At 62.0% G+C, this 56,367-nt stretch carries 57 protein-coding genes and 1 pseudogene (1 of these 58 only partly in view); 31 read left to right on the plus strand and 27 right to left on the minus strand.

The window, feature by feature from the left end; genetic code table 11:
- The 8 genes and pseudogenes from J7E80_RS09790 to glmS form a co-directional block, all read right to left on the minus strand.
- Positions 1-379: pseudogene (locus J7E80_RS09790) on the minus strand (inositol-3-phosphate synthase); the annotation flags it as partial.
- A gap of 181 nt (positions 380-560) precedes the next feature.
- Positions 561-1,601: an L-glyceraldehyde 3-phosphate reductase gene (gene mgrA / locus J7E80_RS09795; protein ID WP_215051280.1), complete on the minus strand. Its 1,041-nt coding sequence runs from the start codon at positions 1,599-1,601 to the stop codon at positions 561-563.
- Positions 1,602-1,735: 134 nt separating this feature from the next.
- On the minus strand, positions 1,736-3,541 hold the full coding sequence (gene treZ / locus J7E80_RS09800) for a malto-oligosyltrehalose trehalohydrolase (RefSeq protein WP_215051281.1): 1,806 nt from the start codon (positions 3,539-3,541) through the stop codon (positions 1,736-1,738).
- Positions 3,538-5,856: a malto-oligosyltrehalose synthase gene (gene treY, locus J7E80_RS09805; protein ID WP_215051282.1), complete on the minus strand. Its 2,319-nt coding sequence runs from the start codon at positions 5,854-5,856 to the stop codon at positions 3,538-3,540. The genes treZ and treY overlap by 4 nt, the downstream gene beginning before the upstream one ends.
- Positions 5,853-8,387, minus strand: a complete 2,535-nt coding sequence (glgX, locus tag J7E80_RS09810) for a glycogen debranching protein GlgX (RefSeq protein ID WP_215051283.1) — start codon at positions 8,385-8,387, stop codon at positions 5,853-5,855. Before glgX ends, treY begins: the two co-directional genes overlap by 4 nt.
- 69 nt (positions 8,388-8,456) lie before the next feature.
- Positions 8,457-10,028, minus strand: coding sequence for an NAD(P)H-hydrate epimerase (locus J7E80_RS09815; protein WP_215051284.1), 1,572 nt, complete (start codon positions 10,026-10,028; stop codon positions 8,457-8,459).
- A gap of 19 nt (positions 10,029-10,047) precedes the next feature.
- Positions 10,048-10,395: a holo-ACP synthase gene (locus J7E80_RS09820; protein WP_215051285.1), complete on the minus strand. Its 348-nt coding sequence runs from the start codon at positions 10,393-10,395 to the stop codon at positions 10,048-10,050.
- A gap of 4 nt (positions 10,396-10,399) precedes the next feature.
- A complete protein-coding gene (glmS, locus tag J7E80_RS09825) occupies positions 10,400-12,292 on the minus strand; it encodes a glutamine--fructose-6-phosphate transaminase (isomerizing) (protein ID WP_215051286.1) in 1,893 nt (630 codons plus the stop codon).
- A 191-nt stretch (positions 12,293-12,483) separates the two neighbouring features.
- Here glmS and coaA point away from each other — a divergent pair, with 191 nt between their 5' ends.
- Positions 12,484-13,449: a type I pantothenate kinase gene (gene coaA, locus J7E80_RS09830; protein WP_215051287.1), complete on the plus strand. Its 966-nt coding sequence runs from the start codon at positions 12,484-12,486 to the stop codon at positions 13,447-13,449.
- 5 nt (positions 13,450-13,454) lie between these two features.
- Positions 13,455-14,432: a D-alanyl-D-alanine carboxypeptidase family protein gene (locus J7E80_RS09835; protein ID WP_215051288.1), complete on the plus strand. Its 978-nt coding sequence runs from the start codon at positions 13,455-13,457 to the stop codon at positions 14,430-14,432.
- A gap of 83 nt (positions 14,433-14,515) precedes the next feature.
- Here the strand turns inward: J7E80_RS09835 and J7E80_RS09840 are convergent, their stop codons facing one another.
- Both J7E80_RS09840 and J7E80_RS09845 read right to left on the minus strand, forming a co-directional pair.
- Positions 14,516-16,114 (minus strand): phenylacetate--CoA ligase family protein, encoded by a 1,599-nt coding sequence (locus tag J7E80_RS09840; protein ID WP_251036700.1) that lies wholly within the window; start codon positions 16,112-16,114, stop codon positions 14,516-14,518.
- Positions 16,107-17,186, minus strand: a complete 1,080-nt coding sequence (locus J7E80_RS09845; protein ID WP_215051289.1) for a hypothetical protein — start codon at positions 17,184-17,186, stop codon at positions 16,107-16,109. The genes J7E80_RS09840 and J7E80_RS09845 overlap by 8 nt, the downstream gene beginning before the upstream one ends.
- A gap of 354 nt (positions 17,187-17,540) precedes the next feature.
- Here J7E80_RS09845 and mscL point away from each other — a divergent pair, with 354 nt between their 5' ends.
- Together mscL and J7E80_RS09855 are read left to right on the plus strand one after the other, a co-directional pair.
- Positions 17,541-17,936, plus strand: a complete 396-nt coding sequence (gene mscL / locus J7E80_RS09850; RefSeq protein ID WP_215051290.1) for a large conductance mechanosensitive channel protein MscL — start codon at positions 17,541-17,543, stop codon at positions 17,934-17,936.
- Between the two features lie 569 nt (positions 17,937-18,505).
- On the plus strand, positions 18,506-18,979 hold the full coding sequence (locus J7E80_RS09855; protein WP_215051291.1) for a hypothetical protein: 474 nt from the start codon (positions 18,506-18,508) through the stop codon (positions 18,977-18,979).
- A gap of 70 nt (positions 18,980-19,049) precedes the next feature.
- Here the strand turns inward: J7E80_RS09855 and glmM are convergent, their stop codons facing one another.
- The gene (gene glmM, locus J7E80_RS09860; RefSeq protein WP_215051292.1) at positions 19,050-20,423 is read right to left on the minus strand and encodes a phosphoglucosamine mutase; all 1,374 of its coding nucleotides are present in this window, start codon (positions 20,421-20,423) and stop codon (positions 19,050-19,052) included.
- A gap of 384 nt (positions 20,424-20,807) precedes the next feature.
- On the opposite strand from glmM, the gene J7E80_RS09865 reads away from it, so the two are divergent.
- From J7E80_RS09865 to J7E80_RS24595, 4 genes are all read left to right on the plus strand, one after another.
- Complete coding sequence (locus tag J7E80_RS09865) at positions 20,808-21,920, plus strand: acyltransferase (protein ID WP_215051293.1); 1,113 nt, start codon at positions 20,808-20,810, stop codon at positions 21,918-21,920.
- 254 nt (positions 21,921-22,174) lie between these two features.
- Positions 22,175-22,459 carry an IS3 family transposase gene (locus J7E80_RS24590; protein WP_396020753.1) on the plus strand — a complete coding sequence of 95 codons (285 nt, stop codon included), beginning with the start codon at positions 22,175-22,177 and terminating at the stop codon, positions 22,457-22,459.
- Entirely contained in the window at positions 22,456-22,659 is a 204-nt protein-coding gene (locus J7E80_RS09875; RefSeq protein ID WP_215051295.1) for a DDE-type integrase/transposase/recombinase, read from the plus strand. Before J7E80_RS24590 ends, J7E80_RS09875 begins: the two co-directional genes overlap by 4 nt.
- A gap of 48 nt (positions 22,660-22,707) precedes the next feature.
- Positions 22,708-23,088 carry an integrase core domain-containing protein gene (locus tag J7E80_RS24595; protein WP_215051296.1) on the plus strand — a complete coding sequence of 127 codons (381 nt, stop codon included), beginning with the start codon at positions 22,708-22,710 and terminating at the stop codon, positions 23,086-23,088.
- On the opposite strand, the gene J7E80_RS24600 is transcribed toward J7E80_RS24595, so the two are convergent.
- Complete coding sequence (locus J7E80_RS24600; protein ID WP_396020750.1) at positions 22,989-23,402, minus strand: acyltransferase family protein; 414 nt, start codon at positions 23,400-23,402, stop codon at positions 22,989-22,991. The two genes, J7E80_RS24595 and J7E80_RS24600, sit on opposite strands and share 100 nt — an antisense overlap.
- Before the next feature lie 82 nt (positions 23,403-23,484).
- Here J7E80_RS24600 and J7E80_RS09885 point away from each other — a divergent pair, with 82 nt between their 5' ends.
- The 3 genes from J7E80_RS09885 to J7E80_RS09895 all read left to right on the plus strand — a co-directional run bounded on the left by J7E80_RS09885 (position 23,485) and on the right by J7E80_RS09895 (position 28,611).
- The gene (locus tag J7E80_RS09885) at positions 23,485-24,798 is read left to right on the plus strand and encodes a glycosyltransferase (RefSeq protein WP_396020751.1); all 1,314 of its coding nucleotides are present in this window, start codon (positions 23,485-23,487) and stop codon (positions 24,796-24,798) included.
- Entirely contained in the window at positions 24,795-26,681 is a 1,887-nt protein-coding gene (locus tag J7E80_RS09890) for a glycosyltransferase family 39 protein (RefSeq protein ID WP_251036701.1), read from the plus strand. Before J7E80_RS09885 ends, J7E80_RS09890 begins: the two co-directional genes overlap by 4 nt.
- 64 nt (positions 26,682-26,745) lie before the next feature.
- Entirely contained in the window at positions 26,746-28,611 is a 1,866-nt protein-coding gene (locus J7E80_RS09895; protein WP_215051297.1) for a glycosyltransferase family 39 protein, read from the plus strand.
- Positions 28,612-28,696: 85 nt separating this feature from the next.
- On the opposite strand, the gene rpsI is transcribed toward J7E80_RS09895, so the two are convergent.
- Both rpsI and rplM read right to left on the minus strand, forming a co-directional pair.
- Positions 28,697-29,203, minus strand: a complete 507-nt coding sequence (rpsI, locus tag J7E80_RS09900) for a 30S ribosomal protein S9 (protein ID WP_215051298.1) — start codon at positions 29,201-29,203, stop codon at positions 28,697-28,699.
- A gap of 38 nt (positions 29,204-29,241) precedes the next feature.
- Positions 29,242-29,685, minus strand: a complete 444-nt coding sequence (gene rplM, locus J7E80_RS09905; protein WP_011692756.1) for a 50S ribosomal protein L13 — start codon at positions 29,683-29,685, stop codon at positions 29,242-29,244.
- A 307-nt stretch (positions 29,686-29,992) separates the two neighbouring features.
- Between rplM and J7E80_RS09910 the strand changes: the two genes are divergently transcribed.
- The 19 genes from J7E80_RS09910 (at position 29,993) to J7E80_RS10000 (ending at position 46,080) form a co-directional block, all read left to right on the plus strand.
- Positions 29,993-30,658, plus strand: a complete 666-nt coding sequence (locus J7E80_RS09910) for an A24 family peptidase (protein WP_215051299.1) — start codon at positions 29,993-29,995, stop codon at positions 30,656-30,658.
- Positions 30,659-30,938: 280 nt separating this feature from the next.
- On the plus strand, positions 30,939-31,139 hold the full coding sequence (locus tag J7E80_RS09915) for a Flp family type IVb pilin (protein ID WP_215051300.1): 201 nt from the start codon (positions 30,939-30,941) through the stop codon (positions 31,137-31,139).
- Between the two features lie 88 nt (positions 31,140-31,227).
- Entirely contained in the window at positions 31,228-31,626 is a 399-nt protein-coding gene (locus J7E80_RS09920; protein ID WP_215051301.1) for a TadE/TadG family type IV pilus assembly protein, read from the plus strand.
- Positions 31,614-32,618 carry a TadE/TadG family type IV pilus assembly protein gene (locus J7E80_RS09925; RefSeq protein WP_215051302.1) on the plus strand — a complete coding sequence of 335 codons (1,005 nt, stop codon included), beginning with the start codon at positions 31,614-31,616 and terminating at the stop codon, positions 32,616-32,618. The genes J7E80_RS09920 and J7E80_RS09925 overlap by 13 nt, the downstream gene beginning before the upstream one ends.
- 19 nt (positions 32,619-32,637) lie before the next feature.
- The gene (locus J7E80_RS09930) at positions 32,638-33,435 is read left to right on the plus strand and encodes a Flp pilus assembly protein CpaB (RefSeq protein ID WP_215051303.1); all 798 of its coding nucleotides are present in this window, start codon (positions 32,638-32,640) and stop codon (positions 33,433-33,435) included.
- Positions 33,432-34,634: an AAA family ATPase gene (locus J7E80_RS09935; RefSeq protein WP_215051304.1), complete on the plus strand. Its 1,203-nt coding sequence runs from the start codon at positions 33,432-33,434 to the stop codon at positions 34,632-34,634. The genes J7E80_RS09930 and J7E80_RS09935 overlap by 4 nt, the downstream gene beginning before the upstream one ends.
- Positions 34,631-36,088 carry a CpaF family protein gene (locus tag J7E80_RS09940; protein ID WP_311380796.1) on the plus strand — a complete coding sequence of 486 codons (1,458 nt, stop codon included), beginning with the start codon at positions 34,631-34,633 and terminating at the stop codon, positions 36,086-36,088. The genes J7E80_RS09935 and J7E80_RS09940 overlap by 4 nt, the downstream gene beginning before the upstream one ends.
- Positions 36,088-37,041 (plus strand): type II secretion system F family protein, encoded by a 954-nt coding sequence (locus J7E80_RS09945; RefSeq protein WP_215051305.1) that lies wholly within the window; start codon positions 36,088-36,090, stop codon positions 37,039-37,041. The genes J7E80_RS09940 and J7E80_RS09945 overlap by 1 nt, the downstream gene beginning before the upstream one ends.
- A 9-nt stretch (positions 37,042-37,050) precedes the next feature.
- Entirely contained in the window at positions 37,051-37,923 is an 873-nt protein-coding gene (locus J7E80_RS09950; protein ID WP_215051306.1) for a type II secretion system F family protein, read from the plus strand.
- An 8-nt stretch (positions 37,924-37,931) separates the two neighbouring features.
- A complete protein-coding gene (locus J7E80_RS09955) occupies positions 37,932-38,144 on the plus strand; it encodes a Flp family type IVb pilin (protein WP_215051307.1) in 213 nt (70 codons plus the stop codon).
- Between the two features lie 288 nt (positions 38,145-38,432).
- Positions 38,433-38,651 carry a Flp family type IVb pilin gene (locus tag J7E80_RS09960; protein WP_215051308.1) on the plus strand — a complete coding sequence of 73 codons (219 nt, stop codon included), beginning with the start codon at positions 38,433-38,435 and terminating at the stop codon, positions 38,649-38,651.
- Between the two features lie 93 nt (positions 38,652-38,744).
- Positions 38,745-39,149 carry a TadE family protein gene (locus J7E80_RS09965; protein WP_215051309.1) on the plus strand — a complete coding sequence of 135 codons (405 nt, stop codon included), beginning with the start codon at positions 38,745-38,747 and terminating at the stop codon, positions 39,147-39,149.
- The gene (locus tag J7E80_RS09970; RefSeq protein WP_215051310.1) at positions 39,137-40,159 is read left to right on the plus strand and encodes a TadE/TadG family type IV pilus assembly protein; all 1,023 of its coding nucleotides are present in this window, start codon (positions 39,137-39,139) and stop codon (positions 40,157-40,159) included. Before J7E80_RS09965 ends, J7E80_RS09970 begins: the two co-directional genes overlap by 13 nt.
- A 43-nt stretch (positions 40,160-40,202) precedes the next feature.
- The gene (gene cpaB / locus J7E80_RS09975) at positions 40,203-40,985 is read left to right on the plus strand and encodes a Flp pilus assembly protein CpaB (RefSeq protein ID WP_215051311.1); all 783 of its coding nucleotides are present in this window, start codon (positions 40,203-40,205) and stop codon (positions 40,983-40,985) included.
- Positions 40,982-42,178 (plus strand): AAA family ATPase, encoded by a 1,197-nt coding sequence (locus tag J7E80_RS09980; protein ID WP_215051312.1) that lies wholly within the window; start codon positions 40,982-40,984, stop codon positions 42,176-42,178. The genes cpaB and J7E80_RS09980 overlap by 4 nt, the downstream gene beginning before the upstream one ends.
- Positions 42,178-43,677, plus strand: coding sequence for an ATPase, T2SS/T4P/T4SS family (locus J7E80_RS09985; RefSeq protein ID WP_215051313.1), 1,500 nt, complete (start codon positions 42,178-42,180; stop codon positions 43,675-43,677). Before J7E80_RS09980 ends, J7E80_RS09985 begins: the two co-directional genes overlap by 1 nt.
- A gap of 6 nt (positions 43,678-43,683) precedes the next feature.
- On the plus strand, positions 43,684-44,616 hold the full coding sequence (locus J7E80_RS09990) for a type II secretion system F family protein (protein WP_215051314.1): 933 nt from the start codon (positions 43,684-43,686) through the stop codon (positions 44,614-44,616).
- 8 nt (positions 44,617-44,624) lie between these two features.
- Positions 44,625-45,509 carry a type II secretion system F family protein gene (locus J7E80_RS09995; RefSeq protein ID WP_215051315.1) on the plus strand — a complete coding sequence of 295 codons (885 nt, stop codon included), beginning with the start codon at positions 44,625-44,627 and terminating at the stop codon, positions 45,507-45,509.
- A 109-nt stretch (positions 45,510-45,618) separates the two neighbouring features.
- On the plus strand, positions 45,619-46,080 hold the full coding sequence (locus J7E80_RS10000; protein WP_215051316.1) for an Hpt domain-containing protein: 462 nt from the start codon (positions 45,619-45,621) through the stop codon (positions 46,078-46,080).
- A 26-nt stretch (positions 46,081-46,106) separates the two neighbouring features.
- On the opposite strand, the gene J7E80_RS10005 is transcribed toward J7E80_RS10000, so the two are convergent.
- Positions 46,107-46,880, minus strand: a complete 774-nt coding sequence (locus J7E80_RS10005; protein WP_215051317.1) for a response regulator transcription factor — start codon at positions 46,878-46,880, stop codon at positions 46,107-46,109.
- A gap of 331 nt (positions 46,881-47,211) precedes the next feature.
- Between J7E80_RS10005 and J7E80_RS10010 the strand changes: the two genes are divergently transcribed.
- Complete coding sequence (locus J7E80_RS10010) at positions 47,212-48,852, plus strand: PAS domain-containing sensor histidine kinase (protein ID WP_311380797.1); 1,641 nt, start codon at positions 47,212-47,214, stop codon at positions 48,850-48,852.
- Here the strand turns inward: J7E80_RS10010 and J7E80_RS10015 are convergent.
- The 12 genes from J7E80_RS10015 to J7E80_RS10070 all read right to left on the minus strand — a co-directional run.
- Complete coding sequence (locus tag J7E80_RS10015; protein ID WP_215051318.1) at positions 48,849-49,334, minus strand: sensor histidine kinase; 486 nt, start codon at positions 49,332-49,334, stop codon at positions 48,849-48,851. The genes J7E80_RS10010 and J7E80_RS10015 overlap by 4 nt on opposite strands.
- Positions 49,335-49,436: 102 nt before the next feature.
- Complete coding sequence (locus tag J7E80_RS24255) at positions 49,437-49,517, minus strand: winged helix-turn-helix domain-containing protein (protein WP_215051438.1); 81 nt, start codon at positions 49,515-49,517, stop codon at positions 49,437-49,439.
- 9 nt (positions 49,518-49,526) lie between these two features.
- The gene (gene truA / locus J7E80_RS10025) at positions 49,527-50,417 is read right to left on the minus strand and encodes a tRNA pseudouridine(38-40) synthase TruA (RefSeq protein WP_215051319.1); all 891 of its coding nucleotides are present in this window, start codon (positions 50,415-50,417) and stop codon (positions 49,527-49,529) included.
- Between the two features lie 31 nt (positions 50,418-50,448).
- On the minus strand, positions 50,449-51,012 hold the full coding sequence (gene rplQ, locus J7E80_RS10030; protein WP_215051320.1) for a 50S ribosomal protein L17: 564 nt from the start codon (positions 51,010-51,012) through the stop codon (positions 50,449-50,451).
- A gap of 77 nt (positions 51,013-51,089) precedes the next feature.
- Positions 51,090-52,100, minus strand: a complete 1,011-nt coding sequence (locus J7E80_RS10035) for a DNA-directed RNA polymerase subunit alpha (RefSeq protein WP_056626606.1) — start codon at positions 52,098-52,100, stop codon at positions 51,090-51,092.
- Between the two features lie 129 nt (positions 52,101-52,229).
- Positions 52,230-52,631 carry a 30S ribosomal protein S11 gene (gene rpsK, locus J7E80_RS10040; protein WP_102973678.1) on the minus strand — a complete coding sequence of 134 codons (402 nt, stop codon included), beginning with the start codon at positions 52,629-52,631 and terminating at the stop codon, positions 52,230-52,232.
- Between the two features lie 52 nt (positions 52,632-52,683).
- Positions 52,684-53,058, minus strand: a complete 375-nt coding sequence (gene rpsM, locus J7E80_RS10045; RefSeq protein WP_090950898.1) for a 30S ribosomal protein S13 — start codon at positions 53,056-53,058, stop codon at positions 52,684-52,686.
- A 173-nt stretch (positions 53,059-53,231) separates the two neighbouring features.
- Entirely contained in the window at positions 53,232-53,345 is a 114-nt protein-coding gene (gene rpmJ, locus J7E80_RS10050; protein WP_009358722.1) for a 50S ribosomal protein L36, read from the minus strand.
- Positions 53,346-53,415: 70 nt separating this feature from the next.
- A complete protein-coding gene (gene infA, locus J7E80_RS10055) occupies positions 53,416-53,637 on the minus strand; it encodes a translation initiation factor IF-1 (protein WP_011775571.1) in 222 nt (73 codons plus the stop codon).
- 196 nt (positions 53,638-53,833) lie between these two features.
- Positions 53,834-54,826 carry a P1 family peptidase gene (locus tag J7E80_RS10060; protein ID WP_215051321.1) on the minus strand — a complete coding sequence of 331 codons (993 nt, stop codon included), beginning with the start codon at positions 54,824-54,826 and terminating at the stop codon, positions 53,834-53,836.
- 56 nt (positions 54,827-54,882) lie between these two features.
- Positions 54,883-55,710: a type I methionyl aminopeptidase gene (gene map / locus J7E80_RS10065; protein WP_215051322.1), complete on the minus strand. Its 828-nt coding sequence runs from the start codon at positions 55,708-55,710 to the stop codon at positions 54,883-54,885.
- Positions 55,711-55,832: 122 nt separating this feature from the next.
- A protein-coding gene (locus J7E80_RS10070; RefSeq protein WP_215051439.1) for an adenylate kinase crosses the window boundary here: on the minus strand, positions 55,833-56,367 show its 3' portion. The gene runs 35 nt beyond the window's last position; only the last 535 of its 570 coding nucleotides appear in the window; the start codon falls outside the window, past its right edge; the stop codon is at positions 55,833-55,835.

Consider the following 56,367-nt stretch of genomic DNA (forward strand, 5'->3'; position numbering starts at 1 on the left):
CGTCCCTGAGTGCCTTGACCACATCCACGGGCTCGGCCGGGGACTGCTCGATCGTCTCGAGGTAGTACCTGCCCAGGCCATCCAGCGTGTGGCCGCGCTGCACCGTCACGCCGGTGGGCGGCACGTCCGCGATCTTGATGGTGTTGTTTTCGCTGGCGAGGATGGCGTCCGCCAAATCGACGCCAACCTTCTTGCCGTCAACGTCGAACGCGGCCACGAACTGGACATCGTTGACGTGGTACTTGCCGAACTCAACGTGCATCAGACCCGGGATCGTAGCCTGGGGGTCGGCATCCCGGTAGTAGTGGACACCCTGGACCAGCGAAGCGGCGCAGTTACCCACACCGACGATTGCGACACGAATCGGATTTGAAGACACGGAACTCCTTTGAGAACAAACTTCACGTGCCCTGCGCGTCGTTACCCTGTTGAACGACGGCGTCTGACGGACACAGCGCCACGTGGCGCCCTAACAGTCTAGCCAACTGTGCCGGAGCCGGCTTTGTTCCCGCCGCTCCGGCACAGTTCATTACTTTTGCCTCATTGCCTCTGTTCCGGCATCACACCTTCTGTGCCCAGAGGTTGATATCGGATTCGACGGCGAACTCGTCGATCGCCGAGAGTTCCTCGGGGCTGAAGTCCAAGTTGTTGATGGCCGAGAGGCTGTCTTCCAGCTGCCCGACGCTGGACGCGCCGATCAGTGCTGAGGTGACTGGTGAGCCCTTGGTCTGGTCGCGGAGAATCCAGGCGATGGCCATTTGTGCCAGGGACTGACCGCGGTCGGCGGCGATCCCGTTCAGCCCGCGGACTCGGTCCAGCTTGTCCTGGGTGATGGAGGATTCGGAGAGGAACCGGGCCTTAGCCGCCCGGGAATCGACCGGGATACCGTGCAGGTAGCGGTCGGTGAGCAGGCCCTGGGCCAGCGGGGAGAAGGCGATGGAGCCGGCACCGACCCGTTCCAGCGCCTCGTACAGGTTGGGGCTGCCGTCCTCGGTCCACCGGTTCAGCATCGAGTAGCTGGGCTGGTGGATGAGCAGCGGCGTGCCGAGATCCTTGAGAATGCTGGCGGCCTTGAGGGTCTGCTCCGGTGTGTAGGACGAGATGCCCGCGTACAGGGCCTTGCCGGAGCGCACCGCGTGGTCCAGGGCGCCCATGGTTTCCTCCATGGGCGTCTCCGGATCGGGACGGTGGCTGTAGAAGATGTCCACGTAATCGAGGTCCATGCGCTGGAGCGACTGGTCCAGGCTGGACAGCAGGTATTTGCGGGAGCCCCATTCCCCGTACGGCCCGGGCCACATGTGGTAGCCGGCCTTAGTGGAGATGACCAGTTCGTCGCGGTAGGGCCTGAAGTCTTCCTTCAGGTGGCGGCCGAAGTTGGTTTCCGCCGATCCAGCCGGCGGGCCGTAGTTGTTGGCCAGATCAAAGTGGTTGACGCCCAGGTCGAAGGCACGGCGCAGGATGGCTCGCTGCTCGTCGAAGCGCTTGTCGTCGCCGAAGTTGTGCCAGAGGCCCAGCGAAACGGCCGGAAGCTTCAAGCCGCTGCGCCCGACGCGGCGGTACGGCATGGTTTCGTAACGGTTGTCAGCAGCCAAATAAGTCATACGTACCATCCTGCCAGCCGGACGCGGTCCACGGGGCCGGCGTCCATCATCCGGTCAGGACGACGGACGCCAACCTGGGCAGCAGGCGGGGGTGCCGGGTGTGGCGGCCGTGCAGCGTGGCGCCCTTTAGCCTGTCAGTCGCCGAGGACGACGGCGCTCAGCCCCGGCAGCTCCACCTTGCCGCCGTCCACACGGACCGCGTCATCGGTGGCCAGAAGAACGCTGGCTCCCGGGCGGTCCAGGGTCACGGACTGCTCGGCGAAGTTCAGCAGAACCTGCACGCTGCCGCGGCGGTAGCGCAGCCAGTGGGCGTCGTCGTCGAACTCCACCTCCGTGTCCTCGAAGCCCAGTGTCGTCAGGTCCGGCGTCGTGCGCCGCAGCTGAATGAGGGACCGGTACAGCTCCAGCAGTCTTGCGTGGTCACCGTCCGAGGCTTCCGCCCAGTTCAGCTTGGAGCGCGTGAATGTCTCCGGATCCTGCGGATCGGGCACGACGGCGGGGTCCCACCCCATGCGTTCGAACTCCTTGATCCGGCCCTCGGCAGTCGCTTTGCCAAGCTCGGGCTCCGGATGTGAGGTGAAGAACTGCCAGGGCGTGGTGGCACCGTACTCCTCCCCCATGAAAAGCATGGGCGTGAACGGTCCGGTCAGCGTCAGCACCGCGGCCAGTGCCAGGCTGCCGTACGGAAGCGTCTGGGACAGCCGGTCTCCGATGGCCCTGTTGCCGATCTGGTCGTGGTTCTGCGAGCAGACCACCAGCGCCGCGGGATGAACGGCGCTGAAGTTGATCGGCCGGCCATGGTGGCGCCCGCGGAAGCTGGAGTAGCTTCCGTCGTGGAAGAAGCCGTCCCGCAGCACCTTGGCCAGGGCGCCCAGCGAATCGAAGTCGCTGTAGTAGCCGGTGGTTTCCCCGCTGACGTTGACGTGCACGGCGTGGTGGAAGTCGTCGCTCCACTGGCCGGCCAGGCCGTAGCCGTTGACGTCCCGGGAGTACAGCAGGCGGGGGTTGTTGAGGTCGGATTCCGCAATCAGGGTCAGCGGACGCCCGGCCTCGGCCGAAATGTCGTCGGCCAGCGCCCCGAAGTCCTCCAGGATGTGCACGGCCCGCTCGTCCTTGAGGGCGTGGACGGCGTCGAGGCGGAGGCCGTCCACCCGGTAGTCGCGCAGCCACATGGCGACGTTGTCGAGGATGTACCGGCGAACGTGGTCCGAGCCCGGCCCGTCCAGGTTGACCGAGTCGCCCCAGGTGTTGCCTTCCCCGTGCTTGAGGTACGGCCCGAACCTGGGAAGATAGTTCCCGCTCGGCCCGAGATGGTTGTAGACGACGTCCTGGATGACGCCGATGCCGGCGGCGTGGGCGGCATCCACGAACCGCTGGTAGGCGGCAGGCCCGCCGTAGCCCTCGTGGACCGCGAACCACTGCACGCCGTCGTAACCCCAGTTGTGGGTACCGTTGAAGGCATTCACCGGCAGCAGCTCCACGAAGTCGATGCCCAGCCCTGCGAGGTAGTCCAGCTTCCCGGCGGCGGCGTCGAGCGTGCCTTCGGGCGTGAACGTTCCGAGGTGGAGCTCGTAGATCACGGCGCCCTGGAGCTCCCTGCCCTGCCATCCGCCGTCCTGCCAGCGGTGGGCTCCCGGATCGAACGTGCGGGAGAGCGCGTGGACACCTTCCGGCTGGCGGCGGGTCCGGGGATCGGGCAGCGGGATTTCGTCGCCGTCGAGCAGGTACCCGTAGTCCACATCCGCACCGGCCGGTGCGTCCGGGGCCGTCCACCAGCCCTCATCCTCCGGTCCGCTGCCGGGGCGGGGGCTCATGGGGTAGCGCGCCCCCGCGGCCAGGAGCGTGACGGCGCGTGCCTCGGGCGCCCAGACGTCGAAGCGTCCAGCTCCCTGCCCGGGCTTCGCGGCCTGGCCGGGACGGACTGGGGGGTTCTGCGTCATGACTTTGCTCCTGTCTCGGGAACCAGCAAGGCCACCGGGTAGGACCGGAAGACCTCTGAAAGCGCCGCCGGACCCGGGCCGAAGCTGGAACCGGTCAGTTCGTCCTTCATGGCTGCCTCAAGCTCGACGGCGGTGTCGCGCCAGCCGCCCGACTGTTCCAGTCCGTAGGGAAGCCGGGTAGCAAGGGTGAGGACACCTCCAGCGCCACGGTCGAACGCCAGCAGGTGCGGAGCCGCGGGGCCGCTCGCCTGCACCGGGCGGTAGCCGGTGAAGAGTTCCGGCCGTTCGCGGCGCAGCCGCAGGGCTCGGGACGTGACCAGCAGCTTGGTCCGCTCGTCGAGGAAGGATTCCGGACGCTCTCCGGCATCCAGCTGTTGGAGGGCCTGCCTGCGGTCATCAAAGCTGAACGGGCGGCGGTTGTCGGGGTCGGTGAGCGAACGGTCCCAGAACTCGGTTCCCTGGTAAACGTCCGGCACTCCGGGCATGGTCAGCTGCACGAGCTTCGCCGCGAGCGAGTTGGACGCACCATAGGGTTCCAGCAGCGCCATGAGGGCCTCGAGTTCGGCGCGGACCTCCGGGTTGTCGAAGACGGAGTCGACGGCGGCTGCCAGCCTTTCTTCGAACGCGGGATCGGGATCGATCCAGTTTGTTGAGTTGCCGGCTTCGCGCGCGGCTTTGAGGGCATAGGACTGGAGGCGTTTCCGGTCCGCGGGCCACGCGCCGGCGATGGCCTGCCAGAGCAGGACCGACAGCGGACCGTCAGGCAGCGGCGCCAGGGCATTGAGCCGGTCGAAGGCCCTTTCCCAGTCCCCCACCACCTCGGAGATCACCGAAATCCGAGCCCGGGTGTCCTCGCTGCGCTTGGTGTCGTGGGTGCTGAGCGTGGTCATGGACAGCGGAAGCTCGGCCTGGCGCCGCGACATCCGCGCATGGAACTCTTCCGGCTCCAGCGAGAACTCGGTGGGGTCCGCGCCTACTTCGGTGAGGGTGCCCAGCCTGTTGTAGCGGAAGAATGCGGTGTCCTCCACGCCCTTGGCCATGACCATTCCCGAGGTCTGCTGGAACCTGCGGGAGAGTTCAAGGTCCGTGTCCAGCAGCAGCGGCTGCAGCAGCTGAATGGCTTGGTCGAGCTCCGGACGCCAGCGGGCGGCGAGCTCACAGGCTTCCTTGAGGACTTCCGCGCCTTCGGGGAGGTAGGTGCGGTAGACGGGGAACGCCGCGATGATTTCCGCAATCGCATCCGCTGCCGACTCCCGGGAGAGGCCGGAGCCTTCAGGCACCAGCCGGGCAAGCCGCAGGATCTCCGAATGGAGGATGCCGTCCGTGATCCGGCGTTTGGTGCCGCGGATCATCTCCTGGTAATCAGCCGGGTGGCCGCCGCGCAGCCGGGCGTCAAGCCGGTCCAGCGCTTCGCGTCCCTGCTGGTCAACGAAGACCCTGTCGACGTCAGCGAGGGCGTCATAGCCGGTGGTGCCTTCGCATTCGAAGCTGGCCGGCAGTTCCTCCCCTGGTTCGAGGATCTTTTCGACGAGCAGGTACGCGCCGCCGGTGACGTCGCGGAGCCGTTTGAGGTAGCCGCCCGGATCGGCGAGGCCGTCAGGGTGGTCGATCCGCAGTCCGTCGGCGAGTCCCTCGCGGAACCAGCGCACCACTTCCACATGCGCTTCATCGAAGACCGCGGGCACCTCGACGCGGACGCCGGCGAGCGTGTTCACGGCGAAGAACCGGCGGTAGTTCAGCTCGTTGTCCGCGCGGCGCCAGCCGATCAGTTCGTAGTGCTCCCGGCTGTGGACATCCCGCGGGGAGTCGCCGTCGGCGTAGCTGCCGTCCGCCAGCGGGAAACGGTGGTCGTAGTACCGCAGCTCCCCGTCCTTGATTTCCAGCTGGTCGAGGTCGTCATCGCTGCCGAGGACAGGAAGGCGGATGCGGCCGCCGGCAAGGTCCCAGTCGACGTCGAACGCCTCGGCGTAGCGGGACTGGCGCCCCTCCTTGAGCAGGGACCACCACCACGGGTTTTGGACCGGCGTTGCCACTCCCACGTGGTTGGGCACGATGTCGATCAGGACGCCCATGCCGGCGGCGCGGGCGGCGTTGGAAACGGCGGCCAGTCCTTCCGGGCCGCCCCGTTCGGGGTCCACCACGGAGGGATCGGTGACATCGTAGCCGTGATCGGAACCGCTCTCGGCTTTCAGGACGGGCGAGAGGTAGATCCAGTCAACACCAAGTGAGTGCAGATAGGGCACGGTTTCGGCGGCGTCAAACAGCGTGAACCCCTGCCTGATCTGCAGCCGGTAGGTGGATGCCGGGGTCCTCATGAGCCTGCCTCCGGCTGCTTGCCCGCCGGCTTCTGCCTCGGCTTGCCCGCCCGCTTCCCTTCCGGCCTGCCCGCCGGTTTCGGTTCCGGTTTCCCCGCCGGCTTCGGTTCCGGCTCCTGTCCCGGGTTCACCGCAGGCTCCGGCTTCAGCGCAGACTCCGTGTCCGGGTTCACCGCAGGCTCCTCCACCAGCACTGCCGCAGGCTCCGGCTTCACCTCAGGCTCCTCCACCGGGTTCACCGCTGGCTCCTCCTCCGGCTTGCCCACCGGATCCTCATCCGGCGTCACGTCCGGCTCGGCCGCTGCCTTCTTCGTCGTCTTCGGCTCGGGAACGGCCGGCGACGTGAGCGTTGCGGTTTCGGTGGTTGCGGTCTGCGTCAGCGCGGCTAGCGAGGCAGCCACGGAATGGTCCGGCTCCTCCTCGGGGGCACTGTGGGCGCGCAGCACCACGAGTGATTTCGCCGCCACGGACAGCTTGCCGCCGGCCTGCACGGGCTCGGAATCAGCACCTTCGCCCGCGGTGTCAATGATGATGTCCCAGGCCGGCGCGTACTCGTCCGCCGGCACCCTGAACACGACGTCGCCGTCGTGCGCGTTGAAGTAGAGCAGGAAGTTGACGTCCGTGATGCGGCGTCCCCGGATGTCCTTGCCCTGGATTCCGTCACCGTTGAGGAAGACGCCCACAGCCCGGCCGAAGCCGCTGTCCCAGTCCTCCGGCTGCATGGTGTTTCCGTCCGGGTCCAGCCATACGATGTCCGGCAGCCGCTCGCCTTCACCTCGGCGGACCGGCCTGCCGTCGAAGAAGCGGCTGCGCCTGAACGTGGGGTGTTTGGCCCGCAGCGAATTGACGGCGGCCGTGAACTCGACCAGCGGCTGGTCAACGTTGTCCCAGTTGATCCAGGTCAGTTCCGAGTCCTGGCAGTAGCCGTTGTTGTTGCCCTTCTGCGTGCGGCCCAGTTCGTCACCGTGCAGCAGCATGGGCACGCCCTGGGACAGCAGGAGTGAGGCGATGAAGTTCCGCTGCTGCCGGGCACGCAGCCCCAGAACCTTGGGGTCATCGGTGGGTCCTTCGACGCCGCAGTTCCAGGAGCGGTTGTGCGATTCGCCGTCGTTGTTGCCCTCGCCGTTGGCCTCGTTGTGCTTCTCGTTGTAGGAGACCAAATCAGCAAGCGTGAAGCCGTCGTGGGCCGTGACGAAGTTAATGGAGGCCACGGGGCGGCGGCCGGAGTGCTCGTAGAGGTCGGCCGAGCCGGTGATGCGCGAGGCGAACTCGCCCAGCGTGGCGGGCTCGCCGCGCCAGAAGTCGCGGACGGTGTCGCGGTATTTTCCGTTCCACTCCGTCCACTGCGGCGGGAAGTTGCCCACCTGGTAGCCGCCGGGGCCGACGTCCCACGGCTCGGCGATCAGCTTCACCTGGGAGACCACCGGGTCCTGCTGGATAAGTTCGAAGAAGGTGGACAGTTTGTCGACGTCGTAGAACTCGCGGGCCAGCGTGGAGGCGAGGTCGAAGCGGAACCCGTCCACGTGCATCTCGGTCACCCAATAACGCAGGGAGTCCATGAGCAGTTGCAGGGAGTGCGGCTGGCGGACGTTCAGCGAGTTTCCGGTACCGGTGTAGTCCATGTAGTGCTGGAGGTCACCCTCCATGAGCCGGTAGTAGGCCTGGTTGTCGATGCCCTTGAACGACAGCGTGGGGCCGAGGTGGTTGCCCTCCGCAGTGTGGTTGTAAACCACGTCGAGGATGACTTCGATGCCTGCCCGGTGCAGCGATCGGACCATGGCCTTGAAGTCCTGGACCTGCTGGCCGGTGTCGCCGGTGGAGCTGTAGCTGTTGTGCGGGGCGAAGAAGCCGATGGTGTTGTAGCCCCAGTAATTGTTCAGCCCCTTGTCCTCCAGAATGCCGTCGTTGACGAACTGGTGCACGGGCATGAGCTCGATCGCGGTGACGCCGAGCTTCTGAAGGTGGGAGATGACGGCGGGGTGGGCCACGCCGGCGTAGGTGCCGCGCTGCTCCTCGGGGATCTCGGGGTGGAGCTGCGTGAGGCCCTTGACGTGGGCCTCGTAGATCACGGACTGGTGGTACGGGATCCGCAGGTTATGGTCGCCGTCCCAGTCGAAGAACGGATTGATCACCACGCCCATCATCATGTGGGGCGCGGAGTCGGCGTCATTCCGGGAGGAGGGGTCACCCATGTTGTAGGAGAACAGGGCGGGATCCCAGTCGATCTGGCCGTGCACTGCCTTGGCGTAAGGGTCCAGGAGGAGCTTGTTCGGGTTGAAGCGATTTCCCGAGGCTGGGTCGTAGGGTCCGTGCACGCGGTAGCCATACTTCTGTCCGGGCTGCACCTGCGGCAGGTAGCAGTGCCACACGTACCCGTCCACTTCCGCGACGTCGACCCTGGTTTCTTTGCCGTCCTCGTCGAAGAGGCACAATTCAACTTTGTCTGCCTTTTCGCTGAACAAGGCGAAGTTGGTTCCGGTTCCGTCGAAAGTGGCGCCAAGCGGGTACGCCGATCCGGGCCAGATTTCCATTCGTGCTCCTATTGTTGTCCAACATTGCCTCCGGCGGGTGTGTCGTGCACCACCTGCCGGGAACTCGTCTTACCGTAGCCGGTGCGGGTGACTATTACGCTGCCGCGGCCACTGATTGCTAAGCCCACTTACTTTATCCCAGATTCCGGGGATGGCCTCCGCGATCCTCCCCGCGGTGAGCGGAGCCCCGCCCGATGCGGCCGCTCCTGCCCGGCCGTGGAGGCTTGCCGCCATGGCGGCAATCGCCGCCCAACGCTCGTCCGGATCGATGCCCAGTTCACGGAAGCGGACGACGTCGGACCCCACCTGCGCGAGCAGCGCACCGATGACGCCGGCCAGCACATCGCCGCTGCCGGCGGTCGCCAGCCAGGGCGTTCCATCCGCCTGGCTGTAGAAGTCCTGGTAGGGCGATGCCACCAGTGTGGTGGCCCCCTTGAGCAGCACCGTGGCCTCTGTCAGGCCTGCGGCCTGGCGGGTGGCGGCAAGGGTTGAGGCCTCCACTGCAGCGCGGTCCAGCCCTGCACCGAGGCGCTTTAGCAGCGCGGCCAGCTCGCCAGCGTGCGGCGTCAGTACCACCTGCGGGGCCAGGACATCCGGCAACGCAGGCAGCGCGCCGGCGTCGGCCACCGTGGGCAGGCCGGAATCGGCCGCATCACGGACCAGCTGCATCTGCCCGCCGTCCGAACCGTCCATGCCGGAGCCGACGAGCCATGCCTGGACGTGGGTGTCGGCGACGGTCCCGGTGCTGCACACCACCTCCGGGCAGCTTTGCCGGATGAGATCGGCGACGTCGGGCGGGCCAAGGTAGCGCACCATGCCCACGCCGGCGGCGATTGCCCCTTGGCAGGCCAAAACGGCGGCGCCCGGGTAGGCACGCGAACCTGCCACGATGCCCAGGACACCCCGGGAATACTTGTGCGAGCGGCGCGCGGGGTTGGGAAGCAGGGTGGCCAGATCGGGGGTTTCAAGCCGCCGCAGCGCCGGCCAGGGAAGCCCGTCCTCGATCCCGATCGGAATTACGCGGACGTGCCCGGCGTAGTCGGCCCCGGGATCGGCCAGCAGGCCCGCTTTGGCGCCGCCAAAGGTGACGGTCAGGTGGGCGGGCAGCACGGGCCCGGCCGCTTCGCCGGTGTCGGAGTCGACGCCGCTGGGAACGTCGCAGGCCACCACGAGGCCGCGCACCGCGCCGGCCAGCACGGACACGAGCCCGGCGGCGGGTCCGCGCAGACCGCCCTGGGCGCCTGTTCCCAGTAGGGCGTCGATCACGACGTCGGCATTCCCGGCGTGCGCTGCCAGCTCACCGATGTTGGCTTCGGTCAGGATCTGGACGCGGCCGCCGGCCCGTTCGAAGGACGCCAGCGCTTCGGGGTGGGCGCTGCCCGAGGCGAGGACCGCCGTCGTCCGCATTCCCCGCCCCGCAAGCTGTGCAGCCGCGAAGAGGCCGTCCCCGCCGTTGTTCCCCTTGCCGGCCAGCACCACAACGCCGCAGCCGTAAAGGCGGCGGCCACGGGAGCGCAGCTCGGCGACGATCGCGTTGGCGAGGCCGTGGGCTGCCCGCTGCATGAGAACAGCGCCCATACCTGAATCCAGCAGGGGCTTTTCGGCCTCTCGTATCTGGGTTCCGGTATAGGCGCTGATCATAGGTCAGTCCGGAGGCGGGTCAGCCCTCAGCCAGGACGGTTGCGGTGGCGATGCCGCCGTCGTGGCTCATGGACAGGTGCCAGCGCTTGACGCCCTTCGCCTCCGCCACGGCCAGCACGGTCCCTTTGACTTGGAGCGTGGGGCCGTTCTGGTCCAGCCCGATCCAGCAGTCCTGCCAGTTCATGCCGGCCGGGGCCCCGAGGACCTTGGCCACGGCTTCCTTGGCGGCAAACCTGGCTGCCAGGGAGCGGGTGTTCAGTTCACGCTCGGCCGGAACGAACAGCCGGTCGCGCAGCCCGGGGGTGCGCTCCAGCTGACGGCCGAAGCGCTCAATGTCCACGACGTCTACGCCGATGCCAACGATCATGGGCTTACTCTACGGTGACGCTCTTGGCCAGGTTGCGCGGCTGGTCCACGTCGTATCCCTTGGCGGCGGCAAGTTCACAGGCGAAGATCTGCAGCGGCACAGTGGTGAGCAGCGGCATGAGCAGCGTGGGCGTTTCCGGCACGTAGAAGACGTGCTCGGCGTAGTCCCGGACTGCCTCGTCGCCTTCCTCAGCGACCACCAGCGTGCGGGCACCGCGGGCGCGGATCTCCTGGATGTTGCTGACCACCTTGGAGTGCAGCGAGTCCCGGCCCCGCGGCGAGGGCACGACGACGAAGACCGGCTGGCCTTCATCGATCAGCGCGATGGGGCCGTGCTTCAGCTCACCGGCGGCAAAGCCCTCGGCATGGATGTAGGCGATTTCCTTCAGCTTCAGCGCACCTTCGAGGGCCACCGGGTAACCAACGTGGCGGCCCAGGAACAGCACGGACTTCTCGTCCTTCATGCTGCGGGCGAGCTCGCGGAGTTCCTCCGCGGTGTCCAGGATCTTCTGGATCTTGGCAGGGATCTTGCCCAGATCCGCCAGCACGTCCTTGATCTGCCCGGAGAAGATGTTGCCGCGCAGCTGGGCAAGGTAGAGCCCCAGCAGGTACGCCGCGGTGATCTGGGCCAGGAACGCCTTTGTAGATGCCACGGCGATCTCCGGACCGGCGTGGGTGTACAGCACGGCGTCGGACTCACGCGGAATCGTGGAACCGTTGGTGTTGCAGATCGACACCGTGATGGCGCCCTGCTCCCGGGCGTACCGCACGGCCATGAGAGTGTCCATCGTTTCGCCCGACTGGCTGATGGACACCACCAGGGTGTTCTCGTCAACGATGGGGTCGCGGTAGCGGAACTCGTGGGCGAGCTCTACCTCGGTGGGGATCCGGCACCAGTTTTCGATGGCGTACTTGGCAACAAGGCCCGCGTAGGCGGCCGTGCCGCAGGCCAGCACGATGATCTTGTCGACCTTCTTCAGCAGCTGCGGATCGATGCGCAGCTCATCCAGGGTCAGTTTTCCGTTCAGGTCCGACCGTCCCAGCAGCGTCTGGGCCACGGCGTCGGGCTGGTCGTGGATTTCCTTCTCCATGAAGGAGGCGAAGCCGCCCTTCTCAGCAGAGGCCGGGTCCCAGTCAACGTGGTACTCCTTGCCCTTGGCGGGGGCCCCGAAGAAGTCGGTGATGTCCACCGTGTCGGCGGTGATGGTGACGATCTGGTCCTGGCCCAGCTCCACGGCACGGCGGGTGTAGTCGATGAAACCGGACACATCCGAGCCCAGGAAGTTCTCGCCCTCGCCGAGACCCACCACCAGGGGTGAGTTGCGGCGCGCGGCCACGACGACGTCGGGCTGGTCCGCGTGGACGGCGAGCAGGGTGAAGGCGCCCTCCAGGCGTTGGCAGGCCAGCTGCATAGCGGTGGTCAGGCCGCCGTCGGAAACGTCGCCGTTGAGTTTGTTCCGGAAGATGTCCCCCAGCAGGGCAGCCGCGACCTCGGTGTCGGTTTCCGACGCGAAGACGACGCCTTTGGCCAGGAGTTCCTGCTTCAGCTCGGCAAAGTTTTCGATGATGCCGTTATGGATCACGGCCAGCTTCCCGCCATCGGACAGGTGCGGGTGCGCGTTCTGGTCCGTCGGACCGCCGTGCGTGGCCCAGCGCGTATGGCCAATCCCGGTCAGCGACTCCGGCAACGGACGCGCCTCCAGCTCAGCGAGCAGATTGCTCAGCTTCCCGGACTTTTTCCGCGAGGAAATCACCCCGTCAGCCACCACTGCCACGCCTGCCGAGTCATAGCCCCGGTACTCCAGACGGCGCAGACCCTCAAGAACAACATCCAGCGCACCATGCCCGGCATCAGCCCGGCCAGACGTACGCCCTACATAACCCACGATTCCACACATGGGTATAAGCCTAACTGGCTTTGAAGAGAACGGACGTCGGACAACCTCCTGTGACGCCCCTGCCCTTCCCTCCGGGAGGGTTCCGCGCAGAAGCCGCCCGCAGCGCCTGCCAGCCCGAATCCGCCCGTCATCAGGCCCTTTGCTGCCGCCCGCATTTCGCTCTCGGCGTTGCGAGGGGCAGAATCTCTAGGGTGACTTCGCAACGCAATGAAGCGAACGGGGAGGGTGTCTCGCCGTTCGTTGAGCTGGACAGGCAAACCTGGTCCCGGCTCGCAGCCCAGATGGAACAGCCCCTTAATGAAGAGGACGTGCTGCGCCTTCGCGGGCTTGGCGACCCCCTGGACATGACCGAGGTCAGGGAGGTCTACCTGCCTCTGTCCCGCCTGCTGCACCTGTACGTGGAGGCTTCACATCAACTGCATGCGGCCACCACCACGTTCCTGGGGGAGCAGACCCAGCGGACGCCGTTCGTGATCGGCGTTGCGGGATCGGTGGCGGTGGGCAAGTCCACCATCGCCCGCGTGCTGCGGGAGATGCTGCGCCGCTGGCCCGGCACGCCCAATGTTGAGCTGATCACCACCGACGGCTTCCTCTACCCGCTGGCGGAACTCAAGCGCCGCCAGCTGCTCGAACGCAAGGGCTTTCCGGAGTCCTACGACCGGCGGGCGCTGCTGCGCTTCGTGAGTGCGATCAAGAGCGGCGCGGAGGAAGTCCGGGCACCCTGGTACTCGCACGTGACATATGACATCGTGCCGGGCAAGGAAGTGGTGGTCCGCCGCCCCGACGTCCTCATTGTTGAAGGACTGAACGTCCTGGCCCCCGCACGGCCCAGGCATGACGGTCGCCAGGGCCTGGCGCTGAGCGACTTCTTCGATTTCTCCATCTACGTTGACGCCAAGACCTCCCACATCGAGGAGTGGTACGTGGACCGGTTCCGCAAACTCCGCTCCACAGCGTTCGCGCAGCCGGAATCGTACTTCCACCGCTATGCCACGCTTTCGGACGAGGAAGCCGAGGTTACCGCCCGCGACATCTGGAAGCGGATCAATGAACCGAACCTCGAGGAGAATGTGCTGCCCACGAGGGGGCGTGCGCAGCTTGTTCTGACCAAGGAAGCCGACCACTCCGTCCGCCGCATGCTGCTGAGGAAGGTCTAGCACAGGTGTGCTACGACTGCTCCTCCGCTCAGGACGCAACGGCAGGTAACGCCGGGACTCCGCCCAGCCGGCGCACCATCGCCCGGCTGCTCCTCACCGGTGCGGGGCTGTCTGCGCTGGCCGCCTGCACGCCGCCAGTCCCCCCGCCTCCGCCCTCCGCCACGGGAGGGACGACGGAGTCCCTGTCATCCGGGTCCGCCCCACCCGGCGCCCTTTCCGGCAGTCCGTCCTCGCCGTCCCCCGACACCGGGACTCCGTCCGCTGCCCCGCCTGCGTCAGCCTCGGCACCGACGTCACCGTCCCCGTCAGCACCGCCGACGACAGTGAGCGCAACCCCCGGCGCGCCAGTGCCGCCGTCGGCCGCCGCCAGGCTGCCCAAGCAGTACTCCCTGACTAACCCAACCAGCCCCTGGCTGGTCGTTAACAAGCGGCGCCCCCTGAAGCCTGCGAACTTCGTCCCGGGGGATCTCGTCGAGCCGCGCGTCGCACTCGCCGTGTCCGGCGAGGCAGCGCTGCTCAACCGCACGACGGCGGCTGCCGCGGAACGGATGTTCGCCGCAGGGGCGGCGGACGGCGTGACGATGACGCTGGCCAGCGGCTACCGTTCGTACGCGACGCAGAAGGCCACGTACAACGGTTACGTCAGTGCGCGCGGGCAGGCAGCTGCCGACACCGCGTCCGCGCGTCCCGGCTACTCCGAGCACCAGACCGGCTGGGCGTTCGACATCGGCGACGGCGGCGGAGCCTGCAGCTTCCAGCCGTGCTTTGCCGAACAGCCGGCCGCGGTGTGGGCCAAGGCCAACGCGTACAGGTTCGGCTTTGTGGTGCGTTATCCGTGGATGCTGCATTCCGTCACGGGGTACTACTACGAGCCCTGGCACCTGCGGTATGTCGGAGTCGCGGCTGCCTCGGACATGCGGCAGCGCGGAATCAGCACACTCGAGGAGTACTTCGGCCTGGAAGCGGCACCGGGATACCGATAACTGCTACAGGGCGGCGGGTACCTCTGTGGATTTCGTCAAGCGGGGGCGGGTAGTAATCGCCATTGCGTGAACCATCGCTGGAGTCAGTCGGCGGCTGCCGGATTCTTCCGTGCCCGGAAGGTAAGATCCAGGCTCCAGTCTTGGGGAGCTGATGGACCGAGTTGCCAAACGTACTCGTTCTTGAGCTTCGCACCGTCAGACCTGAACGGGCCTGTGCGTAGCGGATAGAACGCAATCGTGGGCAGGCTGGTGTCAGGTGATGTCAGGATTGCATTGTTGAAATCGCCGTTCATGCGCCTAAGTTGCTCAACGACGTATTTCCTGTAGGCAACCTCGTCCAGGGTGCGCTCGTGAGTGGCTTTCGCCGTGAGCTGCAGCGCGATGTGAAGTTGTCGGTTTCCCTGCTCGTCTTCGAAACTGACGAGGCGGTGGTTCTCTACCGCTGCAAGAAGGGTCCGGTCACCGCTGAGGACGTCTCGCACTGCGTCCGGTGCGACGACGGCTCCGTTGAAGTCGACGGACAGGTCGCTCCTGCCGTAGTGGAAGAGCAGGGGGAGATCGAGAAACTGCTGCCGAATGATGTGTTCGAGCCCGAATTCCTTGAGCACGGGGTTGAGGTCGCGCACGCGCAGCACGTGCCCGCGGTCATGAATGTTGTACCGGATCCTCGGATTGACGTTCTCTTTTCGCACGATCGTGACGACGAGTTCTCCGTCCTCGTTTGTTTCTATGAGGTAGTCATAGGGGTTGAACTGGAAGATCATCGGCAGCACACTGTACTCTGCCTGCTTGGTTAGCCGCGCCGACAGCGCAGGGTTGGCCGCGATGGCCTGACGGAGCTCCACTGTGTAATCCGTCTCGATGGCCAGATTGATCTCAAGGTCCGAGGCCCCGTAGGAGCCGAAAGCGCTGTGCGCGTACTTTGTGATGTGCGCCCGCATGTTCTCACTGATGCCCTCGCCGCCGAACGCCGCCACGATGTCGAAGGCTTCCCAATCGATACGGTCATCGTCGAACAAGGCCTTCAGGAAGGGCGGGTAACTCAGGATGATGTACGTGTAATCCGTCCCGAACTCGAGCATCGTGGCGATCACCTTGTCTCGGTCCGGGCCAATGGATTTGATCATGGTGACATCCGTGAGGGAAGTACTGACGTTCATCCCTGTCGCCCACGCTCCGAGCGAGAAGCAGTTGAGCACGAACGGCTGCTTCTTGAGCGTCTCCGCAGTGCGCGAGAAGCCAACCTGGAGCAGCTGTCGAGTGGCGAGGCGTTCGTCGAGGCCGCGCACCCAGCTGGTGGGAACGCCTGAACTCCCCGAAGATTCATCGACTACGACACCACGGCGGGGAAGAACGCCGTCGACGCTGCGGGCCGGAATGGTCCAGCGTTTGATATAGCTGTCTTTGTCCATCTCTGGCAGTGCGGCGAAGGCCTCCGCAAGTGTCTTGCCTTTGAGGGAAAGCTTTCCGGGGACACCACGTTCGAGGAGGAAGCCGCGATAGGCCGGTACGCGTTTGGCTGCCATCTCAAAGGTTCGCCAGGCCCTCCAGCGGCCGGCGGCCCACCGGAAAGGCTCAATGCCGGGCATCAGCAGTATGCGGTGCGTGGAGACCCTTGGGGTGAACAGCCCGACAAACCTGTCCATCAGAAAGACGAATGCGAAAATGAACGTTTTACTCAAGGAGTGGCTCCTGTAGGACGCGTCCCTCGGGCAAAGGACTGAGCAGCATGGAGGTGGCGGGGCGTCGGTGTGAATTTGGAGGGGTGGAGCTGTAGCCGAATCTGAAGAGCATCCAAGCCATTCTGTTCGCGGATTCGTGGATTCCGGCCTCCCGAACGAATTCGGCGTGAGAGGCCGGGTTGGTGATCACAGTGCCGAAGGGATGAAGGTACACGCCACTTTCAGAGAAAAAGAGCCAGACCCGCATGAAGGTACGCCCGGCTTCGAGAAAGTGGGCAGGCTCAGCGAACGGGCCTTCCAGCCACCCGAGCTGTCGTACCCCGCGCATCGTACGCAGATACATGGCCCTGATGGGGCCGCCGATTACTGGGAAGGACCAAAGACTGCGGTTCCGCATCGCGAAGCGAAGCACCCGGCCAGGTATGATCATGGTTTCTGCACTCAGCCCGTCCCCCTGCGCGGCCGCTTCATCCTTTGAGAACCGCAACCACTGCATGATTTCTGCGTAGACCGCGTCATTGCGCAAGTCAGAAAAAAGAGTCTTCTGATTGATCCGCACCAGCGAAGAGACCATGCGGGCATCGATCGTCGACCGGAAATCGAATCCTTGCTCGGCGGCGATCGAAGAAGCCGCTGCGAGTATCTCGTCGCCCACGATCCTGCTGTCATAGGGTCGCCGGGAAGTCTGTCTGGAACGGAATGCAGCCAGCCGACGTTGAGCCGCGGACCGGGTCTCGGCGTCCGCGGCGGTCGGTTCCAATCGCACTGTGCCAATAAGATGCAAACGGTCTACGGCATCGAAATCCATTTCGGAGTGGTCAAGGGCCTCGATGGTGCGGTAGCCGCGGGCTGCGGCGACCACAGACAACGACTCCAGGAAGACGCCCGCGCAAACGTGGGCGAAAGGGATGCCAAACGATTCCGCAGGCAGCCCGAGGTCAAGGTCATAATAAACCCGTGCCGCTGTCTCGCTGATGGCCCGGAGCTTCATTGGCTGGGAGTTATGGGGCGAGGGATACCATCGGACGTCTTCGACAATTTCGAGCCACAGTGCCCCAGCTTCCTTAAGCATGTCGCCAATCTATGAGACACCAGTAACGATAGCCAGCCACGGGGAGTACTTCCTTCAGTAATTAGTTCGGGTAAACCTGCGAACTTGAGTTAAAAAGTCAGTTCAGTGGAGGGGTACGGCCAGATCGGGGCAATGAGGGTTATCAAAAGCCCCGGACTGCGTAGGGCTACTATTGCACTCTGCGCCCTAAAATAATGCCGTATTGGGGGTGTCGCGGCAGACATTCCCAGCTCGCTGCTCATGAAAACGGCGGGGGCAGAAAACATGCCGGGACGGAGCGGCTTACACACTCATCTTGCAACAGGACCCTGGCAACGACAAAGGTATCGGGGGCGGTGCGATAGTTTGGTTTCCATGCTTACCGGATTCAAGAAATTCATTCTCAAGGGCAACGTCATTGACCTGGCCGTAGCCGTCATCATCGGCGCCGCCTTCAGTTCCGTCGTGGACGCCCTGGTCAAGAGCGTCATGATGCCCCTCATTTCCTTGCTGGTGGGCGAGCCCAACTTTGACGACTTCCTTGCCTTTGGCGATGTCCGGTTCGGCGTGCTCCTCACCGCAGTGGTCAACTTCCTGCTGGTCGCCGCGGCCATCTACTTCGTCATTATTGTGCCGATGAACCACATGATCGAACGCCGCAACCGCAAGCTCGGCATAGACCAGGACGTCAAGGAAGAGGCCGCCGAAGACCCGCAGATCGCACTGCTCACCGAGATCCGGGACGCACTGCGCAGCCAGCCCACCAAATGATCACCTAGGGCTCTGGAGAACGCGACGCCTCCTACTTACCGGCGCGTCCTTTAGGGCAGTCCATCCACCCGGCCGAGGCCGCATCGGGCGACGACGTACCCCCAGAACAACAGTGCGTGTGGACGGGTTCCGCGCCAGCTCAAGGGGACAGAAGCGCCACTCTGCTCGACGACGGTGGCTGTCCACCGGCGTCGCACCAGCCCGGGCCGGCGCAGCCGGAGCTTGCTGAGGGAGGAATAGGGGATCCATCTCCCCGCATGGCGCTTCGCAAGGCCGACCGCACGAGCTGACGTAACGGTGGCGCGCTGAAAGTGTGGGTTCTCGCTGTGGTCCAGGGGGCCGTGCGGGATGGTGCCGGCGGGCAGGATGAGGATGCCATTCCGGTTGACCCATATTTGAACTCTCCAGCTGTCGCTGGCGGCGTCCCCGGAGACCAGCCGACACAGGTCGTCGTCTTCGGGAGGTTCCTCCGTCTGTGTCGGCAGTGTGGTCTGAGCCGTGGGCGCTGGATGGGGCGGGGCGACGCCGTCTTGGGCTGGGGTGCCCGGCTGACCCGGTGGATGCGGGGCATGAGCCCTCCTGTTGGCAGCAGCGACGGCCTGCATAACGGCTGCGCGCAGTCCATCGCCACACAACCGGGGCGCGTCAACGGCGAGCACTTCGCGATCGAGCTGGACAACCGAGCGGACACCGACCTGCTCTCCCAACAGGTCCGCCAGATCGTCGCGATCGGGGCGAACGAGCAGACCGACTGCGTCATCCAGTTCCACCAGCCAGCCGTGTTTGGCGATCTCGGGTTCGTCCTCGACCTCGACGGAGATCCAGTCCGCCAGCTCGGCCGGCCGAACCGGTCCGACGTCCTCCTCCGCAACGCATGGCACGAGGAGTCCCAGGCGCTCGACAACATCAGCGGTGTGAAGAATACAGTCATGCTTCTTCAGCCGGTGGTGCACCATTCCCGTCCGTCCTCACACGAGCTTCGACCGTCCTTTGGCACACGCGAGTCTACGGCAGCCAGCGTCCGGGACAAGGGGTCAAAGTAAAGCGGTCCGCCTCCCAACGGGGAGGCGGACCGCTTTTCTGATTGTGTGTTAGCTCCGGGGCGGAACCTGATTAGGGAACCAGTTCACTCGGGGCGCGGCCCAAGGCCAGCTCGGTTTTGACCACCTGTGCCAGGCGCTCGGCGATGACCTGAGCGGTCTCCTGGCTCCCTGCCTCCACCATGACGCGCACAACAGGTTCCGTGCCGGAGGGGCGAAGGAGGACGCGCCCGGTGTCTCCGAGTTCCGCCTCGGCAAGCCTTACGGCTGCGGCGAGGACCTGGTCGCCCTTGACGCGGCTGCGGTCCACGTCCTTCACGTTGATGAGGACCTGGGGAAGCTTGGTCATCACCGTGGCCAGATCCTTCAGCGGCTGCCCGGTGAGCGCCACCTGGGCTGCCAGTTGCAGGCCGGTCAGGACGCCGTCGCCGGTGGTGGCATAGTCGGCGAGGATCACGTGGCCGGACTGCTCGCCGCCCAGGTTGAAACCGCCGTCGCGCATCTCTTCGAGGACGTACCGGTCCCCTACTCCTGTCTCGCGGATTTCGATGCCCGCGTTACGCAGGGCGATCTTCAGTCCGAGGTTGCTCATCACGGTGGCAACGAGGACGTTGTCCGTGAGCTTGCCGGCGGCCTTGAGCGCAATGGCCAGGATGGCCATGATCTGGTCGCCGTCCACTTCATTGCCTTCATGGTCCACGGCCAGGCAGCGGTCGGCGTCGCCGTCATGGGCGATGCCAAGGTCTGCACCGTGGGCCACCACGGCGGCTTTGAGCGGCCCCAGGTGGGTGGAACCAACGCCTTCATTGATGTTCAGCCCATCCGGTTCGGCGCCGATGACCACGACGTCGGCCCCTGCGTCCTTGAAGACCTGCGGGGAACAGCCGCTGGCGGCACCGTGGGCGCAGTCCAGGACGACCTTCAGGCCGTGGAGGTTGTGCGGAAGGGTTCCCAGGAGGTGGACGATGTAGCGGTCCTCCGCGTCGGAGAAGCGCTGGATGCGTCCCACTTCGCCGCCGACGGGCCGGAACGGCTCCTTGCCCATCTGCTCTTCGATGGCGTCCTCCACCTCGTCGGGGAGTTTCTGCCCGCCGCGGGCGAAGAACTTGATCCCGTTGTCCGGGGCAGGGTTGTGGGAGGCGGAGATCATGACGCCGAAGTCCGCGTTCAGGTCCGCCACGAGGTAGGCCGCCGCAGGGGTCGGGAGTACGCCGGCGTCGTAGACATCGATGCCGGAGCTGGAAAGCCCGGCCTCCACGGCGGCGGCGATAAATTCACCGCTGGCCCGCGGATCCCTTGCAACCACGGCACGCGGCCGCGCACCCCCGCTGGCGCGTTCATGGCCAAGCACGACGGCGGCAGCCTGGGCCAGCTGCATTGCGAGCTCGGCAGTCAGCAGGCCATTCGCCAGGCCCCGGACACCGTCTGTTCCAAATAATGTAGACATCGGGTCAAGTGTAGAGGATGGGGTTGGTGGGCTGCGGAAGTGACGACCTGCAGAACCTGCCTACCTGTTTCTGCAGCCCGGCTACCTGCCCGACTACCTGCCGCAGAGCCGTGGACTACTTGTATTTTTTTGGGGAGTACGTCTCTTTTTCGTGGCAATACCCTTCTTTCCCCTAGGGCTACCTCTCTTTGGGTAAAAGCCTCGCTATCGGTTTTGGCCCGCCCCTACTATTCCATGCATGACACCTAGCACTGGGGGCTTGGCGCTCGACCTGCCGCGTACAGCTTTCGAAATCGTACTGGCCCTATCCGTCCTGATCTGATTCCGCGTACTGCGATTATGCTCACCGCAGCAATCTAGACCGATGGCAAGGGGACCTAGGGAATGCCAGTTCTTCGCATTCAATTGAGCAGCCTTACCGGGCTTCGGTTCTTCGCAGCGATGGCTGTCGTCTTCTACCACCTCCATCTCTATTTCCCCAAGATAACCGACAGCCTTGCCATATTCCGGTACGGATTCACCGGTGTCAGCTTCTTCTTCATCCTTTCCGGATTCGTCCTGACGTGGTCGCACCGTGCGGACGTCCGATCCGGGCGGTTCTATTGGAATCGGGTCGCCCGCATCTGGCCTCTCCATTTGTTGACCATGATCCTCTCAATTTGGATTCCAATGTTGAGCGCCTCACCGCCAGCAGATTGGTCCGCGATACCGTTTGTCCTGACCCTCACCCAAGCCTGGATCCCGGCAAGCGGCTTCCTCAACGCATTCAACGGCGTATCGTGGTCGTTGTCGTGCGAGGCTTATTTCTACTTATTGTTTCCTTTACTTTTCAGGCACCTTAGCAGTCGCCCACGGGTGGCCGGTATTGCAGGAACCGTCTTCGTGGCGTTGATCATTGTTGGCATTTGCCTATCCAAGTACTCCTCGATTCAAACAGCGAATTACCTTTTGGGAACCATGCCGCTTTACCGCATGGGAGAGTTCGTCCTAGGAATGTGCCTTGCGATGATTATGAAACGGGGCTGGCGCCCAGCCTTTCGTCTGCAGCACGCAATTGGAATGACCGCGTTGCTCACAGTGGGCTTGTTCGTCGCGCCACTGATCGTGAATGTGATGTCTGGGCCCGTACCAGTGATCTACGCCAATTTGATCATGATCCCGGGCTTCCTCGCACTCATCGCTACGGCCGCAAGCCGTGACTTATCCGCCAGTAGCACCGTGTTCGGTTCAAAGGCTTTAGTCCGGCTTGGTCAATGGTCGTTCGCGCTATACCTCGTTCACGAGTTGGTGATCAGGCTGGCCAGGCCTTTCCTGGCTGACATACCGATTGACGGGACCTTCGGAGTCGCTGTCCTTGCCGTCGTTTCGTCGATCGGACTTTCTGGCGTTCTCCATGAGTTCGTTGAGAAGCCCGCAGAAAAATGGCTGCGCTCGCGCGGTGCCCCTCAGACGGCACACACAGCGAACACAGTCTGGGCACACCGCCCAGAGAAATAGGAACTCTGACGATTTGGCGGTGGATCGGGTAACCGCGATGCTTGGCCTTGGCTGAAGAGCGCTCGGCTTTGCCTTACGTCGTTAACCAACCCTCGCTAGCGGAAGATTCCGTGGGGTTAGCCTCTCTTGGTGGACACCTGAATTACCGGGCTCCTTGGATTCTGCAGGAAGGTGTTCTTGTGAGCAGGACCCGACGGAAATCGGAATGCTTCGAGCTGATTGAGGCCGAGAAGACTAACTACTCGGTCCGGCGGATGGCCAGGCTTTTGAGGGTGTCCCGGTCCGGGTTCTACACCTGGCGCCGCAGACGCGCTTTGCGTTCCGCACCACGCGCTGTTGCTCGGGCTGAACTGGACGCGCAGGTCCGGCGGATTCATACCGATTCGAACGGGATCTACGGAGCGCCGCGGATCCCGGCTGTCCTGGCCAGAAACGGGACCGGTGTTGACCGGAAGACCGTGGCCGCCTCCATGCGCCGGCAGGGCCTGGAAAGGATCTCTCTCCCCCCGGCGCTTCCGGCCGGTAGCCCCGATCGGTGAGGCGCGGGTCCATTCCATCCCTGATCTGGTGGCCAGGAAAATGGGACACCGGGACCGTGGACGCGGTGTGGATCTCGGACATCACCTACCTGCGCACCGATCAGGGCTGGGTCTATTTATGCGCCGTCAGGGACGCATGCTCACGACGGGTCGCCGGATGGGCGATGAACTCCGCCCAGACCACCAGCCTGATTGACTGAGCGTTACGCATGGCTTAGATCCTGCGCGGCGCCGGCCCTGCCGGCGTCGTGTTCCATGCCGACCGGGGCACCCAGTACACCTCCGCCCAGCTCAACGATGTCTGCACCGGTCTGGGGATCCGCCAGTCCGTCGGACGGACCGGGGTCTGCTGGGATAACGCCATGCAGGAATCGTTCTGGTCCACCCTGAAGGCCGAGTTCTACAACCGGCGCCGCTGGACCCCACGACAGGACGCTAGCAACCGGCCGCTGGATCGAGGAGTTCTACAACCGGGCCAGGCTCCACTCCGCCCTGGGCTATACCACCCCTGTGGAACACGAACAATTCCTCACCACAGCAAAACTTCAGACGGCAAAAGCCGCCTGACCAACTGTCCACGATTTGCGGGCAACCTCATAGGGAAACCCAGACGGGCAAATAGATCCTGACAATACGTTTTCGCGAAATACGCCGCCCAGTTTGGTCGAGAATTTCCGACAAACGGAAGAGTCAGAACTAACGCAGACAAGATGAAGAAAATGTACACCGCTTCCTGACCGGCCCAGATTGGATGAAGGGGTATGAAGGTAGTCCACCAAACCCACGCGTTGAACGATCCCGTCCCATTGCTGTCCACCGCAGACGAAAGTTGCGGGGATACAAGGAAGCAATGATGTATGAGTACGACGAATGCAGCTAGACCCCTCAATCCGTCGAGTGACGTGTAGCGCGACGGTGCGCGTAATTGCTTGGAATCCCCCATTCGCCCACAGTATGGACCGCAAGTCACGTTGCACCCGAGTAGCAGCTACCTGTCCTCCGAGTCCTCGGATCAGACGGACTACTTGGTTTTTTGGTCTGTACCTGTCTTTGCTAAAAAGCCTCGCCCCCGTCCCTCCGGCGCCCATACTATTCGATGCATGACACCTAGCACTGGGGGCTTGGCGCTCGAAATCGTAGTACCGGTTTTCAATGAAGAAGCGGTACTCGAAAGCAGCATCACAAGGCTCACCGAATATCTGACGCACGAAATGCCTTCCACGTGGAAAATAACCATCGCGGATAATGCAAGCACTGACAAGACACCGGTGATTGCAGCTCGCCTCAGCGAGCATTTGCCCAACGTTGAGTACCGTCGTCTGAATGTAAAAGGACGGGGGTACGCTCTCCGGGATGCCTGGGGAGCTTCGGAGGCGAAAGTCCTCGCTTACCTTGATGTCGATCTCTCTACTGATCTGGCCGCGCTTCCGCCGCTGGTAGCACCTCTCCTTTCAGGGCACTCGGATATTTCCATCGGAACGAGGCTCGGACAAAATTCACGCGTAAGCCGCGGGCCGAAACGCGAATTCATTTCCAGGTCCTACAATTTCCTGCTTCGCCGGACAATGCAGGTGGGTTTTTCCGACGCCCAATGCGGCTTCAAGGCAATTCGTGCAGACGTTGCACAGCGATTACTTCCGCATGTGGAAGACAACGGCTGGTTCTTTGATACCGAACTGCTGATTATTGCCGAGCGGTCCGGGCTGCGTATCCACGAGATCCCGGTGGATTGGGTGGATGACCCGGACAGCAGCGTCGACATCCGGAAGACCGCCCTCGACGACCTCCGGGGCATGGTCCGTGTGGGCGGTTCCCTGGTCAAGGGGTCCATTCCGGTCCAGGCCATCTACGCGGAGTTGGGCCGGCGCCCTATCGTACCCCCAAGCCGGCCAAGCTTTTTTGGCCAAGTGATTCGCTTTGGCCTGGTGGGCGCTGTTTCAACGCTGGCATTTGCGCTGCTCTATATGGTTCTCCAGGGTCCGTTCGGGGCACAGGAAGCCAATTTCCTGTCCCTGCTCCTGACTGCTGTGGGTAACACCGCCGCCAACCGCCGGTTTACTTTTGGGATCAGCGGACCGGAAAAGCTGTTTACCCAGCAAGTCCAAGGTCTGCTCGTTTTCATGTTGGCTTGGGGCATCACTTCTTCGTCGCTTCTCGTGCTTCATTCAGTCAACCTGGATGCCACAGCGAGCATGGAGCTGCTCACCCTGACGGCGGCCAACGTCGTCGCAACCTTGATGCGGTTCGTGCTTCTCCGGATCTGGGTCTTCCGGGTCCGCCAGAAGGACGAACGGTCCGCGGTCCTCGCGCTGCGGCCCGTCGGACAGTCCGTCCGTTGAGCGTCACCGAGGCGGGCCGGACTGCGGCTCCACAGGGGAGGCGTGCGGCTCGCCGGGCGATGCCGTGGGGGAGGATCGGGCTGGTTGCCCTCCTCGTCGCGACTGCTGTGTCGTTCCTCTGGGGGCTGGACCGCAACGGATGGGCGAACCCCTACTACTCGGCAGCGGCGCAGGCCGGGTCCCAGGACTGGAAATCCTTCTTTTTCGGTTCACTTGAATGGGGCAACCTGATTACCGTAGATAAGACTCCGTTGAGCACGTGGGTGATGGCGCTCTCCGTGCGGTTGTTTGGTCTTAGCAGCTGGGCTATCCTCGTTCCGCAAGCCCTCATGGGCGTCGCCACCACATACCTCATCTATCGAATCCTAAAGCGCGGATTTGGCGCTGCCCCCGCGTTGTTCGGCGGCGCAATTTACTCCACAACGCCCGTAGTTTTCTTGATGTCCCGGTACAACAACCCGGAACCTCTCATGGGCTTGCTGATGGTCGCAGCCGTGGCCATGACTATACGGGCGGTGGAGAAGGGCTGGCTGCGGCTGTTTGCAGTCGCCGGACTTCTCCTTGGCCTTGGTTTCATGGCCAAACAGATTCAAGCGTTTGTGGTGATCCCTGCCTTGTGCGTCACGGTCCTCGGTTTCAGTTCCGGGAATTTACCAACTCGCATTCGGCATCTTCTAATTGCGGCGATATCGCTGTTGGGAACTTCAGCCGCTTGGCTTGTTGCTGTTGAACTGACGCCTTCTTCAAATAGGCCATACATCGGTGGTTCCAGCGCTAACAGTGCAATTGAACTGACGCTGGACTACAACGGCCTGGCTCGATTTATCCAGATTCCCATGAAGATCAACGGCAGTCGGTCGGCCTCTAAAGACGATCTTGCGCCATACAACGGAGGCTTCTCTCGCATCTTCGACGGTAACTTTGCCCCGGAGATCGCTTGGCTCCTGTTTCCGGCGATTGCCATATCCATCGCGTTGATTGTCTTGAATCGGACCTTAGGCTTCAGCGGACTCCAGAAGATTGTTGCTTTTCTCTCGGTGACGTGGTTCGCAACTGCGTTCTTACTGCTTTGCTTCATGGGTTCGATGATCCACACTTACTACACGTTCTCTCTCGCTGCCCCTATGGCTTTGGTGGTGCCAATCGGTTTGTCCGCCCTCTGGCGAACAAGAGACAGATTGGTTCTCCGCCTCATAGGAGGGGTTATCGTTGGTGCCGCCACCTACATGACTGTTCGCGTGCTCAATTATAGTGACGAATGGCCTGTGTGGTTTCGCGCCTTGGTGGTGGCCACCGGGGTTTTGGCCACCGCGGGCTGGCTGCTGGCCCCATCCGTGAGATGGACGCGCATCACTGCCTGCGCCGTGGCAGTCGCCTTCATGCTCGGACCAATTGGGGCGAACATTTATACCCTTTCGATCCCACAGAACGGCACGAATCCACAGTCCGGTCCAATTGCGAACGATCCCATGGCCATGTCGCGGCTGCTGTTGGCCGCAAGGGGAGCAAAGCCAGCCTGGGCCCTGCAGATTGCCTATGGCTCCATGCCGACAGCGGCGGTAGTGGACTTGCTGCGGGAAACCAGGGGTGACCAAGTGTGGGGTGCGGCCACATACTCGGCGCAGAACGCAGCACTTTACCAACTCGAATCAGGGATGCCTGTCATTCCACTGGGAGGCTGGCTGGGAACGGACCCTGCTCCAACACTGGCCCAGTTCAAGGGCCTAGTAGCTGATGGACGAATCGGATACTTCATTTGGCAGCAGGATCTCTTGGATAGGAACGAGCTGAGTGCAGAGACGCTGGAAATTTCGCGCTGGGTAGACGACAAGTTTGAGGAGCAGATCATTGACAACGTCAGAATCTACGATCTCCGGCGCTGAGACCGCCCCCTCGGCGACCGCAACTGCCAGACGCACAAAGTCCCCGACGGCGCAGCGTGCAATCTTGGCGATTCAGAGGGTATTCAGGGGGCCAGCGGATCGCCCCGTCTGGGAACGGCCAGCGCTACTAGCGCTGTTGCTGTCCAATGCGGTGCTGTATCTCAGCAACCTGGGCGTAAACGGATGGGCTAACTACTTTTACAGCGCTGCGGTGCAAGCGGGCAGCATGGATGCGAAGGCCTTCTTCTTCGGGTCGTCGGATTGGGGCAACTCCATCACCGTAGACAAACCCCCTCTCAGTTTGTGGGTGATGGGTCTGTTCGTGCGACTGTTCGGCTTCAGCCCCGTGGCCATGCTGCTTCCACAGGCGATCATGGGCGTAATTACCACATTCCTGATCTACGTGATTATTCGTCGACACTTCAGCGGGCCCGCCGCTCTTTTCGGTGCCTTCGTTTTCTTTACGACACCAATAGTCACATTAATGTCCCGCTACAATAATCCCGACCCCTTAATGCTCCTCCTAATGGTGGCAGCGGTTTATTACGTATTGCGAAGCATCGAAAGCGGGCGCGGTCGGTTTTTTATCGTGGCGGCCGCCCTACTCGGGCTGGCATTTATGACTAAGCAAATGCAGGGACTGCTCAGCGTCCCGGCCTTGGGAATCGCATACCTAATTTTCAGCCCGCAGCGCTGGTCTGCGCGACTCAAAACCTCTTTAGCGGGGCTTACAGCCCTAGTTATCACTGGGGGGTTTTGGACGATAATCACGGACCTGATTCCGCAGGACCAGCGCCCCTATATCGGTGGCTCACAGACGAATAGCGTTCTGCAACTTACACTCGGCTACAACGGCATTGAGAGAATCGTCGGTACCGAAGCGGCGCCGAGCGCGAGGCAAATTCCGGATCAGTTCCGCCCTGTTGACAGCGATACTGGGTTCTTCAGGCTCCTGAACTATAACTACAACCAGGAAGCAACCTGGCTACTCTTCGCAACCCTCATGGCCTTGGTTATGCTGGCGGTCCTCTGGAACAAGCATCTGAAAACCCCCGCAGCACGCGCGCTGTCCTTGGCCTCGGGGCTCTGGCTGCTGACGGCGTTTCTGTTGTTGTGTTTTATGGGCGACCAGATTCACACCTATTACACCATAGCCTTGGCGCCGCCGCTCGCATTGGTTCTGGGCATCGCACTCGGCGCACTAATGGCCACGTGGAACTCGATAAGATCGCGGCTCATGGCCGCTGCTATCGCCCTGACAGCCATACTCACCTCGTGGCTGATCCTAGGGGGAACAATGGGATGGCCTAACTGGCTGTCGACTGCGGTTCTCGGCGTGGGAATTGCTTCAATTTCTGCGCTCCTGGTCCGACCGCCAAGCCACAAAGTAGAGGCGGCTGCTGCCGTAGTCCTCTGCGCCTCGCTCCTCTTTGGACCAGTCCTCACGTCAATTCACAACGTCACCGTTGGCTTCAACGGCTCTAATCCCCTCTCCGGAGTATTGTCGAAGAACCCGGCCGGCATCAGTCATCTGCTGGAGTCCCTGCGAAAGAATGATCCACCCTGGGCACACGACGTCGCTTTTGGGCGGATACCCGAAGCCGAAGTAGTGGACGTGTTGGCGGGAACACGCGGCTGTACCTGGGCGGCTGCGACATATGCAAGCCAAACGGCTGCCCGTCTGCAGTTGGAGTCCGGCCGCCCCGTCATGGCAATGGGTGGCTTTGCAGGTAGCGATCCATCTCCGGGCCTCGACGATTTCAAAGCCAAAGTAGCTGAAGGAAAGATCTGCTATCTGATCCAGCAGGAAACGTTCCTGGAAGTCCAGACAAGCGAATCGAATGTCACAGCGATCTCGACGTGGGTCCAGAGCAACTTCCGTCTGGAAAAGATTGGCACTACGACCGTGTTCCGGTTGAGGGCCGAGTAGGACAGCAGGCCGTTAACGGCAGAAGCCCGCCCCGCCGAAGTGGCAGGACGGGCTTCTGTGAAGCGGCAGAGCTTCGGAAGCGGGATTAGCGCTTGGAGTACTGCTGCGCCTTGCGGGCCTTCTTGAGACCGGCCTTCTTACGCTCGATGACGCGGGCGTCACGGGTGAGGTAGCCGGCTTTCTTGAGGGTAGCGCGGTTGTTCTCGACGTCGATCTCGTTAAGTGAACGGGCGATGCCGAGACGCAGTGCACCGGCCTGGCCGGAGGGGCCGCCGCCGTGGATGCGGGCGATGACGTCGTAGGCGCCGTCAAGATCGAGGATCTTGAAGGGCTCGTTGACGTCCTGCTGGTGCAGCTTGTTCGGGAAGTAGTTCGCCAGCTCGCGGCCGTTGATGGTCCACTTGCCGGTGCCCGGCACAACGCGAACGCGTGCAACGGCTTCCTTGCGGCGGCCAACAGCTGCGCCGGCAACGGTCAGTGCCGGGCGCTCCTTCTTCGGAGCGGCAGCTTCAGCAGGGCCGCTTTCCGAGGTGTAGCTGGTCAGGGTTTCCTCTGCCTCAACGGCTTCGGTGGTCTCTTCGTTCTGAGCCACGGTTCTCCTTGTATAGATAAGTTGTTTGGTGGCCAGGACTACTGGGCGACCTGGGAAATTTCGAAAGTCTTGGGCTGCTGAGCGGCGTGCGGGTGCTCTGCACCGCGGTAAACCTTCAGTTTGCCCAGCTGCTGAGCAGCGAGGGAGTTCTTGGGGAGCATGCCCTTGATGGCCTTCTCCACGGCGCGGACCGGGTTGGATTCCAGCAGCTCCGCGTAGTTGACGGAGGTCAGGCCGCCCGGGTAGCCGGAGTGGCGGTAGGCGCGCTTCTGCTCGAGCTTGGCGCCGGTGAGGGCAACCTTCTCAGCGTTGATGATGATGACGAAGTCGCCCATGTCCATGTGGGGCGCAAAAGTGGCCTTGTGCTTGCCGCGCAGCAGGATTGCGGTCTGGCTGGCAAGACGACCAAGGACAACGTCTGTGGCGTCAATGACGTGCCACTGGCGATTGATATCGCCGGGCTTCGGGGTGTACGTACGCACGGTGTTTGCCTCGTTCTTGTTCTGGCGTTCTTGTTTAGGTGTCACGTAAGGGTGCACCTACTATCTATGCGCTACCGGAACAGAGGTGAGGGCTCTATGAATCCAGTGGTCCAGAAGTCTCGAATATGCCCGAGGAGTAGTTATCCTGCAACTGGATTCTCAGCGGGCACGCATCATCGAGAAAGGACACGCACAACGACTACCAAGAATAGCGTGAACGGGGCGTCAGGGTCAAAATGGGGTATCCGGTCTCGGGGTGCACGCGCGCCTTGGTCTGCGCCGGCCCGTTCCAGCCCTGGGAGTATGCGTGTCGTCAGTAGATATTGCCACCGGCACCGGACCGCTTTTCGTCCTCGCCGTCGGCCTGCTCGGCATACTCCTTGGCACGCTTAGTGAACTGCTGATCGCCCGCTCGCTCCCCCGCCTTGGCGGGCTGCCTTCCCTCAGGGCAAGGCTTACGACGGCGGCCGTCACCGGAGCGCTCTGCGCCGCCTTTGCATTCAGGTTTGGGATGGACTGGTCCCTGCCGGCGTTCCTGGCGCTGGCGGTTCTCGCTGTGCAGCTCGCAAGAATTGACCTTGCCCACCACCTGCTGCCGAACCCCCTCGTTTTGTCCCTGCTCGCTGCGGGTCTCGCGCTCTTCGCCGTCAGCAGCGCGGTAACCGCGGGCTGGACAGAGCTGCTGCGCGCAGCTGCCGGCGCCGCTATTTTGTTTGTCGTGTACCTGATTTTGGCCATTATTTCGCCCCGTGGCATCGGAATGGGAGACGTCAAGCTCGCAGCGCCGGTGGGCCTGTACCTGGGCTATTTGGGTTGGAGCCAGCTGTTCTACGGCGGAGCTCTGGGCTTCGTGCTGGGCGGCATTTTCTCCGTCGTTTTGATTTCCTTTAGACGCGCCGAAAAGTCCGCCGAGGTGGCCTTCGGACCAGCCATGCTGGCGGCAACGCTCGGGATGGTTCTGTTCACGTCCTGACGAGCGGCGCATGCCCCCTGCCGCCTGATTTCAGGAAATAGAAGCCAGCCAGGCTTACCAATCCAAGTAGTTTTCGAACCTTGGAACTTTCTGTGTGAGTACCTTTTCTGGGGGCTGCATAAGTGCTACCCGCAAAAAGACGGGTAGGGCTACGTATTGTTGCCGATCTTGTGCAGTGCAATTCTTTAGCTAGCGAAAGTCCAGCAGCTAAAGAAGTATGGGGGCCGCTGGAATTCGTTGAAATAATCCACATCAATTTCACCGAATTAAGGAAAATAAAATGACATCTCTCATGGTCTCAATGACTGCTTTCATCGCCGGCATCAAGGATCGTTTCGCAGCTGAAAAAGGCGCGACGGCGACGGAATACTCGCTTCTCGTCGGACTCATCGCACTCATCATTGTCGCTGGCGTAGGACTCTTTGGAACAAACCTGAACACCTTCTTCAGCAGCCTGGCCGGCACGGTCGGCGGCTGGTAAGTTCCGCGTTTCCACGGTGTGCCGCGTCCGTCTAGGCGGGCGCGGCACACCGCACCTATTTCAAGCGACAACTGTCCAGGGGGACCCTTTGAAACGCAGCCACAGAACTTCCGATCACGGCGAACGAGGTGCAGTAGCCGTCGAATTCGCGCTCGTTGCTCCGATACTCATCGCCCTGATTATCGCGGTTGTCGAGTTCTCGAACGCATACAACGTCCAGGTTTCTGTGACTCAGGCGTCCCGCGAAGCAGCCCGGACGATGGCTATCACAAAAGACTCGGCGAAGGCCACTGCCGCCGGCAAGGCAGGGGCGCCTTCCATCAATAGCAGTCTTCTAACCTTCGACTACTCCGCCGCAACATGTCCCACGGCAACACCGGCTCCAAATGCCGTCGTGACCGTGACCTACACCGGCACACCTCTGACTGGATTCTTCGGGTCCTCTCTAATTCTCAAGGGCAAAGGAGCCATGCAATGCGGCGGCTGATCAATCGGACTAAATCCACCGGCTCTGGAGAAAGCGGAGCAGCGGGTGTCATGGTCGCCGTGATGATGCTGGTCCTTATCGGTGCTGGCGCGCTTGCTGTGGACGTTGGGCAGATCTATGCCGAGCGCGCTCAACTTCAGAACGGTGCCGATGCTGGAGCCCTCGCTGTGGCCCTAAGTTGCGAACAGGGCACCTGCAATTCAGCTTTGGCGGACAACCTGGCCAACTCCAATGCAAACGATTCCGCTAGCACCGCGGCCGTCGACCTTTCTGTAGCCGGCCAGGTGACGGTAACCACGTCCACAAAGAATGGCTCATCCAGCTTTCTGACGAACTTGTTTGCAAATGCCATAAATGCCGGCCCCGTGACGGTGGGCGCTCAGGCGACGGCCGGGGTCGGCCTGCCTGGAAGCGGATCGGGGTTCCCGCTGGCTCTTTCCGACAACTGTTACAACCTAACCTCAGCAAGCCAGACGGCCGAGGTCCAGAAAATCTCTTACAAGCCAGGCGGGACCTGCACAGGTCCATCCGGAACTCAGATTCCCGGTGGGTGGGGCTGGCTGGACCAGAGTTCGCCCTGCAACGCCATTACACATGTCGGCACAAACGATATGGGCTCAAATCCCGGAAACAATCCTCCCAGCGGATGTTCGGACATCCTTGACGCCTGGAAGGCAACGTTGCTGGCAGGTGGCGAAGTCAAAGTCCAATTTCCAGTCTTCGATACATCAACGGGCACTGGCCAAGGCGGCTCCTTTCACATCATTGGTTACGCCACATTCAAGATCTGGGGCTGGAAATTCGGCAATAACCACCAATACGAATTCCGCAATTCCGGCACCGATCCCGGGATGACGAGTGCCCTTGCCTGCACCGGCGGCAACGACCGCTGCGTCATCGGTCAGTTCATCGAGTACAGCGCCATTGGCTCCGGAAGCACAGTTCCCGGCGGCGCGAACCTGGGCACATCCGAAATCCGACTCATCAAGTAGTTCCATCTAAGGGGAAAAAATGAAAGCACGCCTACTGGGAGGCATCGCCGCATTGGTTGTAGCAATCATTGGCACCGTCCTTCTATTCAATTACGTACAGGGCGCTGATCGGCGCGCTCTCGCCAACACCGAAACAGAAGACGTACTCGTGGTAAAGCAAGAAGTGCCAGCCGGTACGCCCGCGAGCCAGCTTAGTCAGTACGTGGTCACCAAAGCCGTTCCGCGCACGGCTGTGGCCGTAGACAGGGTTGATGACCTTGGTACTCTGGGGTCAAAGGTAACTGCGGTGGCACTTGTCCCGGGAGAGCAACTGCTGAATAGTCGCCTCGTTGACGCCGGCGCATTCCTGGGGCCCTCCCGTGTCAAGGTCCCAGCTGGTCTGCAGGAGATTACGGTACGGCTCGGCATAGACCGCGTCGTCGGCGGCCATGTCCAGGCGGGCGACACGGTTGGCGTGTTTATCTCGCTGGGGAACGGCGCCGCCACGACTCAAGAGGGTGCTTCCGCGGCCAGCGGAAGCGGGACGCAGCTGACGTTTCACAAAGTGCTCGTCACAGCCGTTCAATTCAGCTCCGGCGCTCCGGCTCAAACACAGGCCGAGGCAACACAAGCAAGCTCACAGGGCGCGCTGAATGGAGAAAGCGACAAAAAGCAGACATCCAGTGATTCCTACTTGATCACCTTCGCGAGGAATGCCGTTGACGCTGAAAAGTTGGTGTATGCCGCCGAGTTTGGGAAAATCTACCTCTCGAAGGAGCCGGCCAACGCCACTGAGGGCACTAACGGAGTCGTCAATCAGACAAGGGTATTCCGATGAGCCGCTTCATCTTGATCTCTCCCTCTGCTGACTACGAACGGCGGGTCCGCGCATCCATCGCCCCGCTCCGCGGCTCCTTGCAGTGCTACCAGGCGGCCTACCTGCCAGAAGCTCCTGAGGACATCCTGAGGCAACAAACAGGCGAACCACCCGAGGTCCTTATCCTAGGGCCGGGCCTTCCCCTCGATGAGGCATTGAAGTTCGCAGCAGTGTTGGACCTACAGTATCCAGAAATCAGCATTATTCTGACCGCCGAAGACGACGGCGAGACGGCTCTAAATGCAATGCGCTCGGGCATCCGAGACATCATCTCTCCGTCAGCCGACTCTGATACCGTGCGGGCCATGGTGGAGAGGGCCAGCCTCTCGGCAGCAGGCCGACGACGGGGCTTGGCACCGACGGCATCGGAAGGTCCGAATGCCGAAGGCGGCCGAATCGTCGCCGTTATGTCCCCCAAAGGAGGCGTGGGCAAGACCACGATTGCCAGTAACCTGGCGATCGGACTAGGTCAAATCGCGCCCATGAGCGTTGTCATCGTTGACCTCGACCTTCAGTTCGGCGACGTTGCCAGCGGTCTTATGCTCGAGCCCGAATTCACCATTACGGACGCGGTCGTGGGTGCAGCGAGCCAGGACGCAATGGTCTTGAAAACCTACTTGTCCGTTCATCCAGGAAGCATTTACGCGCTCTGTGCGCCACGAAACCCTATCGACATGGACAGGATCACCGGCGAACACATCAGCCACCTGCTGCGCCAGCTGCGTTCGGAGTTCCAATACGTGGTTGTGGACACAGCGCCGGGTCTCGGCGAACATGTCCTGGCGACTCTTGAGCAGGCAACGGACGCAGTTTGGGTATGCGGCATGGACATACCCAGCATTCGCGGTATGCGCACGGGTTTCCAAATCCTCTCAGAGCTCGACCTGCTCCCTGACAACCGGCACGTGGTGCTGAACATGGCCGACCGTAAGACCGGACTCACAGTACAGGACATAGAGGCGACAATCGGTGCCCCCGTGGACATCGTTCTCGCCAGATCACGAACAGTTCCGTTCTCCACTAACAAGGGCGTCCCCCTGCTGCAGGACGGAAGCCGGGACGGAGTCGCAAAGGGTCTTCGTCAGCTCGTCGAGCGGTTCAAACCCAACTGGGAAGCACGTCCTCATAAGAAGCTGCATCGAAGGGTGGTAGTGTCGTGAATCTTTCCAACCGATTTGCGAAGTTGCGCGCAGACGACGCCGAGGTATTCGAAGTCAGTACACCGATGGTGCCACCGGCCCCTCCCTCGACCCTGAGCTCTATCCAGCAAGCGCAGGCAGCCGAGCAGGCGTCAGCGCCGGTCAGCCTCCAGGTCAGCGCAGGAAATGCGAGCGAGGCACTCTCGGCCCTCAAAGAGCGCGCCAGCCAGGCACTCTATGAGCGCTTGGGGTCTCGGATCACCGACTCGTCAATGGACGAATCCGAGCTCCATCAGTTTGTGAAAGACGAACTGAAGGCTGTAGTCGATGAAGAACAAGTTCCACTTTCGACCGGTGAGCGGCAGCGGCTGACCCGGGAGATCATCGACGACGTCTTGGGCCACGGACCATTGCAACGGTATCTCGACGATCCGAGCGTCACGGAAATCATGGTCAATCGTGCAGACCAAATCTACGTTGAGCGCCACGGCAAGTTGTCCATGACCGATACCAAGTTCGCTAGCGAAGACGCGCTGCGCAAAGTCATTGAACGCATCGTCACCCGCATTGGACGGCGAATCGATGAATCCTCGCCATTGGTCGACGCCCGCTTGTCGGATGGTTCCCGTGTCAATGCCATAATCCCGCCGCTCGCTGTCAACGGGGCCTCGCTAACTATCCGAAAATTCGCACGGGAAGCGCTCACCGTCGAGAAACTAATTGGATTCGGGAGTCTATCGCCCGAGATGGCGGAACTGCTCAAAGCATGTGTTTTGGCCAAGTTGAACATCATCGTCTCCGGTGGCACCGGCACCGGTAAGACCACGATGTTGAATGTGTTGTCATCCTTCATCCCTACCACTGACCGCATCGTGACGATCGAAGACGCCGTAGAACTGCAGCTTCAACAGGATCACGTTGTCCGGTTGGAAAGCCGCCCTGCCAACATCGAGGGTAAGGGCGAGGTCTCAATACGCGACCTGGTCCGCAATTCCCTGCGCATGCGCCCTGATCGGATCGTTGTTGGTGAAGTCCGCGGTGGTGAGTCTCTGGACATGCTCCAGGCAATGAACACGGGCCACGACGGTTCGATTTCAACGGTCCACGCAAACTCACCCCGAGACGCCGTGGCTCGTCTGGAAACCTTGGTGTTGATGGCCGGCATGGACCTTCCCCTTCGTGCCATCCGTGAACAGATCGCATCTGCCGTGAACTTGATCGTTCACATTTCGAGGCTCCGGGATGGGTCCCGCCGGGTCACGCATGTCACGGAAGTGCAAGGGATGGAGGGCGATATTGTGACCCTGCAGGATGCATTTGTCTTCGACTACTCAGCCGGCATCGACGCCAACGGACGCTTCCTCGGCAAGCCGATTCCGACGGGCGTCAGGCCGCGCTTCACCGACAGATTCGCAGAACTTGGGATCCCGATTTCTCCCGCAGCGTTCGGCGTCCAGGCAGGCAGGGGCCGGTGATGGAGGCTCCAGAAGTCCCGGCCAGCCTCTTCGTAGCTGGAATCCTGTTAGTCTTCACGGCCGTCATTCTCTTGTTTGCCGTTGTCTTCAAATCCAAGAACGTCATACCCGTTTCCCGGCGGCGGCCGAATGTTGCTGTGGCGCCGTCGGGATTAACGAGGCTCACGGATTCCGCAGTCGGTGCCATCAACAAGCGCCTCAAGGCGCGAAGTGGCTTCCTGGTGGACCGCGAAAAGCTGGAAGGGGCAGGCCTGAAAACCCAGCCTGCCAACTTCCTGCTGATGATGGGCGCTGGGGCGTTTGTCGGCTCGGTAGTCGGATTCCTACTTGGCGGATTTCTCATTGCGATACTTCTCGTCGCGGCGGTCTCGGCGGGGATGCTTGGGTATTTATCCCTGCTGACCTCCAAACGGAGAAGCAAATTCGGAGAACAACTTCCTGACACTCTCCAGATGCTGACCGGAAGCATGCGCGCCGGGCACAGCCTCTTGCGGGCCATCGATGCCTCAGCGCAGGAGTCTGATGCACCGATGTCCGAGGAACTCAGCCGGATCATCAATGAGACAAGGATCGGGCGGGACCTTAGGGAATCCATGACGGATGTCGCCCGGCGAACCGGCAGCGAGGACTTCTCCTGGATTTCTCAAGCCATAGAAATACATCGGGAAGTCGGCGGGGATCTAGCCGAGGTGCTGGATCACGTCGGCGAAACCATCCGCGACCGCAATCAGATTCACAGGCAAGTGAAGGCACTTAGTGCCGAGGGGAAAATGTCGGCGGTCGTCCTTATGGGACTTCCTGTTGTGCTCTTCTTCGCTCTGATCATGATCAATGCCCAGTACGCCAAGACATTTACGACCACGGTTCCAGGATTTCTTATGCTGGGCGCGGCCGGTGTGATGCTGACAGCTGGCGGATTCTGGGTCAGCCGTCTTATCAAGCCGAAGTATTAGGAGGGCGACATGTCACCCATAGCACTTGGCGCAATGCTCGCCATTGTTCTTCCCATCTCGTTTTTGGTGTGGTTGGCGTTCGGAACGGATCGTGTGGCTATCCGCAACATCCAGGCCAACCTGGGGCAACGGGCACGGGAAACTAGTAACGAGAACTTCACAGCACAGTTCAGCGGATTCGCCCGCCGGATCACACCCGGCAGCTACGAGGCTTGGCTGGACAAGCAACTGGCCGGCGTCGGCCGTCCCAAGGAGTGGCCTCTTGAGCGGCTTCTGGCCGTCAAGCCTTTGCTCGGACTTGGCGGAGGAATCCTTGGGCTCCTCAATTTGCTCGCCTCACCGTCCCCTGTGCGCGTCGCGATCATGATTGCAGCCATTGCCTTTGGCTATTTCGCGCCGGACTTGCTGCTACGGACTAACGCCGAGAAGCGGAGGAAATCGATCCAACAAGAATTGCCGAACACCCTGGATCAAATGCTTATTTCGGTTCAGGCCGGACTAGGCTTCGAGGCCGCAATGGCCCGCGCCGCCCAGAGCGGTTCTGGCCCCCTGGCTGACGAGTTCATTCGCACGCTCCAGGACTTGCAGGTAGGGCGCTCGCGCAAGGAGGCCTATCTGTCAATGTCTGAACGGGCTGACGTACCGGACCTCCGCAGCTTCATACGCTCCGTCGTCCAGGCAGATGCTTATGGCATAGCCATTGCAAAGGTGCTCAAAATCCAAGCGAAGGAAATGCGCATGAAGCGTCGCCAGCGTGCGGAGGAACATGCGATGAAGATCCCGGTGAAGATTCTTTTCCCACTCATTTTCTTCATTTTCCCATCACTGTTCATCATCCTGCTCGGTCCTGCAGTCATGAACATCGTTGCGGCATTCTCCTAGGAGGGGCAATGAAACATCTGCCACAGTTTTCGCCTCACGCATGGAATTCTCTTCACCGTTTTCGCGCGCAGGAAGAGGGTGCAACGGCAACCGAATACAGCCTTCTCGCGGGTTTTATCGCCCTTGTGATAGTCGCCGGAGTGGGCGCATTCGGTACAGCACTTAACGGCGTCTATATGGGTCTCGTCACGGGGATAAAGACGGCCCTCGGTATCCCATAGCAGCTTCCCTTTCCGCAGTCTGCCCCAGCAATCCCGCGCCACCCGGCGCTCCAAAAAGACCGGACCCCCTCGGACCCCAGCAACCGAGGGGGTCCTTTTGTGCCCGCCGCCCTCCAGCAAATTCGGCCGAGATGCAGCCTAAGCGCAGGTTTAACGCAGGAAATGCGCAGCTTGGAAAGGCTTAGCACAGGAAGCTGCAAGATCCATATTCCGCCGCGATTTGGCTTGCTAATTTTATTTCAGAGCTGGTGACGGACCAGCTTCCCTTCACTCGCTCAGGAGTACAAAATGCTTTCACTTTACACCAACCTCTCCACCCGCCTTCACCGCAATGAAAAGGGCGCAACCGCCGTTGAATACGGCATCATGGTGGCCCTCATCGCCGTCGTCATCATCGTCGCAGTCACCCTCCTCGGCGGCACCCTCAGTGATTTGTTCCAGGGCGTCAACTGCCAGATCGGCACGCCGGCAACGCCGAACTGGAACGGAACTGCCTGCGTGGCTTAGTTTGCGTGGCTAACTCCGGTCGTTGACAAAGTGGTGGCGGTCATAAGCCGCCACCACTTTGCAGTTAGCAAGCCGCCTATATTTGGGGGAAGCATGGCCAAGGCAACAGAACATGGCGCTGTAGCAGTTGAGTTTGCGCTTTTGGCCCCCGTCCTGATCATGATCCTGCTCGGGATCATGGAGTTTGGCCGTGCCTACAATGCGCAATTGACGCTGACAAATGCCGCCCGTGAAGGCGTAAGAGTCATGGCCGTCGACAATAATGCAACGACCGCCCTCGCAGCGACCACGAATAGCGCCGACACCCTTAGTCCCAAGCTTAAAACTTCGGACATAGTCATTGCCTTCCAGACGAACCCACCAACGACGCCGGCTCCTACGTCATGTGCTCCAGGACGCCAAGTGACGGTAACCATCAGCTACGCGCTGACCACCATGACCGGCATCGCCGGCCCTTTCTCCATGAAAGGGAAGGGGACCATGCTATGCGGCGGCTAGGCCCCTTCATCGGCAACGAACGTGGCGGCATCAGCGTCATGGTGGCTATCCTCATGGTCGTGTTGCTTGGCTTCGCGGCCTTGGCTGTAGACGTGGGGGTGCTCTACTCGGAACGAGCTCAGCTACAGAACGGCGCCGATGCAGCAGCGCTGTCTGTGGCTCAACGGTGCGCCACCAACTTGGCTGATCCGGGGTGTTCCGCTACGTCACCACTTGCCAGCGACCTCGCCAATGAAAATGCGTTAGACCGCATGAGCAACATCAAATCGATCACCTTGAACACGGGCGCCCGCACAGTCAGTGTCACCGTCGGCGCGAGGGAAACCGGCAGTGCGCCGAACTCCGTTTCGCTCTTCTTCGCCAATGTCCTCGGTTTTCCGAGTGCAGCAGTAAACGCCAAGACCTCCGTAAAGTGGGGCAGTCCCGTCAAGGGCACGGCACCGTTCCCCGTTACCGTTTCCATTTGCCAGGTGCGGGACCAGTCCGGTGTCATGCAGCGGCTTCAGTTGCATGGAAACAACGCAAACCCCGACTGCTATTACGGACCATCCGGCGCGTTCGTCCAAGGAGGCTTCGGAGGGCTCAAGCAGGATACAAATGCCTGCGGCGCGACCGTTGACACGGTCAGCAACACGGCCGGCGGAGATACTGGCAACAACCCCACACCCAACTGTGAAGGGACATTGAACTCCTGGGCTGCAGACATGAACAGCGGCAAAGCGGTCATTTTACTACTGCCCATTTTCAATGCTGTTACCGGAACCGGCACCGGAGCTGTTTATCGCCTGACGACCTTTGCCGCTTTTAAGATTGCCGGCTGGAAGCTGGGCAATCCCGGACTTCCTTACACATTCCGCAACAGATCGCCTGACGTGCCTTCCGCCCTTGAATGCAGGGAACCCTGCCGCGGCATCATCGGAACGTTTGTGAAGTACGTTTCCTTGGCGGACGGCTATGAGCTGGGAGCCGTAGACCCAGACGGCGTGACCGTCGTCGAACTTAAGAGCTAGTTTCGATGCCGTTCAGTGAACCACTATCTCTCAGGAGCAGTTCGTGAAGTCTCGCTTATTGGCAGGTGCGGCAGCCGTAGTCCTCGCCATTGTCGGAGCCATGCTGGTGTTTTCCTATGCCCAGGGCGCGGACCAGCGGGCCGTGAAGAACCTCGACCCTGTCCCTGTGCTGGTGGTGACGAAGGCTATTCCTGCCGGCACACCCGTCGAATCCATGACCGCATCGGTGGCCACTGAGCAGTTGCCGGGGGCCGCCGTCGCAGAGTCGGCCATCGAGTCACTCGATGACTCAAAGGGCAAGGTCGCGGCAGTGGACCTTGTGCCGGGTGAGCAGTTGGTTAAGGAGCGCCTCATCGCGCCGGCGGAACTTAAAGTCCAGGGCGCCGTGAAGATCCCTGCAGGTCTTCAGGAGGTCTCCTTCCAGCTTGAGCCGGACCGCGTTGTCGGTGGCCGCTTGGCTCCCGGCGAGTACGTCGGCATTTTCGTGTCCTTGGATGAGGGCGGCGTGGAGGACAAAGCCGTCAAGGAAACCACCAAGTTGACGGTCCGCAAGGCGCTGGTCACGGCCGTCCAGCGTGCACCCCAGCCCGCTCCTACTGCCGCTCCCGCTCCCACCGCATCAGCGAGCGCCCCTGCAAGCAACGCCGATCCCAGGGACACCACGCTCCCCGAGGGGTCACTGATGCTGACGGTCGCTGTCAGCGACTCAGATGCCGCAAAGATTGTGTTCGCTGCCGAATACGGGAAGATGTGGCTCAGCAAGCAGCCCCTCAATGCCAAGGACAGCGGGCCTCGTATTATTCAGCGGAGTGAGGTTTACAAGTGAGCCGCTTCGTTCTGATAACGCCAAGCAGTACCTTTGACGGCCGGCTGCGGCAGGCAGTCGAAGGCCTGCCGGGTACTGTACAGACGTTTTTCTCCAGCACCTTGCCCGCCGGTCCGCAGGAGCTGTTTGCGCAGCTGGGATCCGAGCAGCCCGAGGTCCTGATCCTGGGCCCTGAAGTGCCCCTTGACGATGCCCTGCGGTTGGCGACTGTGCTCGATGTGCAGTTGCCGGAGCTGTCCGTGATTCTCGTCAGCGACCCTGACCCGGCCTTCATGCTGCAGGCGATGCGCGCGGGGATCCGGGACCTCCTCAGCCCCTCGGCTGATGCTGCTCAAATCCGGGTGATGTTGGAACGCGCCTGCCAGTCTTTTGCGAGCAGGCACCGGACCCACAATCCGCAGCTGGCCGACAGCAACAACAACGGCCTTGTGATTGGTGTCTTCTCCCCCAAAGGTGGCGTCGGCAAGACGACTATTGCCACTAATCTCGCCGTTGGACTGGGGAAGATCGCTCCCATGGGCGTCGTCATCGTTGACCTTGACCTGCAGTTCGGGGACGTCGCATCAGGGCTGTACCTGGATCCGGAACATACCGTCACTGATGCCGTGACCTCTGCTGCCAGCCAGGACACCCTCGTGCTGAAGGCATTCCTCACAGTTCATCCCTCAAGCATCTACGCCCTGTGCGCGCCCAAAAGTCCCGTGGAGGCCGACCACGTCACCCCCGAGCAGGTCACACGCTTGCTCGAGCAACTCGCCAACGAATTTCAGTACGTCGTCGTGGATACAGCACCTGGACTGCAGGAGATCGCTCTCGCAGCCCTGGACAAGTGCACCGACGCGGTGTGGGTGAGCGCCATGGACATCCCCAGCGTCCGTGGCCTGCGGTCGGGCCTCGACGTCCTCCGCCAACTGGAACTCCTTCCGGGCAGCCGGCATGTGGTGCTCAACATGGCAGATTCCAAAAGCGGGCTCACGGTACAGGATGTTGAGTCCACATTGGCAGCTCCGGTCGACGTCAGCATCCCGCGCTCCAAGGCCGTGGCTTTCTCGACGAACCGTGGCATTCCCGTTCTCCAGGAGCCCAGGAGGGATCCGGCCGTAAAAGGATTGAAGCAGCTTGTCGAGCGCTTCGATCCGGCCTGGCGGGCAAAAGGGCAGCGGAAAGTGCATCGAAGGGTGGTGGTCTCGTAATGAAGCTTTCAGAACGCATCCAGGCCGTGCAGCAAAAATCCGCGCCCGCGGCTGCTCCGGCCGTTGAGCAATCCCCTGCGGCGCCTCCAGTTGCATCCGCCGAACGCCCGACGGCAGTCGCAGGCGCAGCTGTTCCTGCAACACCGGTCACGGCTAAGCGCCCCGTATCAGGCGTCCAGTCTGAGGCAAAACCCAAATCCCAGCAGCCGGTTGATGCCTTCGCTGCGCTGAAGCAGCGCGCCGCGACCGCACTCTTCGAACGCCTGGGGACCCGCTTCAACGACTCTGGCGTCACTGAACAGGAACTACGTACCACAGCCCGGGAAGAGCTGACCCGCATTATCGACGCGGAGCAAGTACCGCTATCCGCTGAAGAGCGCACGCGACTTGTCCGCGACGTAGCCGACGATGTCCTGGGCTATGGACCGTTGCAGCGGCTCCTTGATGACCCTGCTGTAACCGAAATCATGGTGAACCGCATGGACCAGATCTACGTGGAGCGCAAAGGCAAACTGACGCTGACCGACTCCAGGTTCAGCTCAGAGGACCATCTCCGCAAGGTTATCGAGCGGATTGTGTCCAAGGTGGGCCGGCGCATCGATGAGTCATCTCCCTTGGTCGACGCCCGTTTGGAAGACGGTTCACGCGTCAACGCAGTCATTCCTCCGCTTGCCGTCGGTGGATCCTCTTTGACCATCCGAAAATTCAGCAAGGTGCCGTTGACGGTCCAGAACCTCATCGACTTCGGGACTCTAACTCCGGAAATGGCCGAGCTGCTCAATGCCTGTGTGAAGGCCAAACTGAACATCATCGTTTCGGGCGGCACCGGCACGGGTAAAACCACGCTGCTCAATGTCCTTTCATCCTTCCTCCCGGAAACTGACCGGATCGTCACTATCGAAGATGCCGTGGAACTGCAGATTCAGCAGGAGCATGTGGTGAGGCTGGAAAGCCGCCCTCCCAATACCGAGGGCAAAGGCGAGGTGACCATCCGCGATCTCCTGAGGAACTCGCTCCGCATGCGGCCGGATCGGATTGTTGTCGGTGAGGTCCGGGGCGGGGAATCGCTGGACATGCTGCAGGCGATGAACACCGGGCACGATGGCTCCCTTTCCACGGTCCACTCCAACTCACCCCGTGACGCCGTCGCCCGTCTGGAAACGCTGGTCCTCATGGCCGGAATGGACCTGCCCCTCCGGGCCATCCGCGAACAGATCGCCTCTGCAGTCCATCTCATTATCCAAATTTCGCGATTACGGGACGGTACTCGGCGGATTACGCACGTGACCGAAGTGCAGGGCATGGAAGGGGACATTGTCACGCTCCAGGATGCCTTTATTTTTGACTACTCGGCCGGAGTGGATTCGCACGGGCGATTCCTGGGCAAGCCCATACCCACGGGCATACGCCCTCGCTTCATCGACCGCTTCGAGGATATGGGTATCCATGTCTCGGCTTCGGTCTTTGGGGCATCACCTGTCGCAGCCGGGAGGACGTGATCTTCCATGATGCTCTTCGCCGGAATCACCCTGTTTGTTGCCGCCTTCGCGCTCGGCGCAGTTGCACTGCTTATCCCCCGCACGCCAACTGTCCCGTTGGAACGCCGGAGGCCGTATGCGTTTGCTAAGAACTCTCAGCTGACCCGTTTTGCAGGGTCAGCTGTGGAATCGGTAGACCAATTCCTCGCTGGAAGGAGCGTCAAGTTCTTCAACCGGGAGGTATTGGAAAACGCCGGCTTGAAGTTGAGCCAGGCCGAATTCTTCATCCTGATCCTTGCGGGCGCCTTCGTGGGAGTTCTCGCGGGTTTTGTCGTTGGGGGCATCGTTCTGGCGTTACTGCTTCCACTTTTAGCTCCGTTCGTGGGCCATCTGACGCTCGGATTCTTGGCAGGCAAACGGCGGAATAAGTTCGATGAGCAATTGGGCGATACCCTGCAGTTGTTGTCCGGCGGTTTACGCGCAGGCCACAGCATCCTTCGGGCCATCGACGCCGCGGCTTCAGAATCGCAGAGCCCGACGTCCGAGGAAATGCGACGGGTCATCACCGAGACCAGCCTTGGACGGGATTTATTGTCCTCCCTCAATGACACGGCCGACCGCATGCGGAACGAGGACTTCGTTTGGATCGCCCAGGCGATCCAAATCAACCGAGAGGTGGGTGGCAACCTTGCCGAGGTCCTCGACCAGGTAGGGGAAACCATCCGCGAACGCAGCGAAATCAAGGGCCACATTAAGGCGCTGGCCGCTGAAGGAAAATTCTCCGGCTACATCCTCATGGCCATGCCGGTCGGTATCGTGGCCATGCTCATGCTGGTCAACCCCAAATATATGGACAAGATGTTCAGCCATCCCCTGGGGTGGGGCATGATCGCGCTTTCCGTCATTCTGATGACTGTGGGAGGTCTGTGGATGCGCAAAATTATTGACCTCAAGTTCTGAGCCGCACGATGGAACCGTTAATCCTTCTCGCGATTTTGTTGATCTGCCTGCCCTCGTCCTACCTGGTGTGGCGGATGCTGTCCGTCGACCGAAAAGCCCGGACCGTGGTCCGGGAGATGCTGTCCCGCGGGGCCCAGTCTCCAGACGAGGAAGAACGCCAACAGAACAGCTTCCTGGAACAACTGGGCCGCAGGCTCACCCCTCCTGCCTACGTTGCCAAATTGGATCGGTTGCTGTCCCTCGCTGGCCGCCCAGAGTCGCTTCCGCTAGGCCGGGTATTGGCTGCCAAGCCCGCGCTTGGCCTGGCAGGTGGACTGCTCGGAGCTTATGTCAGTGCCATCAGCACGACGCCGATGCTCAAGCTCGTGGGTCTTTTTATCCTGGTGCTGGGGTACTTCATACCGGACCTGCTGTTGTACAGCAAGGGTCAGGAGCGGCAAAAGGCCCTGCAGCTTGAACTGGCCAACACGCTGGACCAGATGCTGATCTCGGTTGAAGCCGGGCTCGGCTTCGAGGGTGCCATGGCCCGAGCCGGCGAGAACGGCAAGGGACCGCTGGCGGAGGAGCTTGTGCGAACCCTGCAGGACATGCAGGTGGGCCGCAGCCGCCGCGAGTCGTACCTTGCCCTTGCAGAACGGACAAGTGTCCCTGAACTTCGCAGCTTCGTCCAGGCCATCGTCCAGGCTGACATGTACGGCATCGCCATCAGCAGGGTGCTCCGAATCCAGGCAAAAGTAATGCGCGTCAAGCGCCGGCAACGGGCCGAAGAAAAAGCAATGAAGCTGCCGGTGATGATCCTGTTCCCGCTGCTCTTTTTCATTTTCCCGGTCCTGTTCATCGCCATCCTGGGACCGGCCGTCATCAACGCCATCGAAACCTTTAGCGGGCAGTAATGAAGCAGAGCAGCGTCAACCAAGAAGCTAGACTCAACAGACCCTCAGGGTTGGCGCAGGATCTCCCGGGGTTCAAGGTTTTTACAGGTTTGGAAACTAGCCTTAGTACATGTCCAGTTCAGGGTCCGGCTCAAGCGACGGCGATTCGAGCCTCGAATGCCTGCATGCCGCACCCGGGCAGGGCCATGCCATGATTACTGAATCCGGACAAGGAACACCACCAGTGTTGGATCTGAGGATACTCGCAGACCTCGAAGAGGACTTCGACAGTCCGTCCGTCGCACGCAGTTTTGCCCAGGACTACATCGGCCTCTGGAAGCAGCGCCTCGACAGGCTGACTTTCGCTGTCAACAGCGACGATCGTGAGGCAGCCCTCGACGCAGGCCTCAGTCTCAAGAACTCATCTGCGATGGTCGGAGCCGTACGGCTATCTGTGTTGGCCGTGAAACTGCTGCAGATCATTCAATGCGGGGACATGCGTTCCGCCAGAAGCCTGTTGCCGGCCGTCGCTGAAGAGGGTGCTGAAACGATCAGGGCAATTCAGCACGACTACCTCAGAGGCGACCGGTAACACAGCACTGGTAAAACAGCGCCCGGTTACTCAGGCCTTTTTGGTGCAAGCCGATAACCGACGCCACGAACTGTCACAAGCCATCGCGGCTCATTCGGGTCCTCCCGCAGCTTCCGCCGGAGGTTCCCAATGTGGACTTCGACCGCGCGTTCGTCCGCTTCGCTGATGTACGTGTCGTCCCGGTAGTACTCTCCCCGAACAACTCGAACCAGATCCGCCCTGGTGCGGACGGCCCCGGTTCCCTTCAACAGATCCTGAAGAAGGTCGAACTCACTCCGGGTGAGCCCTACAGGCGTGCCCTTCAATGAGACCGTGCGTGTCTTCATGTCCAAGGCCAGGCCATTATGGACCAAAACACCATTGTTGGAGGAAACGCGAACGCGCGCTTCCCCAGCCGCCACCGGTGACGGTGATTCCTCCTGCCCGGCCTGGCGGGGACGGCGCATCATTGCGGAGATCCGTGCCCTCAGCTCCCGTGGCCGGAATGGCTTGGTGATGTAATCATCTGCACCGCCCTGAAGAGCCGTGATGGTGTCTAATTCGTCATCTCGCCCGGTCAGCATTACTACGTAGGCGTCGCTGAACTGCCGGAGCCTGCGAAGCACTTCGAAGCCGTCAATATCCGGGAGACCGACATCGAGCGTGATGATACTCGCCTGATGCTGGCGGGCAACCTCCACGCCTTCCCGCCCAGTTCCCGCGGAATAAACTTCGAAACCAGCCTGCTGAAGTACTGCATCGACGAGATTACGGACGTCATCGTCGTCCTCGATCACAAGGGCTACACCCAGCTCGCCCATATCTACCCCTATCCGGAAACAACCGCGTCGCCCAGCGCGAATGCGGAAGCAATACCAGATTACCCACGCTACAAGATCTCAGGCAGGGCGGCGCCAAAATTCCGCTAAATTGCTGAGTCTCCACACATTCGTTCCCAATGTTCATCTACTACTCTTGATCCAACGGTGCATAATGGCTTCATGGGTGGGTTTAATCGAATACTGGTCTCGAATTCAAACAATCGTCATGCGATCGGGTGCGGTCGCGATGGGTGAACAGTTGCTGGTCCGGAGTGAAGGGTTCTTCCAACGGCTCGGACCCCGCATCCAGGTAGCTCTCTGCCAACTTCCTTTGACAATCATTATGGCGGCGATCGTTATTGCTGCCCCCTTCGCGTGGCCCGCGGTGCTTGCGAATGCCGTCTTTATCGCCTCCATCGTCCTGATCGGCCTGTTGTTCCTGGCCTGTTTCCTCATTCCCTGGGAACGCTTGCCGCCAGACGCCTATCTGATAATTCCGGTTCTCGATCTTTTCGTGATCGGGCTTGCCCGCAATGGCGCAACACCGGCCATTGGAGGGCTTGCGCTGCTGGCGATATTTCCTGTGATCTGGCTGTCCGCCTCGGGTTCGTTCTCACGCGGAACCATAATCCTGAGCTTTTTTGGCCCCCTGCTCATCACAGCCCCCCCGCTAATTCAGAAGTATCCCAACCTTTCAGCTTCGGAAGTCACGGGCGCCATTCTGCTACCCCTCATGATGCTCGCCGTCTCGCTGGCAATCCGTTTCGCTAGCGTCAATGTCCGGATGCAGCGCCAGCGGCTGGAAAAGAAGGACGCTGAACTCCGTGAACTGCTCGTCGAGAGCCGGAATCGCGAACGGCTCCTAAAAACCGTGCTGGACACGATCGACGTCGGCATTGTTGCCGTCGACGGCGACGGCAAAATCCTGCTGGTCAACGACCGGCAAAAAGAGTTCTATCGGGGGGCTTCTCCGGCAGAGACGGAAACGCTATCGGAAGAAGCCCGGCAGCTCATGTTTGCCCAGGACAAGATAACGCCGCTGCCTATAGACAAACGCCCCATCAGCCGCGCTGTTGCCGGCGAAACGTTCGCCGACTATCTCATTTGGTTGGGTGAAGGAAACAGAAAACGCGCCTTGTCAACAGCGGCCCGTGTCATTCAGAACGACGACGGCGTGTTCAACGGCGCTGTTATCGTCTACAGCGATGTCACAGGCCTCGTGGACGCGCTGGGTGTTAAGGAGGAGCTGATCTCCAACGTCTCGCACGAGTTCCGAAGCCCGCTGATGTCAGTTCTCGGCAACGTTGACCTGGTGCTGGACGAAGCTGATGCACTGTCCTCCCTCGCCGTCCAACGGCTGCAAGTAGTGCAGCGCAACGCCGAGCGGCTTCTTGCCCTCGTCTCGGACCTCCTGGTCTCGGCGTCAACAGTTCTGGCCGTTCATCCACGGCGGACCGATCTCTCCGGCCTCATTGAAACAAGCATTGGCTCCGCCCAAGCCCAGGCTGACGCGACCCACGTGTCCCTCCGTACTGATGTCCCCGTTCCGCTGTGGGCCTATGCCGATCCGCTCCGGATCTCCCAGGCCCTCGACAACCTGGTCTCCAACGCCATCAAATATTCTCCCGACGGCGGTGCCGTCACCGTCACTGCCCGGAGCAGCGACACCGGGGTACAGCTCGAAGTCCAGGACACCGGGATGGGCATCAGCGAAGACGAAGCGCCACGGATCTTCACCAGGTTCTTCCGGAGTCAGGCAGCCCGACAGGCATCAATTCCGGGCGTGGGCCTCGGCCTCTCCATCACGAAGACCATTGTGGAGCGGCATGGCGGCAAGATCTCGTGCGTCAGCAAGCCTGGAGCAGGCACCACCTTCACGATGACATTGCCCCGCGAACCTTCCACAGAGCCTGGCGAGCCAAAGAAGTTGGCTGCGGCCGACTCTTCCGGGGCAGCACGCTCCAGCGGTTAATCCAGGGGCAAACAGACTGTCACGCACGTTCCTGTGTCGGATGACGAGGCAACAGTCATCTGACCGCCTGCCGTTTCCATGGCGAGCCGCATGAGCCGCAACCCCATTCCGGTATGCCTGCCCTGCGTCGCGGCCTGGACGTCGAAGCCGACCCCGTTGTCGGTCACCTTCAACTGGACCTCGTGGCAGAGTGCGGGATGACTCACACAGCCCAGCCGAATGGTCACTGCGGACGCCTCGGCAAACTTATAGACATTGCTGAGAAGCTCCTGCGCCGCCCGGTACAGCAGCGTTGCTGACTTCCGGTCCACTTCCATCCCGTGATGCGGAGTCTCCAGCCGCACCGTGATCCCGTGTTCGCGCAGTGGTAGGGTCAAACGGTCAATCGCCCCCGCGACGCCAAGCGCATAGAAATCGACCGGGTGCGTATCGGTGAGTACGCCACGGACTGCAACAACCTCGTCGCTTGATAGTGATTTCATGCTTCTACCGTGCGCCTGCGCCCTTGGTATTTTCCTGCAGTTCTCCCGGCCACCCCCCGTTTGTAGGGGTCCGTTCACTTGGGCGCAGCCGAAGCCTGCAACTTATGCCAAGGTGTAGCCAGCACCGCGGACGGTCTTGAGCCACCTCGGTGAACGGGCATCGTCCCCGAGCTTCCGCCGCAGACGACTTACTTACTCCCGCAAGGCCCGCGTCAGCTCCGCCCGCGCCAGCAGTTCGCCGTCCGACGGGTAAGCCACTTCCTCCAGCACCAGCGGGTGCGGCGCCGCCAGCACGGAGCGGGCGTCGCGCTTCTTCATCAGCAGCCGCTCGTGCAGCCATCCCGGGGGTTCCAGCCCCTCGCCCACGTACAGAGCGGACCCCACCAGCGCGCGCACCATGTTGTGGCAGAACGCATCCGCCTGCACCGTGGCGACAATGACCCCGTCCTCTCCGCGGGCGAATTCGAAGCGTTGCAGGTCCCGGATGGTGGTGGAACCCTCGCGCGGCTTGCAGTAGGACAGAAAGTTCTGCAGGCCCAGCAGCTTGGACGCGCCCTCATTCAGGAGGTCCACGTCCAGTGGGGACTTGTGCCACAGGGTGTCATACCGGCCCAGCGGATCCCACAGCGCCGGGCCATCCGCGATCCGGTAGCTGTAGCGGCGCCACAGCGCCGAGAAGCGGGCGTCGAAACCTTCCGGCGCAACCGAAACCTGATGCACCACGATGGCTCCGGTCAGGTCCCCCAGCCCCCGGCTTAACGCGCCACGCAAACGGCGCAAAAGCGCGACGGCGGGATCGAGTTCCGCACCGCGGTTCAGTCCCCGCCACTCGGCTTCCGTCAGGTCGAGATGGACCACCTGGCCGCGGGCGTGGACGCCGGCGTCGGTGCGGCCGGCCACGGTCACCCGGACCGGCCGGCGGACGAGCAGTTCCAGCGCCGCCTCCAGGGTGCCCTGAACTGTACGAAGACCAGGCTGCAGGGCCCACCCGCTGAAGGGGCCGCCGTCGTACGCCAAATCGAGCCGGATACGCAAAAACCCGCCGCCCCCCAAAACGGGGGCCGCGGGTTTTTGATCGTTCATAGACTTAAGTCTATGCGAAGGAATCAGCGAATTACTTCGCGTCCTTTGCGGACTCGTCAGCAGCTTCCTCAGCAGGAGCTTCCTCAGCGGCCGGAGCCTCTTCGGTTGCAGCTTCGGCCTCAGCAGCTTCGGGAGCTTCGGTCTCAGCGACCTCGGCCTCGGGGGCTTCCTCGGCAGCCGGGGCAGCCTTGGCAGCAGCCTGGGTAGCCTCGGCTACAACGGCCTGCTTGGCGGAAACCGGCTCCAGAACCAGTTCGATGACAGCCATGGGGGCGTTGTCGCCCTTGCGGTTGCCGATCTTGGTGATGCGGGTGTAGCCGCCGTCGCGGTTCTCCACTGCCTGTGCAATGTCGGTGAACAGCTCGTGGACGACGCCCTTGTTGCTGATCAGGCCGAGTACACGACGGCGGGAAGCGAGGTCGCCGCGCTTGGCGAAGGTCACCAGGCGCTCTGCGTACGGCTTCAGGCGCTTGGCCTTGGTCACCGTGGTGGTGATCCGCTTGTGCTCGAACAGTGCTGCTGCCAGGTTCGCGAGCATGAGACGCTCGTGAGCCGGGCCGCCTCCGAGGCGCGGACCCTTAGTGGGGGTAGGCATAATTGTTTCTCCTCATATGGAAGCCAGTGGGCTGCGCACACCATGGTGCATCCAGCCCGCCGGCCAAGATCTGCTTGTTAGAGCTCGTCGTCGCTGAAAGCGGCGTCGTCCTCTTCGATGGCTGCGGCGCGGGCAGCGAGGTCGAAGCCGGGAGGCGAGTCCTTGAGGGACAGTCCCAGTTCAACCAGCTTTGCCTTGACCTCATCGATGGACTTGGCACCGAAGTTACGGATGTCCATCAGGTCAGCCTCGGAGCGGGCAACGAGTTCACCCACGGTGTGGATGCCCTCACGCTTGAGGCAGTTGTAGGAACGGACGGTGAGGTCCAGATCCTCGATCGGCAGAGCCATGTCTGCTGCCAGGGCAGCATCCGTCGGCGACGGGCCAATCTCGATACCTTCAGCTGCGGTGTTCAGCTCGCGGGCCAGACCGAACAGTTCCACCAGGGTGGTACCTGCCGAAGCAACGGCATCGCGCGGGGCGATGGCCTGCTTGGTCTCGACGTCGACAATGAGCTTGTCGAAGTCAGTGCGCTGCTCAACACGGGTGGCTTCCACGCGGAAAGTAACCTTCAGCACCGGCGAGTAGATGGAGTCGACCGGGATGCGGCCGATCTCTGCGTCGCCGGACTTGTTCTGAGCTGCCGAAACGTAGCCGCGGCCGCGCTCGATGGTGAGTTCGAGTTCGAACTTGCCCTTCGAGTTCAGCGTGGCAATGTGCAGATCCGGGTTGTGGAATTCGACGCCGGCCGGCGGAGCGATGTCCGCGGCGGTGACGACTCCGGGTCCCTGCTTGCGCAGGTAAGCAACAACCGGCTCGTCGTGTTCGGAGGACACGGACAGGTTCTTGATGTTCAGGATGATCTCGGTGACATCTTCCTTGACACCCGGAACCGTGGTGAACTCGTGCAGCACGCCATCGATCCGGATGCTGGTTACAGCGGCACCGGGAATGGAGGAGAGCAGGGTACGGCGGAGGGAGTTTCCGAGTGTGTAACCGAAGCCCGGCTCCAGCGGTTCAATGATGAAACGGGAGCGGTTATCGGAGACGACCTCTTCGGAGAGGGTGGGGCGCTGTGCAATGAGCACTTAGGTTTCCTTTCGGCGAGCATCCGCTATATGACGCAACACAGGTGGTGGAAAATCGGTCTGAAGACTTAACGCGCTGGGCTTGCCCGGACCGCTATCGGTCCGGGCAAGCTCATACGCGGAAAAGGCTTAGACGCGGCGGCGCTTCGGCGGACGGCAGCCGTTGTGCGCGGCGGGGGTGACGTCCTGGATGGAGCCAACCTCGAGGCCAGCAGCCTGCAGCGAACGGATCGCGGTCTCGCGTCCGGATCCCGGTCCCTTCACGAACACGTCAACCTTCTTCAGGCCGTGCTCCTGTGCACGCTTGGCGGCAGCTTCGGCAGCCATCTGTGCAGCGAACGGGGTGGACTTACGTGAGCCCTTGAATCCAACCTCACCGGCGGAAGCCCAGGAGATGACAGCACCGGACGGGTCCGTGATGGACACGATGGTGTTGTTAAAGGTGCTCTTGATGTGCGCCTGGCCAAGCGCGATATTCTTCTTGTCCTTCTTACGCGGCTTGCGAACCGCGCCACGAGTCTTCGGGGGCATTTTTTCTCCTACAGAAAGTTATCGGGGGAAAACCGAGCTAATCCCTCAGGGATTAACGGGCCTTCTTCTTGCCGGCGACGGTACGCTTCGGGCCCTTGCGGGTACGTGCGTTGGTCTTCGTACGCTGTCCGCGTACGGGCAGGCCCTTGCGGTGGCGCAGGCCTTCGTAGCTGCCGATTTCTACCTTGCGGCGGATATCTGCTGCTACTTCGCGGCGAAGGTCACCCTCAACCTTGTAGTTGCCTTCAATGTAGTCACGCAGCTGGACCAGTTCGGCGTCGCTGAGGTCCTTTACGCGGACGTCAGCGCTGATGCCGGTGGCAGCCAGGGTTTCGTGTGCACGGGTCTTGCCCACGCCGTAGATGTAAGTAAGCGCAATTTCCAGCCGCTTTTCGCGGGGAATGTCTACGCCAGCGAGACGAGCCATAGTGGCAGTGCTCCTTGAATAAACCGGAGGTCGTAGGCAGTACACCCGCACTTTCAGTGCGGCCCCAGCCTCCGACCGGGGGTTAGCTGTCCAGGCCCATACGTCCCAATTCAGCTTGTGCTGCCTTTTATTTACTTGCGTGGGTTAGCAACCCAGGGATTCCCGGAAGGGAATTAGCCCTGGCGCTGCTTGTGGCGCGGGTTCTCGCAGATCACCATGACCCGGCCATTACGGCGGATCACTTTGCACTTTTCGCAGATCTGCTTGACGCTCGGCTTGACCTTCATGGCGTTCCTTTGCGTGATAGCAGTTGGTCCGATGGACCGGCCTTCGGCAGTTGCTCTGGCCGCCCAACGTTTACTTGTAGCGGTAGACGATACGACCACGTGTCAGGTCGTAAGGGCTCAGCTCCACCACTACGCGGTCCTCAGGGAGAATCCTGATGTAGTGCTGACGCATTTTTCCAGAGATGTGTGCCAGAACGACGTGCTTGTTGGTGAGCTCAACGCGAAACATCGCGTTGGGCAGCGCCTCAGTCACTACGCCCTCGATCTCTATGACCCCGTCCTTCTTGGCCATATCCTCCGCTAACTGTTGTTTGCCTCAGCCCTCCGGATTGCACCGGGCATGACTGCGGACGTTTTTTTGATTTGATTGATCGTCGCCTTCCGGCCACAAATGGGCGTGGCAGGGCAGACAACCAACAAGCAACATTACGGCATTTGGTCCGGAATGTTAAATCCAGCCATGGTAGCGCACAATGCCGCTGCACGCATCAGAAACTGTACGCATCAAATGTTCCTGCCTCCGTTGTGACGGCCACCGCGCTGCCGACCCCGTCCAGGATCGCCAAACGTACGACGTCGGCTGCCGCACTTTGCAGGGTGATCAGACTCAGCTGCCGGGCAGCTTCCGTGCTCCGGTCCAACGTGAGCTCCCCGGTGGCCAGGCAGAACACCGTGTCCCCGTCCGCCAGGGTATGGCTGGGGTTCAGTGCCCTGGCCAGTCCGGCGTGCGCGGCGGAGGCGGTCCGCTTGCACTCGGCCACGTCGAGGGCGGCATTGGTGGCGACAACGACGAGGGTGGTGTTGAGGGGTGGCGGCTGTTCCCGCTGATTGAGCTTGTCGAAATCATCCGGAGCCCTGGCCTCGACAGCCCCGACCGGCGTGGTGAACGGCAGTCCTACCGCATTGACTACCGCTAGAGCCCCGACAACGACCCCATTGTCTAAAGTGACGGAGGCTGTGCCCACTCCCCCTTTGAACGTGCCCCGGCCCATGACCGCCCCGGTGCCGGCTCCCACATTGCCGCGTTCGACGTCGTGCCTGTCCTTCTGGGCTCCGGCCGCAACAGCTGCCGCATAGCCCATGTCGGCGTCGGGGCGGGCGGAAAAGTCGCCGCCGCGGCCGAGGTCGAAGATAGCTGCGGCCGGGACGATCGGAACCACCCCGCCGGTGACTTCAAAACCGCGTCCTTGCTCCTCGCACCAGCGCTGGACGCCGTGGGCGGTTACCAGGCCGTAGGCGCTTCCGCCGGTGAGCACCACGGCGTCCACGGTGGCCACGAGTGTTGTGGGGTCCAGCGCATCGATCTCGTGGGTGCCGGGACCTCCACCGCGGACATCCACCGAGCCGACGGTCCCCGGCGGCGGCAGGACCACCGTCACGCCACTCAGCCAGCCGCCGCCGGACTTCTGCTGGTGACCGACCCGCAGGCCCGGCACGTCAGTAATCGTTCCCGTCGCTCCCGCTGCCCCGTTGGCGTTCATGGCTCCCATTCTGCCCCCTGCCCGCCGGCCAACGTCCACCCATTCGGAAGTCGGCGCTAAGGAATCGGAACGGGAACAACGCCGAGCGGCGCAAGCTGGGCGGCGCCGCCGTCGGGTGCCGAAAGCACCCAGATGCCCTTCTCATGGACAGCTACGGAATGCTCCCACTGGCAGGAGCGCATGCCGTCGGTGGTGACCACGGTCCAGTCATCGTCCAGGACAGCCGTTTCGATGCTGCCGCGCACCAGCATCGGTTCAATCGCAAGGCACAGCCCGGGGCGGATCTTCGGGCCGCGGTGCGTGGTGCGGTAATTGAGCACGTCCGGGGCCATGTGCATCTCTGAGCCGATGCCGTGGCCCACGTAGTCCTCGAGGATGCCCAGCGGCTTGCCCGGGACGGCCGAGACGTAGTCGTCCACGGCGCAGCCAATGTCCCCCACGAACTTGCCGGTCGCCAGCGCGGCAATCCCCCGCCACATGGCCGCCTGCGTGACATCGGAGAGCCTCTGGTCCTCGGGGTCGGCCGTGCCCACGATCACCGTGCGCGCGGAATCCGAGTGCCAGCCGTCCACGATCGCGCCGCCGTCGATCGAGATGATGTCGCCGTCCTGCAGGACCCTGGGGCCGGGGATGCCGTGGACCACCTCTTCGTTCACGGACGTGCAGATGCTGGCCGGGAAGCCGTGGTAGCCCAGGAAGTTGGACTTGGCGCCTGCCTCCAGGAGCACGGACGCGAACACGTCGTCGAGCTGCTTGGTGGTGACCCCCGGTGCGGCTGCGGCAACGGCAGCGTCCAGGGCGCGGCTCAGGACCAGCCCGGCCTCGTGCATGGTGCGCATCTGGGCGTTGGTCTTGTACTCGATCCGTGGCTGGCCGAATGCCATCTGCGGTGCTTCCTCTCGATGATGCCTCCGCCGGCCAAACTGCAGTGCTGGCCGGGCTGAGGGCTAAAAGCCGGAGGCCCCTCCCAACGAACCGGGAGGAGCCTCATAGCGTTGTTACTGAATCAGGCGGCCTGAGCCTCTTTGATGGCCTGCATGACGCGGTCGGTGACCTCGTCGATGGCGCCAATGCCGTCCACCTGGGTGAGGATCCCGCGCTCGGCGTATTTGGCCACAACGGTCTCCGTCTGCTCGTGGTACAGGTCCAGGCGGTGGCGGATGACGGCCTCGTTGTCGTCGCTGCGGCCGGTTTCCTTGGCACGGCCCAGAAGGCGTGCAACGAGTTCCTCGTCGTCAGCAGTCAGCTGCAGGACGACGTCGAGCCGCTGGTCACCATTGGCCAGGATCTCGTCCAGGTACTCCACCTGTGCCGTGGTGCGCGGGTAGCCGTCCAGCAGGAAGCCGTCCTCGACGTCGGGCTCGCTGAGGCGGTCGCGAACCATCTTGTTGGTCACGCTGTCCGGAACAAAGTCCCCCGCGTCCATGTACTTCTTCGCTTCGATACCGAGCGGCGTTTCACCCTTGACGTTCGCTCGGAAGATGTCGCCGGTGGAGATCGCAACAACGCCGAGGCGCTCCGAGATGCGTTCCGCCTGCGTA

Origin of the sequence: Arthrobacter sp. ISL-28 (assembly GCF_018613875.1) — a bacterium.
In the GTDB taxonomy this organism is placed as follows: Bacteria; Actinomycetota; Actinomycetes; order Actinomycetales; family Micrococcaceae; genus Arthrobacter.

Bases quoted from the DNA above. Each gene is read 5' to 3' on its own strand.
- J7E80_RS09955 (WP_215051307.1), top strand. From the start codon at position 37,932: ATGAAACATCTGCCACAGTTTTCGCCTCACGCATGGAATTCTCTTCAC.
- glmS (WP_215051286.1), bottom strand. From the start codon at position 12,292: ATGTGTGGAATCGTGGGTTATGTAGGGCGTACGTCTGGCCGGGCTGAT.
- J7E80_RS24600 (WP_396020750.1), bottom strand. From the start codon at position 23,402: ATGGGGGATTCCAAGCAATTACGCGCACCGTCGCGCTACACGTCACTC.
- J7E80_RS10015 (WP_215051318.1), bottom strand. From the start codon at position 49,334: ATGAAATCACTATCAAGCGACGAGGTTGTTGCAGTCCGTGGCGTACTC.
- J7E80_RS09995 (WP_215051315.1), top strand. From the start codon at position 44,625: ATGGAACCGTTAATCCTTCTCGCGATTTTGTTGATCTGCCTGCCCTCG.
- J7E80_RS09950 (WP_215051306.1), top strand. From the start codon at position 37,051: ATGTCACCCATAGCACTTGGCGCAATGCTCGCCATTGTTCTTCCCATC.
- treZ (WP_215051281.1), bottom strand. From the start codon at position 3,541: ATGACGCAGAACCCCCCAGTCCGTCCCGGCCAGGCCGCGAAGCCCGGG.
- map (WP_215051322.1), bottom strand. From the start codon at position 55,710: ATGGCATTCGGCCAGCCACGGATCGAGTACAAGACCAACGCCCAGATG.
- rpmJ (WP_009358722.1), bottom strand. From the start codon at position 53,345: ATGAAGGTCAAGCCGAGCGTCAAGCAGATCTGCGAAAAGTGCAAAGTG.
- J7E80_RS09820 (WP_215051285.1), bottom strand. From the start codon at position 10,395: ATGATCGTTGGCATCGGCGTAGACGTCGTGGACATTGAGCGCTTCGGC.
- J7E80_RS09935 (WP_215051304.1), top strand. From the start codon at position 33,432: ATGAGCCGCTTCATCTTGATCTCTCCCTCTGCTGACTACGAACGGCGG.
- J7E80_RS10005 (WP_215051317.1), bottom strand. From the start codon at position 46,880: ATGGGCGAGCTGGGTGTAGCCCTTGTGATCGAGGACGACGATGACGTC.
- J7E80_RS09945 (WP_215051305.1), top strand. From the start codon at position 36,088: ATGGAGGCTCCAGAAGTCCCGGCCAGCCTCTTCGTAGCTGGAATCCTG.
- glmM (WP_215051292.1), bottom strand. From the start codon at position 20,423: ATGTCTACATTATTTGGAACAGACGGTGTCCGGGGCCTGGCGAATGGC.
- J7E80_RS09985 (WP_215051313.1), top strand. From the start codon at position 42,178: ATGAAGCTTTCAGAACGCATCCAGGCCGTGCAGCAAAAATCCGCGCCC.
- truA (WP_215051319.1), bottom strand. From the start codon at position 50,417: ATGAACGATCAAAAACCCGCGGCCCCCGTTTTGGGGGGCGGCGGGTTT.
- infA (WP_011775571.1), bottom strand. From the start codon at position 53,637: ATGGCCAAGAAGGACGGGGTCATAGAGATCGAGGGCGTAGTGACTGAG.
- J7E80_RS09855 (WP_215051291.1), top strand. From the start codon at position 18,506: ATGAGCCCTCCTGTTGGCAGCAGCGACGGCCTGCATAACGGCTGCGCG.
- J7E80_RS09915 (WP_215051300.1), top strand. From the start codon at position 30,939: ATGACATCTCTCATGGTCTCAATGACTGCTTTCATCGCCGGCATCAAG.
- treY (WP_215051282.1), bottom strand. From the start codon at position 5,856: ATGAGGACCCCGGCATCCACCTACCGGCTGCAGATCAGGCAGGGGTTC.
- J7E80_RS09925 (WP_215051302.1), top strand. From the start codon at position 31,614: ATGCGGCGGCTGATCAATCGGACTAAATCCACCGGCTCTGGAGAAAGC.
- J7E80_RS24590 (WP_396020753.1), top strand. From the start codon at position 22,175: ATGGCCAGGCTTTTGAGGGTGTCCCGGTCCGGGTTCTACACCTGGCGC.
- mscL (WP_215051290.1), top strand. From the start codon at position 17,541: ATGCTTACCGGATTCAAGAAATTCATTCTCAAGGGCAACGTCATTGAC.
- rplQ (WP_215051320.1), bottom strand. From the start codon at position 51,012: ATGCCTACCCCCACTAAGGGTCCGCGCCTCGGAGGCGGCCCGGCTCAC.
- J7E80_RS09960 (WP_215051308.1), top strand. From the start codon at position 38,433: ATGCTTTCACTTTACACCAACCTCTCCACCCGCCTTCACCGCAATGAA.
- J7E80_RS10000 (WP_215051316.1), top strand. From the start codon at position 45,619: ATGTCCAGTTCAGGGTCCGGCTCAAGCGACGGCGATTCGAGCCTCGAA.
- rpsK (WP_102973678.1), bottom strand. From the start codon at position 52,631: ATGCCCCCGAAGACTCGTGGCGCGGTTCGCAAGCCGCGTAAGAAGGAC.
- rpsM (WP_090950898.1), bottom strand. From the start codon at position 53,058: ATGGCTCGTCTCGCTGGCGTAGACATTCCCCGCGAAAAGCGGCTGGAA.
- J7E80_RS09990 (WP_215051314.1), top strand. From the start codon at position 43,684: ATGATGCTCTTCGCCGGAATCACCCTGTTTGTTGCCGCCTTCGCGCTC.
- J7E80_RS09930 (WP_215051303.1), top strand. From the start codon at position 32,638: ATGAAAGCACGCCTACTGGGAGGCATCGCCGCATTGGTTGTAGCAATC.
- glgX (WP_215051283.1), bottom strand. From the start codon at position 8,387: ATGGAAATCTGGCCCGGATCGGCGTACCCGCTTGGCGCCACTTTCGAC.
- J7E80_RS10060 (WP_215051321.1), bottom strand. From the start codon at position 54,826: ATGAACGCCAACGGGGCAGCGGGAGCGACGGGAACGATTACTGACGTG.
- J7E80_RS09845 (WP_215051289.1), bottom strand. From the start codon at position 17,186: ATGCTTAAGGAAGCTGGGGCACTGTGGCTCGAAATTGTCGAAGACGTC.
- J7E80_RS09815 (WP_215051284.1), bottom strand. From the start codon at position 10,028: ATGATCAGCGCCTATACCGGAACCCAGATACGAGAGGCCGAAAAGCCC.
- J7E80_RS09865 (WP_215051293.1), top strand. From the start codon at position 20,808: ATGCCAGTTCTTCGCATTCAATTGAGCAGCCTTACCGGGCTTCGGTTC.
- J7E80_RS09965 (WP_215051309.1), top strand. From the start codon at position 38,745: ATGGCCAAGGCAACAGAACATGGCGCTGTAGCAGTTGAGTTTGCGCTT.
- J7E80_RS09970 (WP_215051310.1), top strand. From the start codon at position 39,137: ATGCGGCGGCTAGGCCCCTTCATCGGCAACGAACGTGGCGGCATCAGC.
- mgrA (WP_215051280.1), bottom strand. From the start codon at position 1,601: ATGACTTATTTGGCTGCTGACAACCGTTACGAAACCATGCCGTACCGC.